The sequence below is a fragment of the Neptunomonas antarctica genome (assembly GCF_001305295.1).
In the GTDB taxonomy this organism is placed as follows: domain Bacteria; phylum Pseudomonadota; class Gammaproteobacteria; order Pseudomonadales; family Balneatricaceae; genus Neptunomonas; species Neptunomonas antarctica.
Genome location: NZ_LJSI01000015.1, coordinates 57,672 through 115,342 on the forward strand (window position 1 = coordinate 57,672; position 57,671 = coordinate 115,342).

The 57,671-nt window shown below is 46.2% G+C and carries 57 protein-coding genes and 1 pseudogene (2 of these 58 cut by a window edge); 21 read left to right on the forward strand and 37 right to left on the reverse strand.

Translation table 11 applies throughout. From position 1 onward, the window contains the following. The 11 genes from atpA to Nant_RS00625 form a co-directional block, all read right to left on the reverse strand. Positions 1-166: the start of a F0F1 ATP synthase subunit alpha gene (gene atpA, locus Nant_RS00575; protein ID WP_054339698.1), read on the reverse strand. The gene continues 1,379 nt to the left of window position 1, outside the view; only the first 166 of its 1,545 coding nucleotides appear in the window; its start codon is at positions 164-166; its stop codon lies off the left edge, out of view. Between the two features lie 15 nt (positions 167-181). Beyond that, positions 182-718 (reverse strand): F0F1 ATP synthase subunit delta, encoded by a 537-nt coding sequence (locus tag Nant_RS00580; RefSeq protein ID WP_054339699.1) that lies wholly within the window; start codon positions 716-718, stop codon positions 182-184. Positions 719-730: 12 nt separating this feature from the next. Beyond that, entirely contained in the window at positions 731-1,201 is a 471-nt protein-coding gene (locus Nant_RS00585) for a F0F1 ATP synthase subunit B (protein ID WP_054339700.1), read from the reverse strand. A 71-nt stretch (positions 1,202-1,272) separates the two neighbouring features. Next, positions 1,273-1,500 carry a F0F1 ATP synthase subunit C gene (gene atpE, locus Nant_RS00590; protein WP_425319937.1) on the reverse strand — a complete coding sequence of 76 codons (228 nt, stop codon included), beginning with the start codon at positions 1,498-1,500 and terminating at the stop codon, positions 1,273-1,275. Positions 1,501-1,589: 89 nt separating this feature from the next. Further along, positions 1,590-2,411: a F0F1 ATP synthase subunit A gene (atpB, locus tag Nant_RS00595; protein ID WP_054339701.1), complete on the reverse strand. Its 822-nt coding sequence runs from the start codon at positions 2,409-2,411 to the stop codon at positions 1,590-1,592. A gap of 18 nt (positions 2,412-2,429) precedes the next feature. Then, a complete protein-coding gene (locus tag Nant_RS00600; protein ID WP_054339702.1) occupies positions 2,430-2,834 on the reverse strand; it encodes an ATP synthase subunit I in 405 nt (134 codons plus the stop codon). A 200-nt stretch (positions 2,835-3,034) separates the two neighbouring features. Then, the gene (locus Nant_RS00605) at positions 3,035-3,919 is read right to left on the reverse strand and encodes a ParB/RepB/Spo0J family partition protein (protein WP_054339703.1); all 885 of its coding nucleotides are present in this window, start codon (positions 3,917-3,919) and stop codon (positions 3,035-3,037) included. Then, positions 3,919-4,728, reverse strand: coding sequence for a ParA family protein (locus tag Nant_RS00610; RefSeq protein WP_054339704.1), 810 nt, complete (start codon positions 4,726-4,728; stop codon positions 3,919-3,921). Before Nant_RS00610 ends, Nant_RS00605 begins: the two co-directional genes overlap by 1 nt. Positions 4,729-4,730: 2 nt before the next feature. Then, positions 4,731-5,360 carry a 16S rRNA (guanine(527)-N(7))-methyltransferase RsmG gene (gene rsmG / locus Nant_RS00615; RefSeq protein ID WP_054339705.1) on the reverse strand — a complete coding sequence of 210 codons (630 nt, stop codon included), beginning with the start codon at positions 5,358-5,360 and terminating at the stop codon, positions 4,731-4,733. Beyond that, complete coding sequence (mnmG, locus tag Nant_RS00620) at positions 5,360-7,255, reverse strand: tRNA uridine-5-carboxymethylaminomethyl(34) synthesis enzyme MnmG (RefSeq protein ID WP_054339829.1); 1,896 nt, start codon at positions 7,253-7,255, stop codon at positions 5,360-5,362. Before mnmG ends, rsmG begins: the two co-directional genes overlap by 1 nt. Positions 7,256-7,974: 719 nt before the next feature. After that, a complete protein-coding gene (locus tag Nant_RS00625; protein WP_054339706.1) occupies positions 7,975-9,576 on the reverse strand; it encodes a GMC family oxidoreductase in 1,602 nt (533 codons plus the stop codon). 192 nt (positions 9,577-9,768) lie between these two features. Here Nant_RS00625 and mtgA point away from each other — a divergent pair, with 192 nt between their 5' ends. The 10 genes from mtgA (at position 9,769) to Nant_RS00675 (ending at position 20,956) form a co-directional block, all read left to right on the forward strand. Beyond that, positions 9,769-10,482, forward strand: a complete 714-nt coding sequence (gene mtgA / locus Nant_RS00630) for a monofunctional biosynthetic peptidoglycan transglycosylase (protein WP_054339707.1) — start codon at positions 9,769-9,771, stop codon at positions 10,480-10,482. A gap of 211 nt (positions 10,483-10,693) precedes the next feature. Beyond that, on the forward strand, positions 10,694-11,419 hold the full coding sequence (locus tag Nant_RS00635; RefSeq protein WP_054339708.1) for a DUF5020 family protein: 726 nt from the start codon (positions 10,694-10,696) through the stop codon (positions 11,417-11,419). Between the two features lie 12 nt (positions 11,420-11,431). After that, entirely contained in the window at positions 11,432-12,829 is a 1,398-nt protein-coding gene (locus tag Nant_RS00640; protein WP_054339709.1) for a uracil-xanthine permease family protein, read from the forward strand. A 539-nt stretch (positions 12,830-13,368) separates the two neighbouring features. Further along, entirely contained in the window at positions 13,369-14,964 is a 1,596-nt protein-coding gene (locus Nant_RS00645; protein WP_054339710.1) for an ABC transporter ATP-binding protein, read from the forward strand. Continuing rightward, positions 14,954-16,045 (forward strand): ABC transporter permease, encoded by a 1,092-nt coding sequence (locus Nant_RS00650; RefSeq protein ID WP_054339711.1) that lies wholly within the window; start codon positions 14,954-14,956, stop codon positions 16,043-16,045. Before Nant_RS00645 ends, Nant_RS00650 begins: the two co-directional genes overlap by 11 nt. Positions 16,046-16,050: 5 nt before the next feature. Further along, positions 16,051-16,977 carry an ABC transporter permease gene (locus Nant_RS00655; RefSeq protein ID WP_054339712.1) on the forward strand — a complete coding sequence of 309 codons (927 nt, stop codon included), beginning with the start codon at positions 16,051-16,053 and terminating at the stop codon, positions 16,975-16,977. A 206-nt stretch (positions 16,978-17,183) separates the two neighbouring features. Further along, positions 17,184-17,684, forward strand: coding sequence for a xanthine phosphoribosyltransferase (gene gpt, locus Nant_RS00660; protein ID WP_054339713.1), 501 nt, complete (start codon positions 17,184-17,186; stop codon positions 17,682-17,684). 101 nt (positions 17,685-17,785) lie between these two features. Next, entirely contained in the window at positions 17,786-18,868 is a 1,083-nt protein-coding gene (locus Nant_RS00665) for a BMP family ABC transporter substrate-binding protein (protein ID WP_054339714.1), read from the forward strand. A gap of 113 nt (positions 18,869-18,981) precedes the next feature. Next, positions 18,982-19,944 (forward strand): isopenicillin N synthase family dioxygenase, encoded by a 963-nt coding sequence (locus Nant_RS00670; protein WP_054339715.1) that lies wholly within the window; start codon positions 18,982-18,984, stop codon positions 19,942-19,944. A 13-nt stretch (positions 19,945-19,957) separates the two neighbouring features. Further along, positions 19,958-20,956: an adenosine deaminase gene (locus Nant_RS00675; protein ID WP_054339830.1), complete on the forward strand. Its 999-nt coding sequence runs from the start codon at positions 19,958-19,960 to the stop codon at positions 20,954-20,956. A 98-nt stretch (positions 20,957-21,054) separates the two neighbouring features. Here Nant_RS00675 and Nant_RS00680 read toward each other — a convergent pair whose 3' ends face one another. The 17 genes from Nant_RS00680 to Nant_RS00760 form a co-directional block, all read right to left on the reverse strand. Further along, on the reverse strand, positions 21,055-22,281 hold the full coding sequence (locus Nant_RS00680; protein ID WP_054339716.1) for a beta-ketoacyl-ACP synthase: 1,227 nt from the start codon (positions 22,279-22,281) through the stop codon (positions 21,055-21,057). Continuing rightward, entirely contained in the window at positions 22,281-23,006 is a 726-nt protein-coding gene (locus Nant_RS00685) for a 3-ketoacyl-ACP reductase FabG2 (RefSeq protein ID WP_054339717.1), read from the reverse strand. The genes Nant_RS00680 and Nant_RS00685 overlap by 1 nt, the downstream gene beginning before the upstream one ends. Beyond that, positions 23,003-23,455 (reverse strand): hotdog family protein, encoded by a 453-nt coding sequence (locus Nant_RS00690; RefSeq protein ID WP_054339718.1) that lies wholly within the window; start codon positions 23,453-23,455, stop codon positions 23,003-23,005. The genes Nant_RS00685 and Nant_RS00690 overlap by 4 nt, the downstream gene beginning before the upstream one ends. Beyond that, positions 23,452-24,690: a beta-ketoacyl-[acyl-carrier-protein] synthase family protein gene (locus tag Nant_RS00695; protein ID WP_054339719.1), complete on the reverse strand. Its 1,239-nt coding sequence runs from the start codon at positions 24,688-24,690 to the stop codon at positions 23,452-23,454. Before Nant_RS00695 ends, Nant_RS00690 begins: the two co-directional genes overlap by 4 nt. Next, complete coding sequence (locus Nant_RS00700; protein WP_076495874.1) at positions 24,687-25,277, reverse strand: DUF3261 domain-containing protein; 591 nt, start codon at positions 25,275-25,277, stop codon at positions 24,687-24,689. Before Nant_RS00700 ends, Nant_RS00695 begins: the two co-directional genes overlap by 4 nt. Then, positions 25,262-26,485 (reverse strand): NAD(P)/FAD-dependent oxidoreductase, encoded by a 1,224-nt coding sequence (locus tag Nant_RS00705; protein ID WP_054339721.1) that lies wholly within the window; start codon positions 26,483-26,485, stop codon positions 25,262-25,264. Before Nant_RS00705 ends, Nant_RS00700 begins: the two co-directional genes overlap by 16 nt. After that, positions 26,482-28,836, reverse strand: a complete 2,355-nt coding sequence (locus Nant_RS00710; RefSeq protein WP_054339722.1) for an MMPL family transporter — start codon at positions 28,834-28,836, stop codon at positions 26,482-26,484. Before Nant_RS00710 ends, Nant_RS00705 begins: the two co-directional genes overlap by 4 nt. Continuing rightward, on the reverse strand, positions 28,833-29,426 hold the full coding sequence (locus Nant_RS00715; RefSeq protein WP_054339723.1) for an outer membrane lipoprotein carrier protein LolA: 594 nt from the start codon (positions 29,424-29,426) through the stop codon (positions 28,833-28,835). The genes Nant_RS00710 and Nant_RS00715 overlap by 4 nt, the downstream gene beginning before the upstream one ends. Continuing rightward, the gene (locus Nant_RS00720; protein WP_054339724.1) at positions 29,423-29,878 is read right to left on the reverse strand and encodes an acyl-CoA thioesterase; all 456 of its coding nucleotides are present in this window, start codon (positions 29,876-29,878) and stop codon (positions 29,423-29,425) included. Before Nant_RS00720 ends, Nant_RS00715 begins: the two co-directional genes overlap by 4 nt. Positions 29,879-29,957: 79 nt before the next feature. Then, a complete protein-coding gene (locus tag Nant_RS00725; protein WP_054339725.1) occupies positions 29,958-30,902 on the reverse strand; it encodes a hypothetical protein in 945 nt (314 codons plus the stop codon). Continuing rightward, positions 30,895-31,713 carry a glycosyltransferase family 2 protein gene (locus Nant_RS00730; protein WP_238377032.1) on the reverse strand — a complete coding sequence of 273 codons (819 nt, stop codon included), beginning with the start codon at positions 31,711-31,713 and terminating at the stop codon, positions 30,895-30,897. The genes Nant_RS00725 and Nant_RS00730 overlap by 8 nt, the downstream gene beginning before the upstream one ends. After that, the gene (locus Nant_RS00735) at positions 31,691-33,514 is read right to left on the reverse strand and encodes an ApeI family dehydratase (protein ID WP_076495917.1); all 1,824 of its coding nucleotides are present in this window, start codon (positions 33,512-33,514) and stop codon (positions 31,691-31,693) included. Before Nant_RS00735 ends, Nant_RS00730 begins: the two co-directional genes overlap by 23 nt. 1 nt (position 33,515) lies before the next feature. Beyond that, positions 33,516-34,064, reverse strand: a complete 549-nt coding sequence (locus tag Nant_RS00740; RefSeq protein ID WP_054339727.1) for a COG4648 family protein — start codon at positions 34,062-34,064, stop codon at positions 33,516-33,518. Beyond that, a complete protein-coding gene (locus Nant_RS00745) occupies positions 34,064-34,315 on the reverse strand; it encodes an acyl carrier protein (RefSeq protein WP_054339728.1) in 252 nt (83 codons plus the stop codon). Before Nant_RS00745 ends, Nant_RS00740 begins: the two co-directional genes overlap by 1 nt. A gap of 9 nt (positions 34,316-34,324) precedes the next feature. Next, positions 34,325-34,585, reverse strand: a complete 261-nt coding sequence (locus Nant_RS00750; RefSeq protein ID WP_054339729.1) for a phosphopantetheine-binding protein — start codon at positions 34,583-34,585, stop codon at positions 34,325-34,327. Continuing rightward, the gene (locus Nant_RS00755; RefSeq protein WP_054339730.1) at positions 34,578-35,351 is read right to left on the reverse strand and encodes a lysophospholipid acyltransferase family protein; all 774 of its coding nucleotides are present in this window, start codon (positions 35,349-35,351) and stop codon (positions 34,578-34,580) included. The genes Nant_RS00750 and Nant_RS00755 overlap by 8 nt, the downstream gene beginning before the upstream one ends. After that, the gene (locus Nant_RS00760) at positions 35,348-36,079 is read right to left on the reverse strand and encodes a beta-ketoacyl synthase chain length factor (RefSeq protein WP_202904916.1); all 732 of its coding nucleotides are present in this window, start codon (positions 36,077-36,079) and stop codon (positions 35,348-35,350) included. Before Nant_RS00760 ends, Nant_RS00755 begins: the two co-directional genes overlap by 4 nt. 251 nt (positions 36,080-36,330) lie before the next feature. On the opposite strand from Nant_RS00760, the gene Nant_RS00765 reads away from it, so the two are divergent. The 5 genes from Nant_RS00765 (at position 36,331) to yghU (ending at position 40,881) form a co-directional block, all read left to right on the forward strand. Beyond that, positions 36,331-36,771, forward strand: coding sequence for a hypothetical protein (locus Nant_RS00765; protein ID WP_054339732.1), 441 nt, complete (start codon positions 36,331-36,333; stop codon positions 36,769-36,771). Further along, complete coding sequence (locus Nant_RS00770) at positions 36,761-37,465, forward strand: 4'-phosphopantetheinyl transferase family protein (protein ID WP_054339733.1); 705 nt, start codon at positions 36,761-36,763, stop codon at positions 37,463-37,465. Before Nant_RS00765 ends, Nant_RS00770 begins: the two co-directional genes overlap by 11 nt. A gap of 156 nt (positions 37,466-37,621) precedes the next feature. Next, positions 37,622-38,602: a serine/threonine protein kinase gene (locus tag Nant_RS00775; RefSeq protein WP_054339734.1), complete on the forward strand. Its 981-nt coding sequence runs from the start codon at positions 37,622-37,624 to the stop codon at positions 38,600-38,602. Positions 38,603-38,658: 56 nt separating this feature from the next. Beyond that, positions 38,659-39,984 carry a hypothetical protein gene (locus tag Nant_RS00780; protein ID WP_054339735.1) on the forward strand — a complete coding sequence of 442 codons (1,326 nt, stop codon included), beginning with the start codon at positions 38,659-38,661 and terminating at the stop codon, positions 39,982-39,984. 51 nt (positions 39,985-40,035) lie between these two features. Then, positions 40,036-40,881: a glutathione-dependent disulfide-bond oxidoreductase gene (yghU, locus tag Nant_RS00785; RefSeq protein WP_054339736.1), complete on the forward strand. Its 846-nt coding sequence runs from the start codon at positions 40,036-40,038 to the stop codon at positions 40,879-40,881. Positions 40,882-40,925: 44 nt separating this feature from the next. On the opposite strand, the gene Nant_RS00790 is transcribed toward yghU, so the two are convergent. Beyond that, positions 40,926-41,837 (reverse strand): LysR family transcriptional regulator, encoded by a 912-nt coding sequence (locus tag Nant_RS00790; RefSeq protein ID WP_054339737.1) that lies wholly within the window; start codon positions 41,835-41,837, stop codon positions 40,926-40,928. A gap of 119 nt (positions 41,838-41,956) precedes the next feature. Here Nant_RS00790 and Nant_RS00795 point away from each other — a divergent pair, with 119 nt between their 5' ends. Continuing rightward, the gene (locus Nant_RS00795; RefSeq protein ID WP_054339738.1) at positions 41,957-42,799 is read left to right on the forward strand and encodes a DODA-type extradiol aromatic ring-opening family dioxygenase; all 843 of its coding nucleotides are present in this window, start codon (positions 41,957-41,959) and stop codon (positions 42,797-42,799) included. Positions 42,800-42,853: 54 nt separating this feature from the next. Here the strand turns inward: Nant_RS00795 and mnmE are convergent, their stop codons facing one another. The 4 genes from mnmE to rpmH all read right to left on the reverse strand — a co-directional run bounded on the left by mnmE (position 42,854) and on the right by rpmH (position 46,522). After that, positions 42,854-44,221, reverse strand: coding sequence for a tRNA uridine-5-carboxymethylaminomethyl(34) synthesis GTPase MnmE (gene mnmE, locus Nant_RS00800; RefSeq protein WP_054339739.1), 1,368 nt, complete (start codon positions 44,219-44,221; stop codon positions 42,854-42,856). Between the two features lie 68 nt (positions 44,222-44,289). After that, a complete protein-coding gene (yidC, locus tag Nant_RS00805) occupies positions 44,290-45,966 on the reverse strand; it encodes a membrane protein insertase YidC (protein ID WP_054339740.1) in 1,677 nt (558 codons plus the stop codon). 13 nt (positions 45,967-45,979) lie between these two features. Beyond that, entirely contained in the window at positions 45,980-46,357 is a 378-nt protein-coding gene (gene rnpA / locus Nant_RS00810; protein ID WP_054339741.1) for a ribonuclease P protein component, read from the reverse strand. Positions 46,358-46,387: 30 nt separating this feature from the next. Further along, the gene (gene rpmH, locus Nant_RS00815) at positions 46,388-46,522 is read right to left on the reverse strand and encodes a 50S ribosomal protein L34 (protein WP_054339742.1); all 135 of its coding nucleotides are present in this window, start codon (positions 46,520-46,522) and stop codon (positions 46,388-46,390) included. A 477-nt stretch (positions 46,523-46,999) separates the two neighbouring features. Here rpmH and dnaA point away from each other — a divergent pair, with 477 nt between their 5' ends. Genes dnaA through gyrB form a run of 4 tightly spaced genes read left to right on the forward strand, consistent with a single transcriptional unit; the run spans position 47,000 to position 53,213 of the window. Beyond that, positions 47,000-48,508 carry a chromosomal replication initiator protein DnaA gene (gene dnaA, locus Nant_RS00820; RefSeq protein WP_054339743.1) on the forward strand — a complete coding sequence of 503 codons (1,509 nt, stop codon included), beginning with the start codon at positions 47,000-47,002 and terminating at the stop codon, positions 48,506-48,508. Between the two features lie 27 nt (positions 48,509-48,535). Continuing rightward, positions 48,536-49,639, forward strand: a complete 1,104-nt coding sequence (gene dnaN, locus Nant_RS00825) for a DNA polymerase III subunit beta (protein ID WP_054339744.1) — start codon at positions 48,536-48,538, stop codon at positions 49,637-49,639. A gap of 47 nt (positions 49,640-49,686) precedes the next feature. Beyond that, positions 49,687-50,778: a DNA replication/repair protein RecF gene (gene recF, locus Nant_RS00830; protein WP_054339745.1), complete on the forward strand. Its 1,092-nt coding sequence runs from the start codon at positions 49,687-49,689 to the stop codon at positions 50,776-50,778. Positions 50,779-50,792: 14 nt separating this feature from the next. Next, positions 50,793-53,213 (forward strand): DNA topoisomerase (ATP-hydrolyzing) subunit B, encoded by a 2,421-nt coding sequence (gyrB, locus tag Nant_RS00835; protein ID WP_054339746.1) that lies wholly within the window; start codon positions 50,793-50,795, stop codon positions 53,211-53,213. Between the two features lie 362 nt (positions 53,214-53,575). Here the strand turns inward: gyrB and Nant_RS21480 are convergent, their stop codons facing one another. The 4 genes and pseudogenes from Nant_RS21480 to Nant_RS00850 form a co-directional block, all read right to left on the reverse strand. Beyond that, positions 53,576-53,761: a Na+/H+ antiporter NhaA gene (locus Nant_RS21480; protein WP_202904917.1), complete on the reverse strand. Its 186-nt coding sequence runs from the start codon at positions 53,759-53,761 to the stop codon at positions 53,576-53,578. Beyond that, a pseudogene (gene nhaA / locus Nant_RS00840) lies at positions 53,727-55,004 on the reverse strand (Na+/H+ antiporter NhaA). Before nhaA ends, Nant_RS21480 begins: the two are co-directional and overlap by 35 nt. Positions 55,005-55,113: 109 nt before the next feature. Further along, on the reverse strand, positions 55,114-55,515 hold the full coding sequence (locus tag Nant_RS00845) for a Rap1a/Tai family immunity protein (RefSeq protein ID WP_054339747.1): 402 nt from the start codon (positions 55,513-55,515) through the stop codon (positions 55,114-55,116). Positions 55,516-55,675: 160 nt separating this feature from the next. Beyond that, complete coding sequence (locus tag Nant_RS00850) at positions 55,676-56,653, reverse strand: AraC family transcriptional regulator (RefSeq protein WP_082399999.1); 978 nt, start codon at positions 56,651-56,653, stop codon at positions 55,676-55,678. Positions 56,654-56,796: 143 nt separating this feature from the next. Between Nant_RS00850 and Nant_RS00855 the strand changes: the two genes are divergently transcribed. Then, positions 56,797-57,671, forward strand: the 5' portion of a protein-coding gene (locus Nant_RS00855; RefSeq protein ID WP_054339749.1) for a DMT family transporter. It continues 46 nt past the right edge of the window; only the first 875 of its 921 coding nucleotides appear in the window; it begins with the start codon at positions 56,797-56,799; the stop codon falls past the right edge of the window.

Genomic DNA, 57,671 nt, shown 5'->3' on the forward strand with positions numbered 1-57,671 from the left:
ATTCGATCATTTCCCCGTACATTACGTCAGCCAGGCCGTGGATCAAGATGATACCATCGGCTACGCTGACGATAGTGCCCTCATTTCGGGCTTCAGAAGACACATCCAGCTTTTCGATGCGCTTCTTGAGAATCTCGCTGATCTCAGATGGATTCAGTTGCTGCATGGTTATTCCTTATACTCAGGAATTCAGTGCTTCAGCTAGTTTCGCCAAACGGGCGCGAACTGAGCCGTCGATTACCAGGTCTTGTGAACGAAGCACAACACCACCCAGGATTGATTTATCCACGGTAGATGTCAGAGTCACGTCACGACCCAGCTTAGCGCTGAGTGCCTGAGTTAATTTCTGTTGCTGTTGCTCATCCAGTTCATATGCAGTGGTCACATCGATGTCGACAGACTTCTGCAAATTCGCTTTGAGCTGCTCAAACTGCACATTTATTTCCTGGAGTAAACCAAGACGCTGATTAACAGCGAGTAACTGAATGAAATTCTTACCTGGTTGATCCAGATAGTCCTCACAAACCGATACTATTGCGCTAGCTTTCTGCTCACTCGTCAGCGCAGGATTACCCAGAACATTTGCCATTACACTATCATTTGCCACAGCTGCGACAGTTGATAACATTTTTGACCACTGATCTAATCCACTCTTTTCCTGAGCGAATTCGAATGCAGCTTTTGTATAGGGCCGAGCGACTGTATTGAGTTCAGCCATCGTAAACCTCGCTTAAAGCTCCGCTGCTAGTTTATCAACTAGCTGAGCGTGGGCTGCTTGGTCAACCGATCTTTCCAGAATCTTTTCAGCACCGGCAACTACTAATGCAGCTACTTGTTTCCGAAGAGTTTCTTTCGCACGGTTAACATCCTGTTCGATCTCTGCCTGAGCGGCCGTCTTGATGCGATCTGCTTCAACACGTGCTTGCTCCTTAGCTTCGTCGACTAGCTGACTAGCCCGCTTATTAGCCTGTTCGATGATGGCGGCTGCCTGTTCCTTACTTTCACGCATATTCTCTACGGCTTTTTCTTGAGCCAGTATTAAATCGCGCTGAGCACGTTCAGCAGCGTCCAGACCTTCAGCAATCTTTTTCTTACGTTCTGCCAGGGCACCTGTAATAGGTGGCCATACATACTTCATGCAAAACATAACAAAGATAGCGAATGCGATGGCCTGACCAATGATGGTTAGATTGATATTCACGCCATTACCTCTCGCAGTTGATCTAAAAAGTAGTTACCCATATAAATGGGAAAGGTTTGCATCTCTACTTATTAGCCTGCAACAGCGAACAGTACATACAGACCCAGACCTACGCCGATCATCGGAACGGCGTCAACAAGACCCATTACGATGAAGAACTGTGTACGCAGAAGCGGAATCAGTTCTGGCTGACGAGCAGCACCTTCAAGGAATTTACCGCCAAGTATACCGATACCAACTGCCGCACCCACGGATCCAAGACCCAACATCAGTGCACCAGCGATATAGAGCAAAGCCATTTCCATCAGTATTTCTCCGATTAATTGCTAGTTAAAGTTAAAGTTAAAGTGAAATTTTGAAATCATTTTTTTTATTCAGCGATTACGACTTAATGCTCTTCATGCGCCATGGCCATATAGACAATAGTCAGTACCATGAAGATGAAAGCCTGAAGTGTAATTACTAGAATATGGAAAATCGCCCATGGTACAGAAAGAACCCACTGAACCCAAAACGGCAGCAGAGCGATCAAGATAAAGATCATCTCACCTGCATACATGTTACCGAACAGTCGCAATGCCAAAGATATTGGTTTTGCGAGTAAGCCAACGATTTCCAGAAACAGGTTGAATGGAAGCATCCATTTACCCAGTGGCTGGAAAGCCAGCTCTCCAAGAAACCCACCCAGACCTTTCATCTTGATGCTGTAGTAAAGAATCAGACCGAAGACGCTCAACGCCATACCCATAGTGGCATTGATATCGGTTGTTGGCACCACTTTCATAAAGTGAATACCCATTTGCCCGGCAATGTACGGAATCCAGTCTACTGGTATCAAATCCATCGTATTCATCAGGAAAATCCAGACGAATATGGTCAGAGCCAAAGGCGCAATTAATGCATTTTTATGATGAAAAATACTATTAACGTTGTCTTCAACGAATTCAATAAGTGTTTCAACAAAATTTTGCGTGTTGCCCGGGACACCTGCCGTGACCGATTTAGCAACCTTACTAAACAGCCAGGTAAATAACACGCCCAGACCGATAGACCACAACATAGTATCGACATTAATTGCCCAGAATCCCATCTCAGCCGCTTCAACCGCCGTTTGTGCAAAACCCAATCCATGCTCTGGATGGCTGCCAAACGTTAAGTTGGTCAAGTGGTGAGATATATATTCTGAGGATGTGACAGTTCCGCTAGCCATTCTCAGTTCTCTCGTTTCTTAAAGTTTCAGGAATCGGTTATTCACTTTCATCTGTAGATACCAACCGGATATCTGAAGCAGAATAAAAGTAACAAATAAAGAAAATGGGCTCAAAGGTCGAACCAGAATAAAGACAGCGGAAAAACACACTATCGATATCGCCATTTTCCATATTTGGCCGATATACATATCTGCCAATGCCCTATTTGGCGAGCCATTTTGCTGACTGAATAATATCCGCCACGCAAAATAACTATTAGGCAGTAAATAAATAACGCCTCCCAGCAATACTGAGTAGGCAGCTATCAGATCATAAAATAAAAATATGACAGCCATTATCACTACCATAAGAGTCTGGATCAGAAAAATTCTGCCCACTCGCTGCCGTGTCGCCTGAATATGCTTACCTGGCTTCAGGTTCATATATCACTTTCACGTGCAGTAAGACTCTTTTGCACTGTATTGGAGCGCATTTTGCACCATCGCATCCAAACAGCGAACCGATTATATGGGGTTAAACACTGAGACTCAACCTGATAGTAAGGGTTTTGCACTAATGTCTTAGCGTTGACCATACTTAAGACCTATAAAAATGGAAATTAATGCGTTTAAATTCAATGAAATCACTCCGCCCAGTTTTTCAGGATGTTGTCTAAAGCGTCTGGCGAGTCATAAGCAATGGTGATTTTTCCCTTCCCTTTGGTACTTTGATTAATCGACACTTTAGCTGAAAAACGCTGTGAGAGATCGCTTGATATCTGCTCCAGCTGTGGATCCGTCTTTTTTATTTCACGAAGCGGTTTAATATTCTCGCCGGTTTGCCATTTTCTAACCAATTCTTCTGTCTGTCGAACGGACAGCGCTTTACCCACGACTTCCTGTGCTGCTGATACCTGCTGCTCTGTTTCCAATCCGAGTAAAGCCCGCGCATGACCCATTTCAAGATCGCCATATTCCAACATTTTTCTAACGTCATCCGTTAATTTCATCAGACGTAGTAAATTAGTGACAGCGGACCGGGATTTACCAACAGCATTAGCTACTTCTTGCTGCGTCAGTTCAAACTCATCTTGTAAGCGCTGCAGCGCAATGGCCTCTTCCATCGGATTAAGATCTTCACGCTGGATGTTTTCTATCAATGCCATCGCTATTGCTGCTTCATCAGGCACATTCTTAATAACAACAGGGATTTCATCAAGTCCAGCCATCTGGGATGCTCTCCAGCGACGTTCTCCGGCAATGATTTCATAACGATCATCATCAACAGCCCGAATGATGATGGGCTGCATAACACCCTGAACACGAATAGAGTTGGCCAGATCTTCCAGTGCAGCAGGTTCCAGATCACGACGAGGCTGATAACGGCCACGTTGTATTTTATGAACAGACATCAAACGGTAACCATCACTCTCGATAACAGCTTGCTGTGCAACAGGGCTCTCATCATCACTGTTAATGCCGGCCAACAATGCATCTAGTCCGCGACCTAAACCTCTTTTTTTCACCATTACTCTGCTTCCTGTTGCTCGGCATCCTGAGCTTTCTTTAATTCTTGTGCGGTTTTCCTAATCAATTCACCGGCCAGTGCCAGATAAGCAACAGATCCACGTGAATTCTTATCGTAAAACAGCACGGGTAAACCATGTGAAGGCGCTTCTGCTAAACGGACATTACGTGGAATAACAGTGCGATATACTTTATCACCGAAATAATCTACCAAGTGGTTTGAAACGTCTTTGGTCAGACTCATGCGAGGATCAAACATGGTACGCAAAATTCCTTCAATGCGAAGCGTTGGATTCAGGCGCTGATTAATTTTATCAATAGTACCAATTAATGAGCTGATCCCTTCCAGCGCATAATATTCACATTGCATGGGAATAATGACCCCCGAAGATGCCGCCAGCGCATTCACTGTGAGTAAATTCAATGAAGGAGGATTATCAATCAGTATAAAATCATAATCATCCAGAACAGGCGCCAACGCCGCTTTTAAGCGAAATTCACGTCGGGGTAGCTGCAGCAGCTCTACTTCAGCCGCTGTCAAATCTCCGTTCGAACCAATGACATCATATCCAATCTTCGGATTTTTAATGATGGCTTCTTTAGCGGATGATGTACCTATCAGCAGCTCATAAGCAGAATGCTCTAATTCATGCTTGTCGACACCGCTACCCATAGTCGCGTTGCCTTGCGGATCCAGATCAACCATTAACACACGCTTTTTGGTTGCCCCAAGCGAAGCAGCCAGATTCACGCAGGTAGTTGTTTTACCTACGCCACCTTTCTGATTGGTGATAGTCAGGATTTTTACCACCGTTATTCTCTCCCAAGAATCATTAAATGCCTTGCTCCTTGCGTACCCGGCACATTAAGAGTGTGACCGCTTTTAAGTACAAAACCTGCTGGTAGCTGCGTTAACTCTTCGTTTGGATACAAGCCTTTCATCGCCAGAAACACGCCGTCTTGGCGGCATAATTGTTGCGTCCATTTAAGCATATCAGCCATAGAAGCAAAGGCGCGCGATATTACTTCATCAAAGGGTTCATCCTGGCACTGCTCTGCGCGGCCGTTAATCACCGTCAGATTGCTTAAGCCTAATTCTATTTTAGCCTGATTCTGGAAACGGGTTTTCTTACCATTACTGTCTAATGTAGTAACCTCCAGATCCGGACGGCAAATAGCCAGAGGAATTCCGGGTAATCCTGGTCCGCTACCCACATCAATAATTCTTGGACCTTTAACATACGGCAATAAACTGAGACTATCGAGTAAATGCCTGGAAAGCATCTCAGCAGGCTTCTTTACGGCGGTCAGGTTATAAGCTTTGTTCCATTTTACCAGTAGCTGTAGGTAAGCGATTAGCTTATCTACCTGCGAATCCGATAGGGAAAGCCCCATCTTTTCCGATTGTTGTACCAGTAAAGCACGCAGTTGTGTCAAATCCATTAACCGGTAGCCTTTTGTTGCTTTTTGATCATCTGTTGTTTTTTCAGGTGTACCAGCAGCAATGAAATAGCGGCGGGTGTCATTCCCTGAATACGGGAAGCCTGAGCTATGGAAGCAGGTAACTGCTGTTGTAATTTACTTTTTAATTCGTTCGATAGCCCACTAATAATATCGTAATCAAAATCGGCAGGTAAAAGGGTATTTTCCTGCTGCCGTACACGCTCTATATCATCTTTCTGGCGATTAATATAACCCGCATACTTGAACTGTATTTCTACCTGCTCGGCTACCAGAAGGTCGCTGACCGCTTCACCTTTCAAACCCGCAACATCAGCATAGGTAAGTTCAGGACGTCGCAGTAGATCGGCCAGATTATACTCATGTGTCATCGGCGATGAGAGCTTGTCCTTCAGTTTTTCTTCAGCATCAGTTCCAGGCTGTATCCAGGTGCTGCTAAGACGCTGTTTTTCCTGCGTGATCGCTTCACGTTTTTTACAAAAAGCAGCCCATCGTTCGTCACTTACCAGCCCTAATTCCCGACCTTTTTCGGTTAAACGCAAATCCGCATTATCTTCTCTGAGAATCAGGCGATATTCAGCTCTACTGGTAAACATACGGTAAGGTTCAGAAGTACCCATGGTGATTAAATCATCTACTAACACGCCAATATAGGCTTCGTCACGACGTGGGTACCATTGCTCTTTATCAAGAGCCCTGGCTCCGGCATTAATACCGGCTAATAATCCCTGAGCTGCAGCTTCTTCGTAACCGGTCGTGCCATTAATCTGGCCAGCAAAATAGAGGCCATTTATATGTTTTGTTTCCAGTGTGTGTTTCAAATCCTGAGGATTGAAGTAATCATACTCAATCGCATAACCAGGACGCAGAATATGAGCGTTTTCAAAACCGATGATAGAACGAACAGCGGCTAACTGAATATCAAATGGCAGACTGGTAGAAATGCCGTTCGGATAAAGCTCGTTGGTTGTCAGTCCTTCGGGTTCGACAAAAATCTGATGCTGATTTTTATCGGCGAAACGCATTATTTTATCTTCGATGGAGGGGCAATATCGTGGCCCTACCCCTTCAATCACTCCGGTGTACATAGGTGAGCGATCTAATCCGGCGCGCAGGATATCATGGGTTCGCTCATTGGTATGAGTAATATAGCAACTGATTTGTTTCGGATGCTCTTTCACCGAGCCCATAAACGACATAACCGGAGTGGGTGTATCGCCAGGTTGTTCCTGCATGATAGAGAAATCGACGCTGCGGGCGTCTATGCGCGGCGGTGTGCCTGTTTTCAGACGATCGACCCGAAACGGCAGTTCGCGTAAGCGTTTTGCCAGAGCGATGGAAGGAGGGTCTCCGGCACGACCTCCTGAAAAGTTTTCCAGCCCTATATGGATCAGCCCACCCAGAAAAGTGCCTGCTGTCAGTACTACTGATTTTGCTAAGAAGCGTATACCTGTCTGGGTAACGACCCCTTTCACTTCATCCTGTTCAACAATCAAATCATCAGCGCCCTGCTGAAAAATCAGCAGATTAGGCTGATTTTCAAGAATTGAGCGAACCGCTGCTTTGTAAAGAATTCTATCCGCTTGAGCACGGGTTGCTCGCACTGCCGGACCTTTACGGGCATTCAGAACCCTGAATTGTATACCGGCTTTATCGGTAGCCCGTGCCATTGCACCGCCAAGTGCATCAATTTCTTTAACCAGATGGCTCTTTCCGATACCACCAATCGCTGGATTACATGACATCTGACCCAATGTCTCGATGTTATGTGTGAGCAACAATGTTTTGGCACCCATACGTGCAGAAGCTAATGCCGCTTCTGTTCCGGCATGACCTCCTCCGATAACAATGACATCAAAATGGTCTGGATAATCCAATGAATTTACCTCGATATAAAGCGATTTACTGATCTGTTTGTCGTAAAACAGATTGGACAGGGGCCGCATTATACAGCCTAAAACGATGGATGGAATGCTTAAAAATTAACCAACTTATTGTTCAACCATTTTTTGATTATTTTTTAATAAATAAAGAGAAAAGAATATATGAATATATATATAAGATTGTTGTTACTACTACTATTAAGGAAGCAATTTTCTGTTTTCAAGTCTATTTTATTCAATTAAAACAATAAGATATAACATTGATAAAGAGGCTTTTTAACTGTCAGATACCTCTGTCCTGTGGGTATATAAGGTGTGGATAAAACAGGTAGTTATGCACAGGAACAATTACCCACAACCTTACCCCATGTTTACCCCCTGCCTTAAACAAACCTTATCAACAAGATAAAAAAAAGTGACTTGCCTTTGCATAACTCCGCTCCATATCTGTGGATAAGGCTGTGGAAAGTGTTAGTAACTTTTAATTTTTATTTATACACACAAGCTATATTTTCTTTGGATTTATATTTACTAACAGTGGATAAGTCCTTCACAAGCAATATTAATCCTTTAATAACAAAGAGTTATTTTTGTATATAAATAGACATGTAGATAACTTTTGTGGACGGAAATGTGTGTAACTAGACTTTAAGAGGAGAAAAATCAGCCTTGCACATAAAATATGAAGGCTGATCTGAAGAAAAAAATTTGAATTAATTTTGTAAAATCATCTCCGCAGCCTTTTCTGCGATCATAATTGTGGGTGAATTGGTATTTCCGGACGTAATCGTTGGCATAATTGACGCATCGACGACCCGAAGACGCTCTATTCCGTAGACTTTTAGCTGGTAATCTACCACCGACATTTGATCAGAACCCATTTTGCAGGTGCCGACAGGATGGAAGATGGTGGTCGCTATATCACCGGCAGCTTTGATCAAATCTTCATCTGAATTGATGGCTAAACCGGGTTTAAATTCTTCAGGTTGGTACTTTTTAAAGGCGTTTGCCTGGCAGATGCGGCGAGTCAGTTTTAGCGCATCGGCGGCCACCTGTTTATCTTCCTTATGGCTCAGATAATTAGGTGTGATGATGGGAGCTGCATAAGGATCTTTTGAACGTAGTCTTATATGCCCCCGGCTTTTGGGTCTCAGGTTGCAGACGGAGGCTGTGATAGCGGGAAAGGTATGCAGTGGATCACCCAGTTTTTCGCAACTGAGGGGTTGAATGTGGTATTCCAGATTCGCTGTTTCGTATTCAGCGCTACTTTTAGCAAAGCCACCTAGTTGGCTGGGGGCCATAGAGAAAGGTCCACGCCTGAAAAAAGCATAATCAAATACCATTTTCATCTTACCAAATAGGCTGTTTGCCTGTTCGTTGAGGGTGAGAGTATTTTTGACTTTAAATACGGCTCTTACCTGTAGATGATCCTGTAGATTTTCCCCTACGCCTGGCAGGTCATGGACTACGTCGATTTTATGTTGTTTTAAGAGATCCGTATTACCAATCCCTGAACGCTGCAGGATAACCGGCGATATAACGCTACCTGCGCATAACAATATCTCTTTATTAACGCCAGCGTAGCTCGGCATACCATTGATATCAAAGGCGATACCTATCACCGTTTTATTGACGATATGGAGACGATCAACATGCGCTTTGGTAATAATTGTCAGATTGGGGCGATGTTTAATGGGATCAAGGAAGCCGCGCGCGGATGACCAGCGTCGGCCTTTTTTCTGATTGACCTGAAAATAACTGAAGCCTTCATTATCACCGGTATTAAAGTCGTCAATGGAAGGAATACCGGTTTCTGCTGCTGCTTGCCGGAAACCATCAAGCACTTCCCAGGAAAGACGTTGCTCTTCTACCCGCCATTCACCACCACTGCCATGCATATCGGAGGCGCCTGAATAGTGGTCCTCTGATTTTTTAAAGTAAGGTAGTACTTCGTCCCAACTCCAGCCTTTATTGCCTAATGATGCCCAGTGATCATAATCTTGCTTCTGGCCTCGCATATAGATCATGCCATTAATCGACGAGCTGCCGCCGAGCACTTTGCCACGGGGATAGTTCAGCGCACGACCGTTTAATCCGGCATCTGCCTGAGTTTTAAAACACCAATCGGTTTTTGGATTATTCATGGTATAGATGTAACCGATTGGAATATGGATCCAGGGGTAGGTATCCTCTCCACCTGCTTCCAGTAACAGGACTCGGTTGTTTGGATCGGCTGATAGCCGGTTTGCTAAAACGCAGCCTGCCGATCCGGCTCCGACAATAATGTAATCAGCCTGAAATTCACACGGATGCATAACTTCTCCCTGCGTTCTATCGCCTGCTTAGCGAAGAACTGTTATTTTCTTCTTATTAAATAGCACCTGTTTAGTCAGATCCTATATGACCAGACATCCTTTTTAACAAGGAATAGTGAATAAAAGAAGCAGGACGGACGTATAAAAGAGTGGTGTCTTTACGTTTTAAATCAGATATGTGGAGATAACGGCGTGGCTAAAAGATCAATATTACAACGATTTTGGTACCGGTTTTGTATTGGTATAGTGGGGTTGTGTGTGTTGATTTTAGCAATAGTCGGGTCATTACGTTTTATTGATCCTCCCACGTCCGCCTTTATCATTGTGGATCAATGGCAGCATCCCGGGCGCTCTGTTCAACAATCATGGGTTGATTTAGAAAACATCTCTCCGTGGATGCCATTAGCTGTGATCGCCAGTGAAGATCAGACTTTTCTTCAGCATTGGGGGCTTGATATTGATGCTATTGTGGCGGTGATAAAGGATTATCGTAAAGGTGATTCGCTCCGCGGAGCCAGTACTATTTCTCAACAAACGGTCAAAAACCTATTTCTTTGGAATGGGCACCATTTTATACGTAAGGTAGTAGAAGCTGGGCTTACCTTGTCTATGGAATGCTTTTTACCAAAGCGACGAATTATGGAGATTTACCTCAATATTGCAGAGTTTGGTGAGGGTATTTATGGTGTAGAAGCGGCTAGCCGTCATTTTTTTGGTATTAGCGCCCGTCAACTGACACAATCCCAGGCCGCACGATTGGCGGCTGTTCTTCCCAACCCTAAACGCTTTAATGTGGGTCTGCCCACTGCTTATATTTCGCAGAGGGTGAGTTGGATCACCCGCCAGATGCGCCAGCTCGGCGGTGTTGCTTTTGTTCGTCCTCTTTTTAAAAAAGACTCTGCATAAATATAGTCTTCTCATGGTGCGTTGCACAAAACTGATGCGATTTTATTCAAAAACTTCAGTAAATGTAATTTAAGTAAGTTTTATAATTAATTATTTTCAATTTAAATCATTGATTTAAAATGACTTTTTATATTTTTTCTAAAAAAGCTGATCTTTTGGTCAGCTTTTTGCATTTCCTTTCTAAATTTATTTAATTTAGAAAGGTGTCCGTATGAAAAAATATAATGCAGTGCTTGCGTTACTTTCTGGTCTGGCTCTTAGCAGTGGAGCACAGGCTGAATTGTACTGGCAGGACTTTAGCCTGAGTTACCTGAATGGTAAAAACTATCAGGCCGGTGATGATCATCGTCAGGTGTTAACCGTAGAACACGCCAGTGGCCAGAGTTGGGGGGATACTTACTTCTTTATGGATCGACTGCGTTCATCTGATGGCTCAAATGAGACTTATTATGAGTTGTCTCCTCGCCTGGGTATCGGTGCAGTCACCGGAAACGATTTGTCCTTTGGTCCTGTGAAGGACATTTATATAGCGACAACAATGGAAGGTGGTTCTGCAGGTAACGGCTTTAATAATTACCTTTATGGTCTGGGTGTTTCGCTGGATATTCCTGGCTTTAAATATGCGAATGTTAATATTTATAAAGCGAACAATGATTCTGGCGTTAATGATGAGCAGTTAACGCTGACCTGGGGTTACCCATTTTCTCTGGGTAGTGCTGAATTTCTTTATGACGGCTTTTTGGATTGGACCAGTGCTGGCTCAGGAAAAGCTTCTGAGATGAATTTCACTTCACAGCTCAAATACGATCTGGGTAAATCATTAGGTCTTAAATCACGTCTTTACGTGGGTATGGAATACGCCTATTGGAGCAATAAGTTTGGCGTTGCTGCATTAGATGAACGTAATCCAGCGCTATTGGTGAAATACCACTTCTAAAGGAGACCGAGAATGACCACGAATACTAAGAACTCAGAATTGATTTATTCTTTAGAAGCTCGCCCACCCGCAATGCAAGCCAGTTTTGCGGCTATCCAACATGTGTTGGCGAGCTTTGTTGGAATCATTACCCCGACATTGATTATTGGTGGTGTGCTTGGATTAGGCGAGCATATCCCCTATTTGATTAGCATGGCATTAATAGTCTCAGGGGTTGGTACGTTAATTCAGGCACGTCGGCCTTTTGGTATTGGCGCAGGGATGGTATGTGTCCAGGGAACCAGCTTTGCTTTCCTGGGATCGATATTAGCCGCTGGTTTTATTGCTAAAGGTCAGGGAGGAGGCCCTGACGAGATACTGTCATTGATTTTTGGTGTCTGTTTTTTAGGCGCTTTCGTTGAGATATTTTTGAGCCAGATACTGAGTAAGCTCAAACGCGTGATTACACCTCTGGTGACAGGTATCGTCATTACTATTATCGGTATTAGTCTGATAAAAGTAGGCATAACTGATCTGGCGGGTGGCTTTAAAGCACCTGATTTCGGAAGTCTGGAAAATCTTGCGCTAGGGGGCATAGTGCTTGTCTCTATCATTACTTTTAACTTGTCATCTCACCCTTTGATACGACTTTCGTCAATTGTATTAGGCTTAATTGTTGGTTTTTTAGTGGCTGCTTTCATGGGTAAAATATCCTTCCCCGATTTTAGTTCAGTCTCACTTATCAGTGTGCCGATTCCCTTTAAATATGGCTTTTCGTTTGATTGGACCGCTTTTATTCCCATTGCATTTATCTATCTGATTACCGCTATCGAAACGGCCGGTGATATAACGGCCAATTGTGTCGTCTCTAAACAGCCGATTGTTGGTGCTAGCTACATGAAGAGGATCAAAGGGGGTGTGTTAGGTGATGGAGTAAACTCGTTACTTGCGGCCATTTTTAATACTTTTCCGAATACAACCTTCAGCCAAAATAACGGTGTCATTCAACTGACAGGCGTAGCTAGTCGCTATGTGGGGTATTTTATAGGCGCAATTCTGATCATTCTCGGCCTGTTTCCAATTATAGGTGCGATACTTCAGCAGATGCCAAAACCCGTACTCGGTGGAGCGACTCTTATTATGTTTGGCACAGTGGCAGCAGCCGGCGTTAAGTTGCTGGCGACAGAAGAGCTTGATCGTCGTAAATTACTGATAATGGCCGTTTCTTTTGGAACAGGGCTGGGCGTAGCGATGAATCCGGCGGTTTTGGGTGAGCTACCTAAGGTTGTACAGAATATATTTGGTTCAGCGATCACAACAGGCGGCTTATTTGCCGTTGTTATGAGTGTGTTGTTACCGGATAAAGTAGCCGTGTTAAGCATGACTGATAATACCGAGATATCGTCTGGGAAGGTCTCTGTTGGTAGTTAGACGCTTTTTTCTGACTTTAATCCTGGGAGCACCCTAATGGTTGATAACCAGACCGCTAGTTGTGCTCTCTTGACTCCGGTTATTAGTGTCTTATTCATAGAGGGAAGCTCCAATCCAGTCAATAACAGTGACGAGATAAACAAGCGGCCGTTATAAACAAATCCAATCATTTAGCTAAAGATGCATATCTGGTGCTCCTTGGTAGATCACTAACATGTTTAAATGCATAATTCCGGAGCAACACTATCATTAATATTTTCAGTATAATTGATTCCTAATTTGTTGTTTTTTAATAAAATTTAATTGTGTAAGCAGAGTTTTAGATGATTTCATGAGATAAAATTTGTATCTAAGTTATCCAAAAACTTGTCTTATTGGTCAGGTTCCGCATAAATTCAGCCAGTATGTGAAAAAAATATTACTATTTGAATTTTTTGGCTGGGCCTTTTTACGTCGCATCAGAAACCGCAAAAAAGTTAATGTATAACTAATGAATCCAGAGACGGAAGAGTAGGTTGAATTAGCTAATGAGGACACAGATGAATACTCCTGCAACAAATTTCAAACCTGATCGTCCAAAGCGGCTGGTGATGAAGGGTATCACTAAGCAATATCCCGGCTGCCTCGCTAATGATAGCGTCGATCTGGATATCTGTGTGGGTGAAATACATGCGCTGTTGGGCGAAAACGGCGCGGGTAAAAGCACCCTGATGAAGACCATATATGGGATTGTTAAGCCGGATAGTGGCGAGATGATATGGGAAGGTGAGCCCATTCGTATTAAGGATCCCGCCCACGCCAGAAAACTCGGTATTGGTATGGTATTTCAGCATTTCTCATTGTTTGAAACCCTGACGGTTACCGAGAACATTGCGCTGGCATTGGGGGATGACGCTTCTGATATGAAAGCGCTGGCCGAAAAAATCCGTACCGTATCCGCTCGTTACGGTATGGCACTGAATCCCGAACGTTATGTGCATAGTTTATCGGTGGGCGAAAGGCAGCGCGTCGAGATTGTACGTTGTTTGGTACAGGATATTCGATTGTTGATTCTGGATGAGCCGACATCCGTATTGACGCCGCAGGAAGTTAATACACTCTTTATTACACTACGTCGCCTTGCAGAAGAAGGCTGTAGTATTCTGTTCATTAGTCACAAGTTGAATGAAGTTAAAGCGTTGTGCCATCGTGCGACCGTATTACGCGGAGGCCGTGTGTCGGGTGCTTGCATCCCCGCAGAAGAAGATCCCTCCGGTATGGCGCGTATGATGGTTGGCGAAGATATGCCTATCAGCATGGATTATGAAAAGGTAATAGGAGAGGATGTTTTTTTACAGGTGCGTGGTTTGAGCCGCATCAGCGAAGATCCTTTCGGTGTCGACCTTAAACATATCAATTTGGATGTGCATGCAGGGGAAATAGTCGGTATTGCAGGTGTCGCGGGGAATGGTCAGGAGGAGCTTCTGGCCGCGCTTAGCGGTGAATATACGATTAAAAACCATGATGCGATTCACTTCCCTTGTGGCCCCGTCGGTCATTTGTGTCCCGAAAAAAGACGCCGTAAAGGTCTCGCTTTTGTACCCGAAGAGCGCTTGGGACGGGGTGCGGTACCTGATATGAGCCTGAAAGATAATGCCTTGCTGACCGGCTTTTTAACCGGCTTAGTTAAAAAAGGGATGATTGATCATCAAGCCACCGAGAACTTCGCACAAAAAATTATCCAGCAGTATCGGGTAAAAACACCGCACAGTGGCACTCATGCAAAAAGTCTGTCGGGCGGTAATCTTCAAAAGTTTATTATTGGCCGTGAAATTCTGCAAAATCCCCAATTACTGGTCGCCGCGCATCCTACCTGGGGCGTCGATATTGGTGCGGCAACCGCGATTCATCAGGCCCTGATTGAGCTACGTGATAAAGGTGCGGCGATATTGATTGTTTCAGAAGATATAGATGAGTTATTTCAGATATCAGATCGTCTTTGCGCACTTTGTGATGGCGCACTATCCCCTATTAAAGCAACCAATGACACCTCATTAGAAGAGGTAGGCCAGTGGATGGCGGGCATGTTTGAAACAGAAAATAAAACAGACGCGACTAGCGCGCAGACTGATATAGGAGCTCCGCATGTTGTTTAAGCTGGAACCACGCGGCGAGCATTCCAAAGCGATGGCTTATCTGTCGCCGCTACTCGCGGGTATTTTAACCCTGATAACGGGCGGTATATTCTTTTATCTACAGGGTAATGATCCTTTATATGCCCTGAAAACGATGCTGTATACGCCGATCTCCGATGTTTATGGTTTGACTGAGTTATGTGTGAAAACCGCCCCTATCTTGCTCTGTGCTATTGGTCTGGCCGTGGTTTTTAAAGCTCAGGTCTGGAATATTGGTGCCGAGGGACAATTACTCATGGGCGGATTAGCCGCCAGTGCACTGGCCGTCAATATTATAGATATAGAAGGTGTCTGGGTGTTACCTATGGTGATGTTGGTGGGCATGCTCGGCGGTGGATTGTGGGCATTATTAGCTGCATGGCTGAAAACGCATTTCAATGCCAATGAAATACTAACCACTATCATGCTTAACTATATAGCCCTGAATTTTTTGATCTATTCAGTACACGGCCCCTTAAAAGACCCGCACGGCTATAACTTTCCTGAATCAGCCATGTTTGGCGACGCCGCGTTATTACCGATACTGGTTGAAGGTACGCGTGTACATGCCGGAATATTATTTGCGCTGTTCGCGGTCGTGGTGGTTTGGGTACTGTTAAGCCGCAGCTTTATTGGTTTTCAAATAAAAGTGCTGGGTTTAGATGCCAGCGCGGCACGCTTTGCCGGTTTTAAAGATAAAAAACTGGTGTGGATCACTATGTTAATCAGTGGTGCCTTAGCTGGTTTGGCAGGTGCAGGAGAAGTCGCGGGGCCTTTAGGACAGTTAGTGCCGCAGATATCTCCGGGATATGGCTATGCCGCCATTATCGTGGCTTTTTTAGGACGTTTGCATCCGATCGGTATTTTATTTGCCAGCCTGTTAATGGCGCTAATCTATATGGGCGGTGAAATGGCGCAGATTATGTTGAATATGCCATTGGCGATAACCGGATTGTTTCAGGGCATGCTGCTGTTTTATCTGCTGGCTTGCGATGTTCTGATTGGTTATAAAATTAAATTTCCCTGGTTGGGCACAAAAGCAGCGGCAAGCAGCGCGGAGTAAAAATAATGGATATGGATCTAATTACCAATATTCTCTATGCCATGATCCGGACCGGTACACCGCTGTTAATTATAGCGTTGGGCGAAATGGTCTGTGAAAAAAGTGGCGTTCTTAATCTGGGTCAGGAAGGCATGATACTGATGGGTGCCGTAGCGGGATTTATCGTGACATTGCTGACCGGCAGCCTGTTTTTTGGTTTTCTGATGGCGATGGCGGCAGGCGTCATTATGTCCCAATTGTTTGCCATGATAACACTTGGACTGAATGCTAATCAGGTCGCCACCGGGCTGGCGTTGACTATTTTTGGCACGGGACTTTCAGCTTTTATTGGCGCTGATTTTGTTGGTCAGCCGATACAGGGGTTGGATGTCATTGTTATTCCACTGCTCAGCGATATTCCTGTAATAGGCAAAATGTTGTTTGCGCAGGATGCGATTGTCTATCTGTCGTTTGGCCTGTTTACCGCGCTCTATTGGTTCTTCCGTTCCAGCCGCACAGGCCTGATCGTTAAGGCGGTGGGTGAAAATCCGCATGCCGCCAATGCTATAGGTTTGCCTGTAATGCGTACGCGTTATCTGGCGGTTGCCTTTGGTGGTGCCATGGCAGGGTTAGCCGGAGGCTATTTATCATTAGCCTACACACCCATGTGGGCAGAAAATATGTCGGCAGGCCGTGGCTGGATCGCATTGGCACTGGTGGTGTTTGCCAGCTGGCGTACAGAGCGAGTGTTATTGGGAGCCTACTTATTTGGTTTAGCCAGTATCCTGCATCTGGTTGCCCAGGGGTTGGGCTTTTCAGTATCGCCCAACTTACTGGCCATGTTGCCTTATGTGGCGACCGTGCTGGTCCTGGTTATGATGTCGCGCAACCAGAGCCGCAGTAAAATGTTTGCGCCCATGTCGCTGGGCAAGCCGTTTCACGTAGGATCCTGACGAGAATGCCTGTTAATAAATTCACTGGCCATACTGCCCCCCCCCGACACGCGATACTCGCGGGGGGGGATCATTGCTGGCAGGCTGTTCATAGTGGAGACTGATCAGCCTTATCCGTAGCTGCAAAAATCTGACTACTGGGTTATGATTTCCTGCTATTCATCCTAATGGATGGTGTATCAGGTTTATTTTGAGAGGAGCTGCCAATGTCACAATCGCCTTACAGTAAAGATTTTCCGGTTACCTGGGAGGAGCTACACCGTAACTCCCGTGCTTTATCATGGCGTTTGTTGGAGTTAGGTCCCTGGAAAGGCATTATTGCTATTACGCGAGGTGGTTTGGTACCGGCGGCAATTTTGGCGCGTGAACTTGATATTCGCCTCATCGATACGGTCTGTGTGACCAGTTATGGTGCATCGGATGACGGTGATGCGGCTATGCAGCAAGGACAGCTTAATATATTAAAAAGCGTAGAAGGAGATGGTGAAGGTTTTATACTGGTAGATGATCTGGTTGATACCGGTAAAACGGCTAAATGTGTACGGGAAATGCTCCCCAAAGCACACTTTGTTACCTTATATGCTAAACCTGCGGGTCTGCCGCTAGTGGATACTTATGTGATGGAAGTCAGCCAGGATACCTGGATCCGTTTTCCGTGGGATATGGAATATACTTTTTCGACGCCGTTGGCTGACAGAAAACCGTAAAGGCTCTTTTGGATCGTTTTATGCATTACTTTTTAAAAAAGAACAGCTAAATATAATAATCTGCTTCAGATTTTTAAACCGTTATAAATGAGGATTTCAAGATGAAAAAACCCGTATTGAGGAAGCTTCTGACAGGCCTTGTTGCCAGTTTAGGACTCGTTGCTACTTTATCTGTACAAGCGGCTGAACCTTTCAAAGTTGGCTTTGTTTATGTCGGCCCGATTGGCGATCATGGCTGGAGCTATCAGCATGACCAAGGGCGTCTCGCGGTTGAAAAATACTTCGGTGATAAAGTTAAAACCACCTATGTTGAAAACGTACCAGAAGGTGCCGATGCTGAGCGCGTTATTCGAACCTTGGCTAAAACCGGTCATAATCTGATTTTTACCACATCCTTCGGCTTTATGAACCCTACACTTAAAGTTGCTAAGCAATTTCCGAAAGTGACATTTGAGCATGCGACGGGTTATAAGTTAGCTAAAAATGTTGGTACTTATATATCCACAACCTATGAAGGCCGTTATGTAGCTGGCTTCGTGGCAGCTAAAGTGACTAAAACTAACAAAATTGGTTATATTGCCTCTTTTCCTATTCCGGAAGTTATCCGCGACATTAACTCAGCTCAAATGGCGTTGAACAAATATAACCCCGAAGCTGAGCTGAAAATTATCTGGGTTAACAGTTGGTTTGATCCGGGTAAAGAAGCCGATGCGGCTAATGCAATGATGGATCAGGGCGTTGACGTTATTTTACAACACACGGATAGCCCTGCAGCGATGCAAGCAGCCGATCGTCGCGGTATATTTGCTGTAGGTCAGGCTTCTGATATGTCTAGCTTTGGTGAAAAAGCGCACATACTGTCGGTTGTGGATAACTGGACTCCCTTCTATATCAAACGTGTTCAGCAAGTGATGGATGGTACCTGGAAATCTGAAGACCACTGGGGTGGTATGGCTGAAGATGAGATCGTTATCCCGGCTTTCACAAATATCCCTGACGAAGTAGCCACTGAAGCGCAATCTATTGTTGATGGAATTAAAGCGGGTACTATTCATCCGTTTGCCGGCCCTATCAAAAATCAGGCAGGTGAATTGAAAGTCGCAGAAGGCGAAATACTTTCACATGATGAATTGGCAGGTATGAACTGGTACATCGAAGGCGTTCAAGGCAACATTCCTAAGTAATAACATCAGTACACCAGGGGCTGTGGTGCGGCCCCTTTTCAAATAACACACTGGGTCTGAGTCATTAGCCCAGACCCTTGATTTGACCTTTTTTCTAACAGAGGACGTGTGTTATGACACCCTATATTCCGCTTATCGATATCTCTCCCCTATACAGTAATAAACGAGAACACTGGAGTGCTGTTGCTCAACAGATTGATGACGCTTGCCAGCAAAGTGGTTTTTTCTATGTCACCGGTCATACAATATCGGCTCAGCAGATGGAAAAAGTAACCGCTTTGGCGAAACACTTTTTTGCTCTGCCGAGTGAAGAAAAACTGAAAATTGATATTACAGCAACGCAGCATCATCGTGGCTATGGAGCGATAGCAACTGAACAGCTTGATCCTGAGCGCCCTGGAGACTTTAAAGAAACCTTCGATATGGCGCGCAACCTTGATCTTGCCAGTCCCGAAGTGTTAGCGGGTACACCTTTACACGGCCCAAATCAATACCCGGATATTGATGGTTTTGCTGAGGAGATGGAGGAGCATTACCAGTTAATGCTTGGGTTAGGAAAAACGATTCTCAAAGGGATATCGGTTGCGTTGGGTATTGAACCTGATTATTTTGACAGCCGTTTTACGCATCCGATAAGTGTTCTTAGATTTATCCATTATCCTCCCTTTGAAAAAAAGTGTTCTGATGATCAGTTAGGCGCTGGAGCACATACTGATTATGGTTGTATCACGTTGCTTTATCAGGATGATAGCGGCGGATTACAAGTCAAAAACCGTGCGGGGGAATGGATTGATGCACCGCCAATCGAGGGCAGTTTTGTCGTTAATATTGGCGATCTGATGGCACGTTGGAGTAATGATCGTTACTGTTCAACACCTCATCGTGTAATTAATCCTGCAGGCAAAGAACGATATTCATCGCCTTTCTTTGTGGAACCCAACTTTGATACAGATATTTATTGTCTGGAAGGCTGTTCAACGCCGGAAAATCCGCCGAAGTACCCTGCTATCAGCGCGGGCAACTATCTGCTTTCTCGTTTTAAAGAGACCTATGCCTACCGTCAAGAGATCAGCTGAGGATAAAACTATTATGTGTACGTTAGATTTTTTGAATCAGCTTCCCAAAGCAGAACTGCATCTTCATCTGGAGGGCAGTCTTGAGCCAGAGCTGATGTTTCGGCTGGCGTACCGTAACGATATCTCTCTCCCCTACAAAGACGTAGTCGCGCTCAAAGCGGCCTATCAGTTCGCTAATCTCCAGGATTTTCTTAATCTCTATTATCAGGGTGCGGCGGTGCTGCAGACCGAGCAGGATTTTTATGACCTGACCTGGGCGTATCTGTTGCGCTGTAAAGCACAGGGCGTGGTGCATACTGAACCGTGCTTTGACCCGCAAACCCACACGGCTAGGGGTATCCCGTTTGATGTCGTTATTAACGGTATCAGTGCCGCATTAAAGCAGGGTGAAGTTGAACTGGGCATCAGTAGCTACCTGATACTTTCCTTTTTACGTCATCTGTCAGAAGATGATGCATTTAAAACTTTAGAAGCGGCTATGCCTTATCGCGATCAGTTTATTGCTGTTGGGTTAGACAGTTCTGAGCAAGGAAACCCGCCTGAAAAGTTTCAGCGGGTGTTTGCCAAAGCCCGTGCCGAAGGCTTCAAAGCGGTTGCTCATGCGGGAGAAGAAGGTCCGCCAGCGTATGTGTGGGCCGCATTAGATATGTTAAAAGTGGATCGGATTGATCATGGGATTCGTGCTTATGAAGATGTCGAGCTGATGCAACGGTTGATTGATGAGCAGATTCCACTGACCGTGTGTCCGTTATCAAATACCCGCCTGAAAGTATTTTCCGATATGCAAGAACATACGATTCTTAAGATGCTGGAGCGCGGTGTTATGGTGACGGTTAACTCTGACGACCCCGCCTATTTTGGTGGCTATGTCAGCGAAAATTATATGGCTCTGTATCAATCGCTGGGTATGACGGATGTTCAGGCGAGACAGCTGGCTATTAACAGTATCAATGCCAGTTTTCTGCCGGATATTAAGAAGAGAGCTATCGTACAAAATATAAAGGCGATGTAACAATGCCCATAAGGAGCAGGCTTACACCTCTTTATATTTAAAGTTAGTTTGAGCGTTGAATTTGTGGATAACTTTTACCCAAAGACCAGCCCAAGTAATTATGACCAACGCTTAAAAATAAGTGATGTATTGACCCCGCCAAATGCAAAGTTATTCGTCATCACGTAATCGGTTTCTATCGCCCTGCCTTCATGCATGATGTGATCAAGATCGCCGCAGTTAGGATCAACATTTTCAAGATTAGCGGTGGCATGGAACCAATCGTTATTCATCATCTCTATGGCTGTCCACGCTTCCAATGCGCCGCAGGCACCTAAAGTGTGGCCGGTAAAACTTTTGAATGCACTGATGGGTGTCTGATTACCGAAAACCGCTGCCGTTGCCTGACTTTCAGCAACATCACCCCGCGCTGTTGCTGTTCCATGGGCACTTATGTAGCCAATGGACGCAGCTGTTAGCTGTGCATCCTGTAGTGACAGGCGAATGGCTTTTTCCATGGTCTTTGAGGAAGGCCGGGTTACATGGCTGCCATCGGAGTTGGTGCCAAACCCTACCAGTTCTGCATGAATGCGTGCGCCACGTGCTAAGGCGTGCTGCAACTCTTCTAATATCAGTGTGCCGCCGCCTTCTCCGATAACCAGACCATCACGATCGCGGTCAAAAGGACGCGGTGTCAGATGTGCTTCATCATTGCGTACACTGGTCGCATACAGGGTATCAAAGACGGCTGCTTCGGTAGGACACAAGCCTTCGCTGCCACCGGCGACCATCATATCCTGCAGACCGAATTTAATGGCTTCATAGGCATAGCCAATCCCCTGGCTACCCGATGTGCAGGCGCTTGAGGTCGTTATCACCCGTCCTTGCAAGCCAAAATAAACGCCAATATTTATGGGCGCTGTATGCGCCATCATTTTGATATAAGAGTTGGCGTTTAAGCCGTCCGCTACGTTGTTGAGTAGCATGTTGCCAAACTCTGCAAACGCTGCAGTGTCACCTGCAGAGGAGCCATAAGAGACCCCCACGTTACCACTGCCGAGCTCTTCTGAACCTAGCATGCCGGCGTCATCGAGTGCACGTTCGGTACTGCGTACGGCAAACTGAGCGACTCTTCCCATGCTACGCAGTTGTTTGCGTTTATAGTGCTCGGGCATCACAAAGTCAGCAACGGGTGCGCCAAGACGTGTGTTGAGATCCGTATAGACATCCCAGTTATCCATGCGTCGGATACCCGTTTGCATCGTGTTAAGACGGCTTTGGATGGTTTTCCAATCATTTCCTATGGGTGAAAACCCCGCCATGCCAGTTACAACTACACGCCTCATTAATACATCCCGCCATTCACTGAAATTACTTGCCGTGTAATATAAGCGGCATCTTCGGACATTAAAAAGCTCACCGTCCCTGCTACTTCGTCTACTTTGCCAACGCGCTGCATAGGCACCATTTTAAGCGCTTCTTCCATCGATATATCTTGTGTCATTTCGGTATCGATTAAGCCGGGTGCCACGCAGTTCACGGTGATTTTACGTTTCGCCAACTCAACTGCCAATGCTTTAGTCGCTCCAATAATACCGGCTTTGGCGGCGCTGTAATTAACCTGGCCACGATTGCCCATTTCACCGGAGACAGATGAGAGCGTCACTATACGGCTTGGTTTCCGGCGTCGGATCATGGGCATGATAATGGGATGCAGGACGTTATAGAAGCCATCCAGGTTGGTTCTCAACACCAGATCCCACTCTTCACCTGGCATTGCAGGAAAGGCATTATCTCTTGCCACTCCGGCATTACAGACGACACCATAATAGGCGCCATGGTATTCCATATCGGCTTCGATAACCTCCCTGCTTTGCTCTCTGTCAGATATATCAAACTGTAATACGCGTACATTACGGCCCAGGTCCTGAATCTGCTCAGCTACCTCATCCGCTTGTTCCCGGTTATTACGGCAGTGGAGCACTATATTGTAGCCATCAGCGGCGAGGCGTAATGCAATGCCTTTTCCTATCCCCCGGTTGGAACCTGTTATCAAAACAGTGCCTTTCATAACATAGCATCCTTTAAAAATTGCTTACCATCTTCGGGTTGGAACACATTAAGGCGGGCTGTAGCGCTGATATCCTGACTTTCCAGCGAGCATGAAAATACTCCGAGGCCGTTGTCTGCCTGCAGCTCACGTTGTACTTTTATGGTGAGCGTCTGACCTAGTGGGAAGTAGGCGGCGGAGCATAAATATTTCCGCGTCCCTACCAAAAAACCCAGTTTAGGTGGCTGGTCACTCAGTCTTTCCTGCAGACCAGAAAAGGCACCAATGGTCTGCGCCATATATTCCAGACCAATCCACGCAGGAACACCCTGGGGTTCGGCGAACATGGAATCGGCAGTAATAAATACTTGCGCCTGTAACCAATCTTCTCCATAGGCGATAATGTTGTCGAGTAAGCTCATTTTCCCGGAATGAGGTACCAGTTCTGCAACTGTAAACGCTGTGGTCATTTTATCCGTCCCAGTATTAAAGAGATGTTATTGCCGCCAAAGGCAAAGGAGTTACTGAGCGCATAATGTAAGGGTGCAGCCCGCGTTGTGCTTTTCGTCACAAAATCCGGTGTCACCAGATTTAGTGTTGGTAGTGTTTCGTCTTGTTCCTGATCCCACACGTGCACCGGAAGTGTCGGTGTTGTCATGTTTGAGGTCATTTTCGCGATAGAGAGTGGCAAGGCTTCTTGTAGCAGTAGCCAGCAGATGCCCGCCTCGATAGCTCCAGCCGCCCCTAATGTATGGCCGGTAAATGGTTTTGTGGAACTACACGGCGTATCTGAGCCAAATACCTGATGCATTGCAATGGATTCCATGGTGTCATTTAAGACGGTCGCTGTGCCGTGTAAATTCACATAACCCACGGCGTCAGCGTCAATGCCGGCATCTTGCAAAGCGGCGCTCATACAGCGTATCGCGCCCGCACCGGTTGGATCGGGTGCTGATATGTGATGCGCATCTGAACCTTCACCGACACCGCTAAGCTCAGCACCGGTTGGCTTGTTTGTCACCAAGAAGAGCGCAGCGCCCTCACCAATATTAATGCCTTCACGATGTTTGCTGAATGGATTACAGCGCGTCTCGCTGACCGCTTCCAGTGAGGAAAACCCCTGCACGGTCAATTTACATAAGGTGTCAACGCCACCCGCAATGACAGCATCACAGATGCCTGCGCGGATTAATCGTCTGGCGGATGCTAAGGCTTTGGCGCCTGATGAGCAGGCGGTTGAAATGCTATAGGTAGGCCCCCGCACACCTAATAGGGTGCCAATAAATTGTGCGGTAGCCCCCATCTCCTGCAATCCATAATCATAATATGCCGGAACATTGCCTGTTTGCGCCCACTGCCGGATGGCCGTTTCGCTTTCCGCAATCCCTGAGGTACTGGTTCCTATGATCACGCCAACCCGATCTGCGCCGTACTGTGCTATTGCTTGTGTCACTTCGGGTTTAATTTGGTTGAGTGCTGCCAATGCAAACTGATTATTACGGCTCTGCCATTTATTGTCGGGTAACGTTATCTGAGGCAGTTCGCCATGGTATAAACCCAATGGCAGTGCAGTGCCGTTGCTGTAGGCATCGGTGATGGTCATAAAATTTTGTTGTGTTGATAAATTCTTTGCGATTGATGTCGCACAATCACCCGCGGCGCACAGCATGCCTAATGCGTTGAGATAGCATGTTGAGGATGTCATAAATCAACTTTCTCCAGCGTAGATATCTCTACCTGATAGCCATGCTGAAAGTTATCCACAGACAGCCCCTGCGGATGATAACTGATTTTCAGTAGTGATCCTGACGCACGTCGCAGTTCTCTCTGGTTGTCGGAGAATAGGGTTATCCAGCCAGTGCTTCGGGCATAATATTGTCTCACTGAGATCTCTGGCCACAAAGCAAACTGCATGATGGCGAGAATATCCCTGGTTGGAATCTCGACGGGCGATAAACTTTCCTGTTTTAACTCTATGCCATCATAGTCCAGCGTGAATAGCTTTTGCCCTGTCGGTAATAGCGCCACCAGCACAATGCGCTCTGTAGAAAATTTACTGATAACCAGAAATTGTCGCTGCTGGCCTTTAATACTAAGGGTCACACGCTGTTTCAGCAGCATGGTAGCAGGCATGTCTGCTGGCGGTAGCAGTAGGTAGCTATCTGCCGAGACTGCTGCTGGATAAGTCTCTGGAGAGACAGGGGAAACCGCCGTTGATAAGAGCGACTGGCCACTACATCCCCACAAAGAGAGCAGTAGTAATCCCATGAAAGTTTTTATGATAGACGGCATAGTTCTGCCAATGTAGTGAGTCTTGAGGTGTCTTTAACATACGGGTTTTTAGCATCCCAGGCATAACCTGCCAATACTGAGCTGACCATGCGTTTTATTTTATCACTTTTTTCGCTGGCAAAAATAACATCTTGCAGGCGTCCGTCATACCAGCCTTCAACAAATTCTCTAAAAGTATCAATGCCTTGCTTTAAGGGGATCGCAAACTCCTGATTCCAATCGGGCTGCTGGCCGGAGAGTTGTCGGTCAACGGTATCTGCTGCCAGTGACGCTGACTTTAACGCAATAGTGACACCGGAAGAGAAGACCGGGTCAAGAAATTCGCCGGCATTGCCCAGTAATGCGAAACCTTCACCATACAATGAAGTGACATCGCATGAGTAGCCTTCTATTTTACCTATGCGGGTATCGTAAACGGCATTTTCCAGCACGGTAGCGAGCATGCCGCTTTCTGAAATCAATCTACGTAACTGCGTTGCTTCATCTCCGCCGGTCTTCGCTAAAAATCCATGAGGAGTAACAACCCCCACTGATGCCCGTCCATTATTGAAGGGTATTAACCAAAACCAGATATCGTTGTGTACCGGATGGACGGCAATCAAGATTTTATTACGATCAAAACGGCTGTCTGTAATATTGTCCTGAATATGTGTAAAGATAGAGGTTCGGGATTCCAGACAAGATGGCAGCTCCATATCTAACAGACGCGGCAAGACACGGCCAAAGCCGCTGGCATCGAGAACAAAACGAGCGCTAATCTGATAACTCTCACCGGTTTCTGTCTGTACAGTCAGGCTTGTTGGTTCGAAAGCGGTAACGGTTTGGCCGTACTGAATGGTGACGCCCTGCTTTTCTGCTTCATCGGCAAGAATTTTGTCGAAGCGGTCGCGTTGAACCTGAAAAGTCGTACCCCAGCCTTGCGAAAATTTTTCCCTGAAATCAAAAAAACTGTATTCACTGCCTCGTGTAAAAGCCGCACCATTCTTAAACTGAAAACCGCCCGCTTCGACAGCCTCTAGCATACCCGCCTGCTCCAGAAACGCCATGCTTTGCGGTAACAGGCTCTCTCCGATTGAAAAACGCGGGAAATGCTGCTTTTCCAGAACCAGTACGCGATAACCTTTTTGGTTGAGTAGCGACGCGGCAACCGATCCCGAAGGGCCCGCACCAATAACCACGACATCAAAGCATCCTTGCGGACTCATCATATTTGTACATCTCCGGAGTTTTGTTTGCGCATCATGGGCGCGAGCAGCCAAACGCAAGTCAGGCCGATAAGTACGGTTGTTCCAAAATGATGCAGAACCGGTGTCTTACTCAGTGCCAGCAAACCGAATGCCAGCAGGCTTGTTAGTGTTGAAAGAGAGACAGCTAACCAGGTATGAGCGGCGTCATGGGTTTCACTCAGGAATATACCCATATCAAGGCCAATACCTAAGACCAGAATCAATGCCATCAAATGGAACAGGTTTATACCCTGCTCAAAGTGCATCAGTATAGCCAAGGTGAAAATTGAGGCCAGTAACGGCGGTAAAACAATGCGCCAAACTTGCTGTTTATAGCGTAAAAGCAGCACCAGTAAAACGCCGAGGTACGCTATCAGCACCCAGTTCATGACCTGAGACCGATAATGACCTAATAACGTAGAAATATTTTCTACCTGATCTACATAGTAAACGTCTGCTTCTGAACCTGATTCAGCTCCAGAGAAGCTGTCTGCTAAATTGATAAGTCGTTGTTTTACTTCCGGCTTAAAAGTGCCGCTAAAGCGTATAACGGTGGCTGCCGGGCCTTGTGACTGCACAATGAAATCCTGTCCGCTGGCACTGCTGTGAAGCTGCTTCCATAGCGCTGGCGTTAAGAATCGGGCGCTCTCTTGCTCAAACGAGGAGATGGCATCAATGCGTTGGCTGTCTGCTAGCTTCAGAGTATTGAAGAAGGCTGCTAACTGGGTTTGGTAGAGTTGTTGAACAGCGTGAATGTTTTCTGTTTGACGGGTTAACGAAGGCAGTTCTTTTGACAGCGCCTGATAATGACCTAATAACCCGCTGGCCTTTAAGTTATCCAGTTGTGAAGATAAATGTTCTTCTGTTTGCAGGCATTGTTCCAATGTAGGTGCCGTGATTAACAGGAACTGCGCGCTGCTGCTCACGCCTAGTGCTTTTTGTACGCTCTTCTCTTGTTCAATCAGGGCCGGTGGAGAGGTTTGTAATAGCCGGATATCGTCAGGGTTCTGATGTTGACTATCTAATAGCGTGATGACTGAAAGTACCAGTGCAATCAGTAGCCCTGAAATCAGCGCAGGATTTTTTTCAATACGCGGAAAGCGTCTACGCAGCTTATCCAGCGTTACCGCCATCGGCAGAGGCTGTAAAACGTCATTGCGTGTTAGCAGCGGTAAGCACAATACGACAGTTAACCACGAGGCTATTAAGCCAATCACTGAAAACGTGGCCATCTGCTGTAAACCCGGAAAAGGCGCAAAAGCCTGCGCGGCGTACGCCAGGACACTGGAAAACAGGCCGAGTAATAACCCCGGCAGTATTTTGGGCAAAATCGTTGAGGCTTTGGTGTTACGTCGTTCACAGAGAAAGTGCAGCGCATAATCAATAGAAACGCCGACGAGGCCGGCACCAAAGGCAAAGGTGATCAGGTGGATTTTTCCAAATATTAATTGAGTGACGGCGGCAGCGGTTACACAGCCGATAGCGACAGGAAACAACATCAGTAACAGGGGTTTAAATTGTCTGAAGACCCATAACATGATGGCGATAATACCGAGCAAAGAGCCTAAACCTATAGTGGATATCTCCCGGCTGGCCTGTTTTGCGCCGGCGGCTGCATGCAGAATCATGCCAGACATCGTTAGGTGGATACCGGAGGGTGCGAGACGTTTTTGTTCGCTCTCTAATGTACCCAGAAGGCGACGCTGCAAGGCGGGAGAGAAGGCATCTCCTGCCAGTGTCATCATTAGCATGTAGGTGGGCTGGATCGTTCGCGTCGCTTTTAATAGCGAATCCGAGACCTGTAGTTTTAAATTATTACTGCGGTTGAGTGCTAACGAATTAAAGAGGCCGAATGGGTCAGCAATGATGTTATTTTCACCCGAGGGTAATGGGCTGAATAAACGCGCTATCGCATTATCTTTAATCTGCGTGAATGCGTCTGCCTGTAATAATTCCTTCTGGCTAGCATCCAGTACAGCAAAACGATAAGGGAATAACTCCTGCCGGAAGCGGGATAGTTCAGAATTTTCTACTTTCCACGTGATCTCAGCGACGTCAGGCATGCTTGAAAGGGTATTAGCCAGTGAACGGATACCTTGACGCACCGCCGCCTCATCATCACCGCTCATTAATACAATCAGGCGCTTAGAGAAACGCGCGGCCATCTTGTCTGTGGCATTTTGTACTAACGGTTGCTGCGTGGATGTCGGCAGCAAGTTCATAATACTGGAGTCAAACACGGGCCCCTGCCGGAATGCCAGTACGCTCAGAGTCACGACAAGAAATAACCAGCTAAAGGCCGCGACACGCAGAGATAGGATAGGCTTTTTCATGGTGTCAGATGGTCAAAACGAATCAGAGTACGGTCGCCACCGGGTTCATGCAGAATGATTTCCCGGAGCAGTTGGCTACCGTTTAGTTCAACCTTGCTTACAACGTGTTTAATGGTAGGGTCTATCGGTAGCAACTCGGCATGCCACTGCCCTCCTTCCGGCGTGTCTGTCCGGGTATTATTAAGAGTCTGGGTAAGCGAGCCGGTCAGTGTGAAATAACGTGAGAGTTGCTGCCATTCAGCGGTTAGCACGGAAAAAAACAGATGACTGATAACTTTCAGTGCAGGCGTTGCGCTGGTATCCAGCCGCATGACTTCCTGTGCACCCTGGGTATTAACCAGGGAGGTGGGTGTCATCAATAGTTCATTTTGAATCGGCTCACGTGTTATCCACTGAATCGACTGGTTACGTAAATAACGAAATTCTCCCGAGGATTCTAAAGAAGCATCAAGTGCGCTTAGGTATTTCTCTTGTACAAAATGGCCGCTCAATGTTTCAGGTGTCTGAGTGATTGCTTCCAGCTGCGTAAACGTAAGATCTGCATGGCTGGTTAGCGGAGCTAATAGTAACAATAAGAGAAATCGCTTCACGGTTCGATATCCAGCTTGTGGAAAAGGATATCCGGTGAGGCGTACAGCATTTCACCACTGGCGATATTCACCGCAACCTGAACGGTATGGCCTTTTGTCAGGCGTTGGCCCGTGTCGCCATCTTCGATCACATACTTTATTTTGAGCCGATTTTCCCATTCCACCAGCGTTGCACGCACACGTACTTTTTGTTGGAAGCGTAATGGATGTGCATAGCGGATATGCAGGTCGATTACCGGCCATGCAAAGCCGGATTGCTCCATTTGTGGATAGTTGTAATCAATTTTATCCAGTAATGCACAACGGGCGATTTCGAAATATTTTACATAATGGCCGTGCCAGGCTACTTGCATTACATCAACATCGTGAAATGGAACTTCTATAATGACTTCTGTTACGACATCTATTCTTCCGTCCGTCACTACATCTGTAACCACATTGTTTATACTCATAAAATAGCTTCACTCTTAATATGACGTTGATACGATTAATATTATGTTGGTGACTCTTACACCGGCTTAAGGTGTTCTGTTATTGCGTGCTATCGTCAGTAGCGTCAGCCCAAAAAGGGAAGAAATTGAACCATTGTAAAGGCGCGATAAGGGAGTAATGCTCTAGCCGCGCTGCATAGCGTTGTACGGCATCCTGGATAGCTGTTGGGCGCTCTTTGCGTGAGAAGCGCAGTTGCTCAGTAAAGTGCTCAAGATAAATATGGTAGTGCGCCTGTTGTTTAAGACAAAACATCAAATACACCGGGCATTTTAGTAATCCCGAAAGAATGAAGGCGCCTTGTGGCATGAGTGCCGGGCTGCCTAAAAAACTAACGCGGGAGGTGCGGGCATGGCCGGTAACGGGTGTACGGTCGCCTGCAATCACAATGAACTCCCCCGCTTCAACTCTTTCCGACAGGAGCATCGCTGTCGCCGGCGTCATTTCGGTTACCTGTAGCATCTCGATACGTGCGCTGTTATTCACTTTTTTCATCAGCGCATTAAATTTTTCGGCATGCTGTGTATAAACCAACACAGTCAGGCGAATATCCGGTAATTGATGAGCCAGAGCGCTGCATACTTCGGTATTGCCTAAGTGTGAAACAATAATAATACCGCCACGATTACTGCTATCGATCTTTTCAAACGCATCAGGGGTTTCAAAAATGACATCCTCTCTGCGGATATGTCCCATCCAGACTAAGAACTTGTCGAGTAGTACTTCACCAAACATTAGAAAATGCTGGAATGTGGATAAGTTGTTTTCTGCTTCAGGTGTCTGTGTATATAAAGAAAGCTTATTCAAATACTGCCTGGATGCATCGCGCGCCTTTTTTTGTGTGAGATAGTAGTAACTCATCACCGGAAAAAGTAGCACACGAAAACCCCGACGGCCAAAAATCCGGTACACGGCCAGCAATATTTTCATGCCTAGCAGCGTGCCGGTTTCGCCTATTTTTGACCAGTGTTTGACGGGTTCAGACATAGATTCTCCGCCAGAGTATTTTAGGTAAACGAACTAACATGCCAAAAAATAATCGCGTATGCATCAGAGATATCAACACATTATCGTGCCAGATATTAAAGTGAGATACGCCATCCATAGGGTAACGAACCTGCGTAGGAATGTTTTTAATAAGGCCTCCTCGCCAGTGCCAGCGAACCATCACTTCGGAATCAAAATCCATACGGTTGCCGCATTTTTCCTGCTCAAGCAGATCGACAACCGCCTCAAGAGGATAAGCGCGAAAGCCACACATGGTGTCTTTAATCTCGAAGGACAGCGTATTAATCCAGACCCATACATGGGTTAAGTAGCGGCCGTAATAGCGAATCTTTGGAACAGATTCATCATATTTTGGGTACCCCGTGACCAGTGTTTCCGGATTTTCGCGGCTTGCCTCCAGAAATAAGGGCAGATCCGTAAGTGTGTGCTGGCCGTCTGCGTCAATCTGAACCGCATGCGTATATCCGGCCTCAAGCAGTGCTCTGAAACCGGCTTTCAGCGCTCCGCCTTTACCTATGTTTTCAGGTAGTTGCAGTAACATGACACGGGCATGGTGTTGATCACGCAAAGAGACTAATCGTTCTCGGCATAGCGTACTGCAGCCATCATCGACCAACATAACGGAGCAGTCATATTGTAGAGCGTCATCTAAGGTCGAGCCGATCGCGTCTTCATGGTTATACACAGGGATAAGAATGGCCGGCTTGTACTCTTGCTTATGTTCGGGCTTATGTTCTGGCATAGGTTCGCGCTTGTATTCAGAGTGCTTATTCAAAGCAGAGACGTCCACTGGAATGCTCTCCTTTATCGGAGGTATAACTAAAGCTGAGTTTTTTAGTCTCCTGATCGTAGATCAGGGTCAGTGTGATTTGTTGGCCTGGTGGAATGATGCTTTTAAACTTAATGACTTCCAGAGACAAAAAACAGCCGGTAACGGATAACAAGCGGCGCCCGTATGCTTCAGCCCAATGCACTTGAACAATGCCGGGAAGAATGGGGTTTTCTGCAAAATGTCCGTCAAAATAAAGCAGTGTTACGGGAATATAGCAGTGTAATGTAGCCTGGTTATCGGTCACGCATTCAGCGCTGATCTCAGGCCATTTGACGGGTTCTTTATCAAACATAGATTGTAACGTCTGCAAGGGGATTTTTCCCTGTAAATTATAAGGTAGTTGCTGCACAAAGCGCCAACGGCGAGGCAGGACAACCGTTTCGAAATCTGCTGACAAGTGATTTTTAAGGCGCGTGATCAGAGGTTTTCGGCCGTACTGTTGTAATTGCAACCAGGCGCTTTCTGTCAGCTGAATAACCACGGCGGTTTCGATACGCGTACGCGTTAAGGTTAATGCCCGTGCGCCTCGGACCTCATTATTTTTTAGTAGTTGTTGTTCAATAGCGGCAAGTGAGACGCGTTTGCCTTCCACTTTAACAATCCGGTCGATGCGTCCTATCAGCCTGAATTTTCCAGGCTGAATAAATTCCACCTTATCAGCCAGAGTAAGCTGATTTACATCGCCCAAATAAGGTGATGTTACCCGCAGAGTGCCTTCATCCGTGCTGGATAAATTGATTTGCGGCAGGGACTGCCAGAGTGACTCTTTCTGATCGGGAGTCTGAATGCGCCAGGCAACAGCGCCGGTTTCAGAGCTACCATAAATTTCGCGTACTGAGGTGTCGAGTAATGCTCGCACATTCGTACTATCTTCGCGGGATAAGGGCGCCGCCGATGAGACTATGCCAATACAGCGTTGTTTCAGTGGTTCCCAGTCTATAGAGGTATTGATCCGTCCCAGATGGGAAGGACTGGAGATCAGCTCAAACGTAGAATAATGGTGTGCCTGGTACAGAATATCTTCTGTATATTCACAGATCGTTGTTTCAAACACCCGGCCACTGCAAAACGGCCAGAGTAAACGAAAGGTCATGCCGTAGAGGTGCTGGTGGGATACGGTCCCCAGTACGACAGAGCACTTTTTAACAGCGCTGTTTTGTAAAAGGCTGTTTTGTTCAGAACTGTTTTGTACGGGGCTCTGGTTATCAGAAGGATGGCTAAGCCGGGTAGGCCAGAGCGATTCTAAAATGGCTATTTCTCGCTCCAATTGAGCAAGTGTTTTGCTGATCGGTGTAGGCTCACCCGTGGAGCCCGATGTATATATTTCCAGAGCGATGGCATCAGGGTCTAAAGGTTGCCATGGTTGTGCTAGTTGCTGTAATGGGAGCTGCTGTAATGGCAGTTGCTGAGATTCTGAAGCGGGTAAGCAAGCGTTGGCTGTGAGCACTGATTGGATCGGAAATTCGCCAATGAAGCCATCAACATGGGATGTCAGCCGTTTTACCGTACCAGGCCGGTTATCACCGGGTACGCAAGCAATACGCTGCAATTGCCACAGGGCAAGAAGAATAGATAGAAACTCGTAACTATCATGGTGGAACACCGCCCAGCGCGCACCAGACTTGCTGTGTATAACCCGCATCCAATCTTCGACGTTTTTTTTCAGCGCTTGCGCGGCAATGGTTTCACCCAGCGTTACTGCGATGGTGTGGGTTGGCGGTATTCGCAACCAACAGGACAGAGGTGTCAATTTTTTCATATCAGCGGCCTCGCCTAACACCTTGACGGATGAGCCATTCAGCTCCTGCCAGTGTTCCGATCAACAGATAAGCAATAAAGCCGTTATAGAGCATCCACACTTCATCGCTTGTCCAGAGAGCGGTGATGGCAGCCAACGTACCATTGAATAAGAAAAATGCGCTCCATACAGCCGTTACTTTTCGGGTATACGCCACTCCTTCGGCCGGTAAATCGGGTTCTTTCAGTCGAGCAAGTCGTTCAACAATACTTTGTGTTGACCATAAGCTACTGAAAAATAGAGTAAAAAAACCTAGATTCATCATGACCGGATAAAATTTCAGGCCTATCTGTTTTTCCCATGCCAGCGCAATCACCACAATGCCTACCAATGTAAACGCGATCACATAGCGTTCCGGCCGTTGTGATCCACCGGCCAGTAATTTTGCGCCTAGCAGGCAAAGGATAACCGGCAGCAGTAGGCCTGCATCGTAGTGTTGTAATCCCCAATAGACGATAAAGGGGTAGCAGACCGATAACAGAATAATGATGATTCTAAAAAACGTTTTCATTAATCGTTGCTAATGAGCTTTTGAACTTCTATCACAACATCCTGAACGCTACGTACGGCTTTAAAGTCTTCAGGTTGGATTTTTTTACCGGTTACCTTTTTCAGCTCAACGACCAAGTCAACCGCATCAATACTGTCGATGTCCAGATCCTGATATAAGTTTGCTTCTGGAGTTATTTTCTGAGGATCGACCTCAAAAAGCTCTTCCAGAATGGATGCTATTTTCTGATAAATCTCTTCCTGAGTTTTCATACTGATCTCTTATTTTGAACCGTGGGATTCAACCAGTGCAACTAACGCATTGATACTGGAAAAATGTTGGCGGGTTTCTTCTGCATCGGCTTTAAGTTTAATGCCGTAACGTTTTTGCAGAGCGAGTCCTATTTCCAGCGCATCAATAGAGTCCAGCCCTAATCCATCCACAAAAAGAGGAGCATCATCAATGATCTCTGATGCCTCAATATCTTCCAGATCTAATGACTCAATGATCATCTTTTTAAGTTCGAGGTGGAGGTTACTCATGCTGTATGCGTTCCTTATTAAAATAGGCTTCCAGGTCACTGGTTAATAAGCGTACCTGTTTAGAGGGAATTATGCTTTTTTGGAGATAGGCTTCAATCTGAATAGGGTCTTTTACATGGATTTGAAAATGGACTTTTTGTGCCGGTACCTGATACCAGCGATCATCTTTTGTTAATGTAGCCGGATGGCAATCGATAATAACCGGTGTGATATCGGCCATTGCCCTTACCGAGATATTTGCCGCACCTCTTTTAAAATGTAGTGGCTCTAATGGCGTTGTTCGCGTGCCTTCCGGGAATAAGATGAGCGCATGGCCTTTAGCAAATGCGACAGCGGCAGCAGCAATAACCTCTTCTGGATTATCATTAATAATATAACCTGCGGCTTTGACCGGCCCTCGTATAAAAGGGTTACGGAGCAACTTACTTTTTACGACGCAGTTGGCATTGGGCACTAGTGCAATCAGGAAAATAACATCAATCAGAGACGGGTGATTAGCTAGTATCAATTTCGCGTTCTGTAGTTTTTCTATCCCACTTATTTGGTACGACAGTACACCAAGCACTCGCATCATCCCGATGTAAAATCGAAAGGCATAGTGAATCACTTTTTGGGTACGTTGCTCACGCTGTTGTTTGCTCCCCGGTAGGCTATACAAAACGGGTACGACGATTATCGGTATGAAAATGCCCCCAAGCCCAAAAATAAAAAAGCTAAAGGCCGTGCCTAACCAGCGCCAGCCTTGATTGACCAGAGTATAGGTCATTCAGCTATCGCTCTTGTTATTCGCCAGTGCGCGCCATTTACCGTTAACCTCATAGTGTCTGATATACCTGCAAGCAGCGAAATCAGGCGTATAGGCTCTGAATGTGAAGGGTGAGCTTCCAGGATGTCTGGAGTATCCATTGGCTCAATACATAATGAGGTTTTGCCAGTCCGGCTGAAAATCATGGCGATTGCATAGGGGAAATTTTCACCCACTGCATAGCGACGATATATATCAGGCAAGGGTACATCATATAGAACACAGAGGACTTTTTCTGATTCTTGTAACTGCCCAGCGACTTCAAATAATGTTTGTAAGGTGAGCCCTTCTATCGCCGCAATCGCAGTGACCGCGCTGGTATCTTTACGGGCTATTGTATATAAGCCACTAACGGCATTATGCACGGCAAGGCTGAAGCCTGTCGGAGACATGGGTTCATCTCGCCCCATTTCATTTAACAGGGATAGTGTGAGTCCGGTATCACCGTGTCGTGAGGCAAAAATACTCGGTAGCTGTGTCTCTTCTTCGAGTAATTGCAAGGTAGCGCCCATCGCACATTTACCCAAAGCACTGAAGCGGCGACGCAGCAATGGAGGAATCTCTTTTAAAGGCAAGACGCCCAGTGTTTCAGGAATCGTGTCAGGTTGCTTCAACCACTGTAGCCACGCTTCTTTTGAGTCGAGTCCCGGAGCCATAGCGGCCCAGGATTCAAGCTGAATTGTTATCACCCGTGGAACTCCTGTTGAAAACATCAATGGGTGTACAGCAGGATCAGTAATCGTTCCTGATTATACGTGCGATTCCTTTCTAATAAGTACGCTTATCAGGAAGCGCTTTTATCAAGGGCGCTTTTATCAAGAAGAACTAATTTTACTGTCCATTCTATTTGATGCAAGCCATTCATTCATTGAATCAGCTATCACGGACGCATATAATCCTGCGCTCTTATGGAAACGACCTTACTATGGAGAGATTATCAATGAAGTTTTTAACGCTACTCTTGAGTGCCACTTTGTTCTTAGTGGCCCCTGAAGCGTACAGTCGCGATACTGCTCATAATTTTTCAATTCAAGATGCGCTCCAATCTTCTGATTTCAAAGAAAAATTGGACCCTTCTATTCGTTTATACTTTGGTAAGCAAGGCCATTCAAAAGTAAAACATTCCTATGGAAATGTTTCTACTAATAAGAAAACAAATGCTTTTAATAAAAAAGATGAAGAGGCTTGTCGTTGGGTTTTGTTGTCTGCATTAATAAGCTTGCAGCAACGTGCTAAAAAAGATGGTGGTAACGCGGTCATTAATATCACTAGTAATTATAAGAAAAAGAAAATGAGCTCTACGTCAGAGTATGAATGCCATGCCGGAAATATACTGGCGGGCGTTGCTCTGACAGGAGATATTGTAATACTTGCTAAATGATCTGTATTCCGGTCATGGTGTGCTTTTGCTCTGGTTCGCCAGAGTAGAAGCGCTGACAAAATCTGATTCAGAATACGCAGAAAATCTACTGTCTCCCAGTGAAATGCTAAGACTGCGTTCTATTAATAGCCCAAAAAAACGCAGAGAATATTTGCAAAGCCGTTTACTTATGCGCCGTGCGCTTAGTGATGTTTTTGACGAAACAGATGTGGCATGGATTTTTATTGAACACCCTTCGAGAGCCCCAGAGATTGAAAATATACCCAGTCATATGCATTACAGTTTAACGCATAGCAATGGGCTTATCTGCTTCGCGCTGTCTAACGGCGTGGTAGGTGTTGATGTTGAGCTTACCCGCTTCAGGACTAATTTTACTGAATTGGCCGCTGCTTTTATGAGCGAGGAAGAACTGAAATTATTAGCTGATCTTAATAAAAAACAAGCGATGTTCTATCGGATCTGGTGTGCCAAGGAAGCATACTTTAAAGCGCTTACTGAGAAAGAGCAGATAGTATTTTCCTTTACGGAACAATCGCTGCCACGCTTACAAGCCGTGAATCCACCTCAATGGGTCTTCAATGAAGGGCGCATCGACGGGTTCGTCATCAGTGTTGTAACCGACAAACACCCTGCGTTTATTCGATGCTATCCTGCCAGCATGGATCCAGGATTATCGGTATTACCACTTAATTAAAGACGTTCCCGTAATTAATACTCCGCTCACACTCCGTTTTATCAATATCGTATTTGCGTCAGTAAATTCTATTGCAAGCACATTAAGCGCGCTATTAAGATAGCCTCAGTTTAGTATATGGAATTCTGGTTAATAATCTGTTCCGGCGGTAGTGCTATGAATAAGCAGCCTTTTTTCGAATTAAAACCTGATGTTGTGACGGATGCTGTGGAGTCGCTTGGTTATCTGAGCGACGGTCGTATCATGGCGCTGAATAGTTATGAAAATCGCGTCTATCAAGTCGGTATTGATGAAAAAACACCCCTCATAGCTAAGTTCTACCGGCCTGAGCGTTGGAGTGATGAGCAGATTCTTGAAGAGCATCAGTTTATGTTTGAGCTGGTGGACCAGGATCTTTCTGTTGTGCCGCCGATGAAAGATGCTAACGGTGATAGCCTCTTTCGCTATAATGATTTTCGTTTTTCCCTGTTCGAACGTCGTGGTGGTCGTGCACCTGAACTGGACGATGCTGAACATCAGTTTCAGCTGGGTCATACCATCGGGCGCATCCATCAAGCAGGCCAGACGCACCCTTTTATCCACAGGCCAGCCTTGGATATTCAAAATTACGGTATTAACAGCGCAGACTTTATCAGCCGTGAATTTATTCCAGCATCGCTAAAAATCTCTTACGACAGCCTCACCTCAGATCTGTTACGTGAAATTGATGCTGCTTTTAAGCGTGCCGGCAATGTGAAACAGATACGTGTGCATGGTGACTGCCACGCGGGGAATATTTTATGGCGCGATAATACGCCGCATTTTGTCGACTTTGACGATGCGCGTATGGCTCCGGCTATTCAGGATCTGTGGATGTTTTTAACAGGAGATCGTAATCAGCAACAATTACAGGTAGGCGGAGTGATCGCTGGCTACAATGAATTTTCTGACTTCGATCCCCGTGAACTGCACTTGGTAGAAGCGCTACGAACGTTACGCATGATGCATTATGCCGCCTGGATAGCGCGCCGCTGGGATGATCCGGCCTTTCCTCATAACTTTCCCTGGTTTAATACCGAACGCTACTGGGGTGAGCATCTTTTACAATTACGCGAGCAACTCTGGGCGTTACAGGAGCCAGTGCTGCGGCTGTTATGAGATAAACGCTGCAGCTGTTGTGAGAAAAAACAGTGAGATAAAAAGCGAGATAAAACGTGTCAGATAATCACTCGAATGCACAACCAACAAGCCCTGTTCATATCCGTGTGGCGGGTATTATATTGTATCTGATGATATTGCTGTCTGTTGCGAGTGGGCTAACCGCTATGGTCCCCAGCTGGTGGGCAGGAATAGCGGGTTGGCTTGCTGCTATGTTGTTATTACGACGGGTGCGCAGGATGCAGTTATTGCAGTCCGGCCTGATCTTACTGGTGGGTCTCAGCTGTCTGCTATGGAGCGGTTCACACACTGAGCCGATGTTATGGCTCAAAGCGCTGAGTGCAAATCAGGCGCTGGTCACGATGTTAGCCGCCGTTAGTTTTTTACGTCTTATCGCCGCCTCTCAAATGAGTGATGATCGCTTTGAACCACAGGGTGCTAACGCTTTTTGGAAAACTTTATTGGGTGTGCATATTTTTGGCGCGGTTATCAACCTGTCGGCCATGATGATCATGGCGGAACGTTTAAATCAGAAACAACCATTATCGCTTACTCAAGCGGTTACATTGTCTCGCGGGTTTGGCACAGCGGCTCTCTGGTCTCCCTTTTTTGCGGCTATGGGGGTGGCGCTTACCAATGCCCCCGGAGCGCATCTGTTTGTGTTGGCCCTTGCTGGCTTACCCATAGCCGCTGTCGCGTTGTGGATAGCCGGGACTGATATTAGTAAAGAGGACGACATCGATCAGTTTAAAGGCTATCCACTGGATCTGTCTGCTTTATGGATGCCTTCATTGCTGGCGGTGTCGATTATGGCCTGTCATTTCTTATTACCGCGGGTACCTGTGCTGACCTTGATTGCTCTTTTATCGATCTTATTGCCCTTGGTCATACTGATCTTTAAGCGATCGTCAGTGGGTGTCTCTGGGTATAAGCACCACATTATCAATGTTATCCCCAATATTGGTTCAGAATTGTTATTGTTTCTTGCGGCGGGTGTTTTGGCAGTGGGTATTGGATCAGTGATGATATCTGCGAATATAACGCTTGGCTTCAGCGATTTTGGTGCCTGGCAAGCCAGTGGATTGTTGATAATATCGGTTATTCTGGCGATTGCCGGCGTGCATCCGGTCATCACCATTGCAACAGCAGGAGGTTTACTAGCCACTATTGATGTCGCGCCTGATCTCTTAGCCATGACCTTTTTGATGTGCTGGTCGGGCGGGGTGATTGCATCGCCTTTATCGGGGATGCATCTGACACTGTCGGGCCGCTTCAATATTAGTAATTTTAAGCTGTTTATGCGTAATCGGCGCTTTTCACTGAAGTTTCTGGTCTTGCAGATTGCTTTTTTATCCCTGTATGACGCAGTAGGCGTGTTATAAATCTTAACTATTGTTATTAGTTATTCACCTTATCGAAAAGAGGCTAATCCCATGAGTGACACAACCTATACGCCGCCGAAAGTATGGACTATGGAAGCACCTAGTGGCGGAGAATTCGCTAATATCAACCGCCCTATTGCAGGTTTCACTCACGTTAAAGATTTGCCTGTGGGTAAGCATCCTCTGCAACTGTATTCTCTCGCTACCCCTAACGGTGTGAAAGTCACCGTTATGCTTGAGGAGCTTTTGGCCCTGGGGCATAAAGAAGCAGAATATGACGCCTGGCTCATTCGCATTACGGAAGGCGATCAATTCTCAAGCGGTTTTGTTGAAGTGAATCCCAATTCCAAAATCCCCGCGCTTGTGGATAACAGTAGCGGAACACCGCTGCGCGTGTTTGAATCAGCTTCGATCCTGCTTTATCTTGCTGATAAGTTCGATGCCCTGCTCCCCAAAGCGATTGCGGACAGAACCGAAGTCATGAACTGGTTGTTCTGGCAGATGGGATCCGCTCCTTATTTAGGCGGCGGTTTCGGGCATTTTTATGCGTATGCACCTGAAAAACTAGAGTATCCGATCAATCGTTTCACCATGGAAGTTAAACGTGAATTGGATGTTCTGGATCGTGCGTTGGCAGAGCGGCCCTATATCGCCGGTGACGAATACAGCATCGCTGATATTGCCATCTGGGCGTGGTACGGAAGTTTGGTTCTGGGGCATCTGTATGACGCCGCTGAGTTTCTATCGGTGCATGAATACACACACGTACAGCGCTGGGCAAAAGACATCGCTAAGCGCCCCGCCGTTATCCGTGGCCGTAAGGTCAATCGCACCTGGGGCGAGGAAACTGATCAGGTGCCGGAACGTCATAATGCAGCGGATGTGGATGAAAATTAATAACTTTTTATTATGTTAATAGGGTCTGATCTCTGGGTACGCCTTCATTTGAGTTGGCAGGGTGACTCTGAAAAAACTTCGACAAGATAGTCGATCATCGCTCTTACTTTTGCAGGCAGGCGGCGATCCGGAGGGAAGAGAACATGCAGGCCGCCCAAGTCGATAGGAGGATGGTCGAGTTCCAGAGCCACCAGCGCATGGCGAGCCAGCGCATCTGAAACGATAAAATTGGGCTGATAGATCACGCCCTGCCCCTGCAGTGCTGCGGCCAGCAAGGCATCTCCGTTATCGGCCTTGAGGTTCCCCTTAACTGACACTTGAACATCACCCTCATGGCCAAAAGACCACGTGCCTTTATCCTGTAGCGGAGATCGGGTATAGCTCAGACAGTTATGCCCTGAAAGATCAGCAACACGCCGGGGGGTGCCATATCTAGCCAGATATTCCGGTGATGCACACACATGCATCGGGCATTCTCCTAAGCGCCTGGCTTTGAGCGAGCTATCGGCAAGATGTCCGACCCGGATTATCAAATCCCATCCTTCTTGTATTAAATCCTGCTGTGAATCACTTAACCCTAGTTCTAATTCAACCAGTGGATATCGACGACTGAAAGCGGGTAACAGCGGTGTGATAAAGCGTGTTCCAAAGGATAGCGGCATATTGATACGCAATCGCCCGATGGCCTCCACTCTTTGAGCACTGACTTCCGCTTCGGCTTCGTCGAGTTCTTGCAAAATACGTTGGCAGGCTTCCAGATATTCACTACCAGAGTCTGTTAGTGTCAATTGTCGCGTCGTGCGATGTAACAGTTTAATACCCAGTTTCGCTTCCAGAGCATCCATATGTTTGGTCGCCATGGCAGGCGACATAGCTAAAGCACGGCCTGCCGCAGAAAGACTGCCCTGAGCAACTGCCTGAATAAAAACCCGCATGCTAGTCAAATGATCCAACATTTATTACACACCTGTTTATTTCCTGCTTAGAGTAGGAACAGTTGAGAATAATAGCATGTTCTCTTATTTTAAGAGTGAGGCTATAGTCGTTGCAGATTCTTATTGCGGAGCAATAGACAATGAACGACACAACAACGGCTACACAGAACTTATCTGGTGACTCAGTGACTCAGCCGGTACTCTTTATACCTCATGGCGCAGGGCCATGCTTCTTTATGGACTGGCAGCCGTCCGACACTTTCGACGGCATGGCTGTTTTTCTTAAAAATATCGCTAGCCACTTGCCAGAACGCCCAAAGGCAATTTTGATCATTAGCGCTCATTGGCAAGCGTCTGCCTTCAGCGTGACCAGTGGAGTGAAGCCCGAACTGATTTATGATTATTACGGCTTCCCTGATCATACTTATGAGCTGGCTTATCCTGCGGCTGGCGCACCAATATTGGCTGAACAGGTTAGCACTATGCTCTCTAAGGCAGGTTTAAGCAGTGAGCAGGATGCTTCGAGAGGTTTTGACCATGGCATGTTCATCCCTTTAAAGCTGATGTTCCCTGACGCTGATATTCCGGTGGTGCAACTGTCGTTACGTAGCGATCTTGACTCAGAGTCGCATCTGGCTGCAGGCAAGGCACTCGCATCGTTGCGAGAAGAAGGAGTCTTGATCATTGGCAGTGGCATGAGTTTTCATAATATGCGGGGCTTCGGCGATACAAATTTCACCGTGCCGTCGCAGGCTTTTGATGAGTGGTTGACCAAGACCATTGAAGCCACACCAGAGCAGAGATTTACGGGCCTTCGTGACTGGGCTCATGCGCCATATGCGCTGCAGTGCCATCCGTCAGGCGGTGAAGAGCACCTGATACCACTGATGGTGGTTGCAGGCGCTGCCGGTGCAGACCGAGGTAGCAAAATTTATTCGCAACAGGTGCTCAAGACTCAGTTATCGGCATTCCGTTTTGGCTGAGCCTGAACCTGAGCAACACATGTTGCAAACCATTTAAAAGATCAAAACTGATCTTCACTTGCCAATACAAAAGCTTGAAAAAATTCTGCCCAATAGGTCGTCATTACTGAACTGCCCGGTAATTTCGCTTAGGGCTTGCTGAGCTTGTCTGAGGTCTTCTGCGAGTAATTCCCCCGCGCCGTTGTGGATAAGTTGATCGCGTCCGGTTTCCAGCAATTGGGCAGCGGTATTTAGCGCTTCAAGGTGACGGCGGCGTGCCAGGAATCCGCCTTCAGTGGTCGCCTGGTAACCCATACAGGTTTTAAGGTGCTCTCTGAGGGTGTCTATCCCCTGCCCGTCTTTAGCTGAAAGGTTAATCAGGGTGTGGCCGTGCACGTCTTGCAGGCCGTATCCTTCGCCGCTAAGATCTGATTTGTTACGTATGACGGTGATCTTGCTTTGGTCTTGTAGCTGGTCGACAAACTCCGGCCATATCTGATGTGGATCATCGGCATGAGTTTTGGTGCTATCGACCATTAATAAAACCCGATCCGCTTTGTGAATCTCATCCCAGGCACGGCTGATACCAATACGTTCGACTTCATCCGGGGCATCGCGTAGCCCGGCTGTATCTATGATGTGCAGTGGCATACCGTCGATGTGGATATGTTCTCGGAGTACGTCACGCGTGGTACCGGCGATATCGGTGACAATGGCGGTTTCGCGTCCTGCCAGCGCGTTAAGCAGGCTGGATTTTCCAGCATTCGGGCGCCCGGCAATAACAACACTCATACCTTCACGGATCAGGCTGCCTTGTTTAGCTTCTTTTAGCACGGCGTCCAGATTAGCGATAATCGCGTACAGGTCACCGAGTACTTTACCGTCTGCCAGAAAATCGATCTCCTCTTCAGGAAAATCGATGGCCGCTTCAACGTAGATACGTAATTGGATAAGTGACTCAACCAAAGTATCGATACGACGCGAGAATGCGCCCTGCAAAGAGCGTAGTGCGCACCGTGCCGCCTGTTGTGAGGAGCTATCGATCAGGTCGGCGATGGCTTCGGCTTGTGCAAGATCGAGCTTGTCGTTGAGGAAAGCGCGTTCGGAAAACTCACCTGGCCTGGCCAGTCGGGCCCCGAGTGATTGAACTCTCTGTAATAGAAAATCCATGACAACCGGTCCACCGTGACCTTGTAGTTCAAGTATATCTTCACCCGTAAAAGAGTGTGGGCCAGGAAAATATAACGCTATACCTTCATCCAGTTCATTACCTTGCTCATCTTTAAAAGCACCATAATGAGCATAACGAGGCTTAGGAATATGCCCCAGTACGGATTCAGCAATCTCCGCTGCTTTAGGACCTGAAACACGAATAATACCTACACCGCCACGCCCGGGGGCTGTTGCTTGTGCTGCAATGGTTTCTTGTGTTGTCAGGCTCATAGGTACTCCGTTTTCTTAGGGGGATTGAAAAAGGCTCCCGTAGGAGCCTTTTTTTACATCAAGCTATGTTAAGTCTTGACCGGTTCGGCTTCAATCTGTTTGTTGATTACGTATTGCTGTGCAATCGACAGAATATTGTTCACTACCCAGTACAGCGTCAGACCTGCAGGGAACCATAAGAAGAAGAATGTAAACATGATAGGCAACATCTTCATCACTTTGGCTTGCATAGGATCTGGTGGTGCAGGGTTCAGCGATTGCTGAATAAACATACTCACGCCCATAATAATAGGCAGAATAAAGTAAGGATCTTTAGTTGAAAGATCGGTCAGGTAGAGAAAGTCAGCCTGACGTAATTCAACAGATTCCATCAGAACCCAGTACAGAGAGATGAAGATCGGCATCTGTGCCACGATAGGTAAACAACCACCTAGCGGATTGATCTTCTCTTTTTTGTACAACTCCATCATCACCTGAGACATCTTTTGACGATCATCGCCATGCAGTACTTTCAGGCGCGCCATCTCAGGGCCAAATTTACGCATTTTGGCCATAGATTTAAATGCTTTAGCATTTAGCTGGAAGAGTAACGCTTTCACTAGAAGCGTGATGCAAATAATAGTCAGCCCCCAGTTACCAACCACACCATGAATCCATTTCAGCAGGATATATAGAGGCGATGCGATCCACCACAACCAGCCGAAATCGAGCGTGCGATCCAGCATTGGTGCCGCTGCTTCCATCTGGTCTACATCTTTAGGGCCGGCATAGAAAGACGCTGAGACTGTTTTTTCACCGCCAGCAGGGACTTCAAAAGAAGGAGAAACAAAACCAGCAATGTAGTTGTCATTTAACTTACGGGTGCTGTAAGTGTACTCAGCACCCGCGCCAGGCGCAGGAATCCAGGCACTTAAAAAGTAGTGCTGAACCATGGCTGCCCAGCCATCAACGGAGGTTGACTTGAAGTTAGCTTCATCAACATCATCAAAAGAGTATTTTTTGTACTTATCTTCAGTGATAGAGAAGACAGGCCCAAGATAAGACTGCATACCCATATCAGTAGATGAGTTTGGATCTGGACTTTTGTCGCGTTTGATCTGCGCAAAAAGATTGGCCGCAAATGGCTTGCTGGATCCATTATTGACGATATATTCCTGGCCGATAGTGTAAGAGCCTTTCGAAAATATATATCGCTTAGTTATGTTAACGCCGTTTTCGTCTGTCAGCAGTAAATCTACATTAATGCTGTCCTGGTCATCCAGTATGTATTGGCTCTTCTCTACTGAATAGGTAGGGCGTCCGGCTGGATTTGCATCCGGGCCGTCAGGACCAACCAGGCCACTCTGAGAAACATAAGTGCGGGTAGGTGTTTGTTCCAGAAGAATAAAAGGTAGGTCGCTGCCGAGAGTAGCTTTATAGGCAGGCAATGCTACCTGAATAATATCGCCGCCTTTAGCATCGATAAGAACGTCCAGAACATCTGTTTTTACAGTAATAAGCTGCGTTGAAGCGTTTGCTACAGGTTTAATACCGGTTGTCGGTAAATCTCCCGGGCTATTGCTTGAACTGGTGGGGCTAACTGTAGTTGGAAGGTCGCTGCTTGTTGATGTACTGCCATAGACAGAAACAGAAGCAACAGGGGTTTGTGCTATTTGTTGCTGACCGTAATCATCATTCCACTGTAAAACCAGCATGTATGAGATAAGCGCTAGAGCGGCAACCAGTATGACTCGCTGTACATCCATAGATTTAAGACCGTTAATCCTGCTTGTTAAGTACGTTTTTGGCTTTTTTATTTAACCGGGACCAGCATTTTTCTGCCAGGCGATTTAAATCGCTAGCACTCATGTCGCCAAGTCCGGGCCGAGCCAGAATAATCATATCGACAGGGGGTAAATCGTGTTGTTTAAGACGAAATGATTCGCGAATGATACGCCGAACATGATTACGTTTCACTGCTCTGCGAACATTCTTTTTAGAAATAACAAACCCGAGACGAGGATGTTCGAGTCCGTTGAGGCGGGCTAGTATAAGGATTCGCTGCTCAGGTACTTTGATAGTGACACTATCAAATACCTTTTGAAAATCCCCGGCAGTCAGCAGGCGCAGCTGTCGGGGATATCCGAATTCGGTCATTCAATTACCAGACCCGGTCGCTGTCTATAATTAAGCAGACAGACGTGCGCGGCCTTTTGCACGGCGGCGATTGATAACAGCGCGACCACTTTTAGTTGCCATGCGAGCACGGAAACCGTGAGTACGAGCACGTTTTAAAACGCTTGGTTGAAAAGTTCTTTTCATGAGATTCAGTCCTACTATTAACGTAACGCTTGGTATTAGTGCTCGGTTATTAGCTAGCTGAAGCTTTACAGAGCAAAATTAAGACGCGAAATTCTAGTGAATTTATTATGATTATTCAAATGCTTTTTTAGTTAATCGTGTAAACAGTTCAATTATAGCGTGTAGGCTAGGATTTTTTACGGCGGGGCAGTGAAAATTGAATAACAATGTTCATAAGCTTGTAGGTTCTTTTAAAACAACAACTTATCCTGTGAGTAACATGTTAGATATGATGTTTATTTGTTGTATATAAGTCTAAAAAATTCTAAAAAACACCTATAATTCAAAAGATTAAATAGTTTTTTTTATTTTTAATTTTAATTGTTAATATTCTCTGCTGTCGTGTGGATAAGTGATGTTTATCAATGTAGAATAGCCGCTATATAACAATTACTTATGTTGTTTTTAGTACATTTTTATCATTTTTGCGGAGAATCTATGTCGGGAGATTTGTGGGAACGATGTTTGCCTAGTTTGCAAAGCGAATTCCCTGCCCAGCAGTATAATACCTGGATTCGTCCCTTAAGTGCTGAAGACAGCACGGGTCCGGCACTGGTTCTGCTTGCCCCTAATAGATTTGTTCGTGATTGGGTGAATGATAAATTTTTGTCCCGCATAAGGCAGGTCGTATGTGATGTTTCCGGCGATGTCAGTGCTGATGTGCGTGTAGAAATTAACTCGGCCGAATCCGGTTCTGCGACATCCCGGCGCATGCCTATGCCTCCAAGGCCGCGTCCTGTAGCTCCTCCCGCGTCTGTTTATGTTGCCCCTACTCCTTATGAAGCGGCTCAGTCTGACTCGCGCGCACCTGATAATGTGAGTGCTTACTCCCGCTCTGTTACCTCTAATCAGCCGCCTCAGCTTGAACTTGATGTGGGTTTGATTGAGCCTGCAAGGACAGTTGATGTCGAAGGTGGATTACGCCATCAGTCGAATTTAAATCGGGCATTTACGTTCGAGTCTTTTGTGCAAGGTAAGTCTAATCAGCTAGCTTTGGCGGCGGCGCAACAGGTTGCTGATAACCCGGGCGGTGCTTATAACCCACTGTTTATATACGGTGGTGTCGGCTTGGGTAAAACCCATCTGATGCATGCTGTTGGCATGGAGATGTTGCGTCAGAACCCTAATGCCCGCATCGTTTATCTGCACTCTGAACGCTTTGTTGCTGACATGGTTAAAGCACTGCAGTTGAATGCGATCAATGACTTCAAGCGCTATTATCGTTCTGTCGATGCGCTGCTGATCGATGATATTCAGTTTTTTGCCGGTAAAGAGCGGTCTCAGGAAGAGTTTTTCCATACCTTCAATGCGTTACTTGAAGGGGGTCAGCAAATGATTTTGACCAGTGATCGTTACCCGAAAGAGATAATCGGCGTGGAAGAACGCCTTAAGTCTCGTTTCGGTTGGGGATTAACCGTAGCTGTGGAGCCACCAGAGCTGGAAACGCGGGCGGCAATCGTGATGAAGAAGGCTGAAGAGGCAAAAATTATCTTGCCAGATGATGCTGCTTTCTTCCTCGCGCAAAAGATTCGTTCCAATGTCCGTGAGCTTGAGGGAGCCCTGAAACGGGTGATCGCGAACGCACATTTTACAGGTAATGCAATAACCACGCCTTTCATTAAAGAATCATTGAAAGACTTGCTGGCATTACAGGACAAACAAGTTAGTATTGACAATATTCAGCGGGTAGTCGCCGAGTATTACAAGATCAAGATATCCGATTTGTTATCGAAGCGCAGAAGTCGCTCGGTAGCACGTCCGCGTCAGGTGGCGATGAGTATTTCCAAAGAATTGACCAATCATAGTTTGCCTGAGATTGGTAATGCCTTTGGCGGTCGCGATCATACGACGGTGTTACATGCTTGCCGTAAAATAAAAGAGTTACGGGAAAGCGAACCGGATATCCGAGAGGATTATCAGAACCTGCTACGTCATCTGACGGCGTAGTATTGGAGCGGAATAGGATAGGTTGCCATGAGATTCGTTATTTCACGAGAAGCACTGATTAAACCGCTGCAATTAGTAGCGGGTGTAGTGGAGCGTCGTCAGACACTTCCAGTGCTATCCAATATTTTATTGGTGGCGGAAGATCATAAACTGTCTATGACAGGGACCGATCTTGAGGTTGAGCTGGTTGGTAGTGTGGTACTGGATGAACCGGCAGAGCCTGGTTCCATTACGGTACCCGCACGTAAGTTAATGGATATCTGTAAATCATTACCCGATGACTCTCAGATTGAAATGGCGCTGACGGGTCAGAAAATGGTTATCAAGTCCGGTCGTAGTCGTTTTACCCTTTCTACGCTGCCGGCGGCTGATTTTCCTAATGTTGAAGATAGTCCACAGACATTTGACCTGACATTGTCACAGGGGCAGCTTCGTTACCTGATAGAACAAACGGGCTTCTCGATGGCCCAGCAGGATGTGCGTTATTACCTGAACGGCATGTTGTTGGAAATCGCAGATGGTTCGTTGCGTACTGTTGCAACCGACGGGCATCGTCTCGCTACGAGTGTCACCGCGGTTGAAACAGATCAGCAAGCGGCACAGCAGATTATTGTTCCGCGTAAAGGGATTCTTGAGCTGGCTCGTTTGCTACAGCATGGCGATGAACCGTTGAAGCTGGTTATTGGCGCTAATCATATCCGTGCTCATGTAGGTGACTTTATTTTCACCTCTAAGCTAGTAGACGGAAAATTCCCGGATTATCAGCGCGTTATTCCCCGTAATGGTAATAAGTTCGTATTAGGTGATCGCCAGGCGCTGCGTAAAGTGTTCAGCCGTATCGCGATTCTGTCGAATGAAAAATACCGTGGTGTGCGTTTGTCTCTGACCAGTGGGTTTCTGCAGGTGATGGCAAATAACCCTGAGCAAGAAGAAGCGGAAGAAACGATTGCTATTGATTATGAGGGAGATTCCCTTGAGATCGGTTTCAATGTTAACTACTTGCTGGATGCATTATCCATCCTGAACTCTGATATTGTTCGTTTTACACTGTCTGATTCTAATAGCAGTGCATTGATCGAATCTGAAGATGAGCAGGGTAATCTCTACGTTGTTATGCCAATGCGCATGTAAGACAGGATAATCAGCGTGAAGCCTGATGGGGCTTCACGCTAAAATTTATGCCGATCCGAAGCCTTTCTATTAAGAAAATACGCAATATTGCTGCCGTATCTTTCGAACCCTCCGAACGTATTAATATTATTTATGGTGCGAATGGTAGCGGTAAAACCTCGCTGCTTGAGTCGCTTCATTTTCTGGGTTTAACACGTTCATTCCGTACCAATCAATTTCGTTATCTGGTCACCACCGCAGAGCGAGAGGCATTAGTATTTTCTCAGATAGATGCCATGGGAAATGGTCAGGTTAAACCGTTGGGCGTAAGCCGTGATGTAGAGGGTGATGTTAAGATTCGATACGGCGGTAATAACATCGATTTATCTGAGCTGGCCGGACTCCTCCCTTTGCAGTTAATTAACACAGATACCTTTGAATTACTGGAAGGAAGCCCGTCTACCCGCCGCCAATTTGTTGATTGGGGTGCTTTTCATTCAGATCACAGCTTCATTCAGCTATGGCGGGCCTTTAAGCGCGTATTACAACAGCGAAATTCTTTGCTTAAGTGTGGTAAAATTGATCCTGTATTACGAAAAATCTGGGATGCAGAATTTATTTTATATGCTGAGCAGATGACAAACTTACGACAACGCTATATCGATCTGTTAATGCCTGATTTTGAAGAGATTTTATTAAGATTAGTCGGTGACTTATCGATCACTGTTAAGTTTTCTGCCGGGTGGGATCGTAAGCGCCCATTGGACGAATTATTGTCGGAATGCTTGTTAAGAGATCTTAAGCAGGGTTTTACCAGTATCGGCCCACAGCGTGCTGACCTTAAAGTTAAATCTGAAGGTATCAGCGCTTCTGAGCGTTTATCGCGTGGTCAGAAAAAACTGGTCGTCAGTGCCTTAAAATTAGCACAAGGCGCTTTGTTTCATCGTTTGAACAATCGGGCCTGTGTTTATCTCATTGATGATTTACCGTCAGAGTTAGATAAGCACCATAGCCGGTTGTTCTGTGAGTTTTTAGAACAAACAAATAATCAATGTTTCATTACCTGTGTTGACCCAGAATCGTTAACCGCCTTCTGGAAGCCCGATACCGCGGTGGCCTACTTCAATATTGAAGCCGGCCAATTAGTACCAACACACTGAGTCAGGAGAAGGCCATGAGTGGCGAAGAGCAGAGTTACGATTCCAATAGTATTAAAGTCCTCAAGGGGCTGGATGCCGTTCGTAAACGCCCGGGAATGTATATCGGCGATACCGACGACGGAAGCGGTCTGCACCACATGGTGTTTGAGATTGTGGATAACTCTATCGATGAAGCACTGGCAGGTCATTGTAGTCAAATCAGCGTTATCATTCATCCCGATGAAAGTGTTTCTGTTTCAGATAATGGCCGGGGTATTCCTACCGGTATTCATGAGGAAGAAGGCGTATCTGCTGCCGAAGTCATCATGACGGTTCTGCATGCCGGTGGTAAGTTTGATGATAACAGCTATAAAGTATCCGGCGGTTTGCATGGTGTTGGGATCTCGGTGGTCAACGCCCTGTCGTGTGAGCTTAAGCTCACGATACGCCGCGCTGGTAAGGTGCATGAACAAATCTACGTTCACGGTGTTCCTCAGGCTCCGCTAGCGGTGGTAGGTGAAACTGACCAGTCCGGTACTGAAGTGCGATTTAAGCCTTCTGAAGCCACCTTCACCAATGTTAAATTCCAGTTCGACCTGTTAGCTAAGCGTTTACGAGAGCTGTCATTCCTTAACTCAGGGGTGCGCATAGTACTAACCGATGAGCGCAGTGATCGTCAGGAAGTATTTGAATACACGGGTGGCTTGAGTGCGTTTGTTGAATATCTTAACCAGAACAAAACACCGGTCAATAAAGTGGTTCATCTCACCGGTATGCATGATAACGGTGTAGGCGTTGAAGTCGCATTGCAGTGGAATGACACCTATCAGGAAAGTCTGCATTGCTTTACCAACAACATTCCCCAACGTGACGGTGGTACGCATCTGTCAGGTTTCCGTTCGGCCCTGACGCGCTCGCTTAATACCTATATCGAGCAGGAAGGCTTAAATAAAGGCAGTAAAATAAGTACCTCTGGCGATGATAGCCGTGAAGGTTTATGCGCTATTATTTCAGTTAAAGTGCCGGATCCTAAGTTCTCTTCGCAGACCAAAGACAAACTGGTTTCGTCCGAAGTTAAAACTGCGGTAGAGCAGATGTTTGCTCAGCACTTTGCGGATTACCTACAAGAAAATCCACAAGAATCTAAATCGATTGTTAATAAAATGATCGACGCGGCGCGTGCCCGTGAAGCGGCGCGTAAAGCCCGTGAAATGACACGTCGTAAAGGCGCACTGGATATCGCAGGCTTACCGGGTAAATTGGCAGATTGTCAGGAAAAAGACCCTGCACTGTCTGAAATATACCTGGTAGAGGGTGACTCTGCGGGCGGTTCTGCTAAACAAGGACGTGATCGCCGTACACAAGCGATTCTACCGTTGAAAGGTAAAATTCTTAACGTAGAAAAAGCACGTTTTGACAAGATGCTGGCCTCCGTAGAAGTCGGCACGCTGATCACAGCCTTGGGTTGTGGTATTGGCCGTGACGAATACAACCCTGATAAGCTGCGTTACCACAGCGTCATTATCATGACCGATGCCGACGTGGATGGATCACACATTCGTACTCTGTTGCTGACCTTCTTCTTCCGCCAAATGCCCGAGCTGATTGAGCGTGGTCATATCTTCATTGCACAGCCTCCTCTGTATAAAATTAAAAGAGGCAAGCAAGAGCAGTATCTGAAAGATGATGAGGCGTTAGATAACTTCCTGTTACAGGGAGCCCTGGAAAATGCCAGCTTACACGTACATCCGGATGCACCTGCGATTACCGGTGAGGCGCTTGAAGCGCTGATTAATCAGTACCGTACTGTGGATAAAACCATTGATCGCCTGAGTAAACTTTATTTGCCGCAAGCACTCACTCAGATGCTCTACCAATCTGTTTTAAGTGTAGATGATCTGAAAAATGCAGACGTCGTTCAAGGCTGGATGGATACACTGGTGGCGGCCCTTGAAATAGGGGCGAGTGTCAGCGAGCGTTATGAATCAGAATTGATCTACGATAAAGAGCACAGCGTTTACCTGCCGAAAGTCACCCATATCAACCATGGTGTTGATACAGACTTCGTGTTCCGCCGAGACTTTTTCTCCTCGCGTGAATACGCCACAATTTCGGCGTTAACTATTGTGCTCGATAACTTGCTTGAAGAAGGCGCCTACGTAAAACGCGGCGAACGCACCTTACCTGTTACCTTCTTCAAAGACGCCATTAACTGGCTGCTAGAGCAATCGCGCCGTGGGAACTCGATTCAGCGCTATAAAGGACTGGGCGAAATGAATCCGGATCAACTGTGGGAAACTACAATGGATCCAGATGCCCGTCGCATGCTGCAGGTCACCATTGAAGACGTAATCTCAGCAGATCAGCTGTTCACTACCCTGATGGGCGACGAAGTAGAGCCTCGACGTGCCTTCATAGAGTCGAATGCACTGCATGCCACGAATGTGGATGTGTAGCTTCTGTTTGTGTAAAATCTCATGAAAGATGAAATGCCGCCTCACTAGTGTGAAACGGCGTCTCATGAGAGATGAAATGTGCAATAAAAAGGCAGCCTATTGGCTGCCTTTTTCGTTATGTTTTTAATAGGCTGTGTTGCCGCTGAGCCTCTTATTGGATCTTTACTGGAAATCAGTTAGGCTTCCGGCTGAAAAATCAGCCAATATTTTTACCTAAAACTATATTAACTCTTTCTCTTTCTATAAATGGATTTTACAGATTTGAAGCTATGCTACTCCGTCTTCTTAAATGGCCATACGCATACAAAAAACCACTCTTATAGAGTGGTTTGATGTTTATGGAGACGTGTTATCCCAATGAATTAATGATGTGCTTCCCCAGACATTTCTTGTTGATCACTACTGACGGGCTGGTTTTTGGAGGCTAGATAGAGCCAGATAAATCCGCTGATACCAGCGGTGAGTGATGCAAATAGAATCCCTGTTTTAGCCATCAGCAAGTCTTCCGGGTAATTAACGAAACCTAATTCTGCGATAAAAATAGACATGGTGAAGCCTATTCCGCCCATGAATGAGACACACAACGATGTGACTCATATTGAGACCTTTAGGCAGTTCGCTTACGCCCAGTTTGACAGCCGCCCATGTGAAGCCAGCGATCCCGATTAACTTCCCAAACACCAGTCCTAACCCTATTCCCATGGTGACGGGATGAGTGAAAACGTCACCAATATTGGCAAAGTCTATCGGTACGCCAGCATTGGCCAGAGCAAAAATAGGGATAACGAGATAGGCGGTCGAAAGATGTAGTTTATTTTCCAGAATCTGAGCAGGTGCCTGTACTAGATTAACCCCGGTACCCAGCGCGCGAACCCGAGAGCGTAGCGCATCATTAACGATTATATTTTCATTCTTTTTAAAGGCAGACTTAATGCTCTCCACACCTTCCTGAATCTGATAGAGGAACCGCTTCGGATCATACTTTGGCTTCATCGGAATCGTGAACGCCAAGATAACCCCCGCTAATGTGGCATGAATGCCGCTTTTAAGCATCGCTATCCACAGGATAATGCCTATCAGTGTATAAGGTAGTAAGGTGCGTACGCCTCCTAAGTTGAAGCAGATCAGAATGAAAATGGAGAGGCCTGCTAACAAAAGCGCCGTTATATTCAGGCTTTCGGTATAAAAAAGTGCAATCACTATGACCGCACCCAGGTCATCAACAATAGCCAGTGCGACTAAAAACATCAGTAGACTTTGAGGAACTCTATTGCCTAATAAAGCTAATGCACCCAATGCGAAAGCTATATCGGTTGCCATGGGAATACCCCATCCATCAAGGGTATGTCCGCTTGGGTTGATGGCTATATAGATCAGAGCAGGAACAATCATTCCGCCAACGGCAGCAATAATCGGTAACATCGCTTGTTTCACATTGGCCAGTTCACCGACCAAAAGCTCACGCTTTAATTCTAAGCCTACCACCAGAAAGAATATGGCCATCAGGCCATCAGGCCATCAGGCCATCAGGCCATCATTGATCCAGTGGTGAAGAGTTTTAGATAACTGAAACTCCTCTAGCCCAATAGTGAAATAGAGCTTAAAGAAGTCATGATAGTGATGAGCAAGCGCACTGTTAGCAATAAACAGAGCGATAACAGCACAGAGCATCAACAAAATACCACTGGTTGTTTGCCTGTGGATGAATACTTCAATTGGAGAGAGTACTTTCTCGAATGCGCGTTCCCAGGGAGCTATATGTTCTTTACCTAAACAGCGCTTGTACTTCATTATGATCTCCCTTTGAGATTCAACTCAGACTGTATAAAAACCATAAAAAATGTATCTTTGATTATTTCGAGCAAGATTATACCTATATATTGCCAATTAGCACTTATGACTACTCACAGGGATAAAGATTTCGTAAAGTCAGATAAACCGTGCTGGCTTTGTCTAAGTCTTCGCTGCCGTTAGTGCTTTCAACTTCTTTAAGGATAGCACTAATGACGGTTTTTTCTGACGTGTCTTCGGGTATACAAAAACCGGCATAGAATGTGGCTGGCACAACAGCTTGTGTTCTGCCTACGCGAGTTTTGAATGCCCTCTTGAAAAAATCTGATTTCTCTTCATTGTCGATATCACTATCAAATCGTTTAATAATTTCACTGTCTGTTAACTGAGCCCCAGCCAAAAAACCGGAAATATATGCACTATCCAAATCATTATTGGGCGTATTTTCAGCCAACAACGCTGGAGAGAACAGGCAGGCCATTATTGTGACGATATGCGTTATTTTTCTCATTATTACACCTCTGTTGTGAATGACAGTGTTGCTGGCATTACCATTGATCACTTTTCTTCAAAGTTGAAAAAAGTGCACGCTAGAAAGATCGACGTAATGATTATCTGATGCTTTCAATGCAGATAAAAATTGATATTAACTATATATGATAAATAGATGATCATCTATGTATTGGGTTGCAGTGTATCTTGTGATATCGGGCGGGTGTTACCCCTACTTGTTGTTTAAATATACGGCCGAAATGACTCTGGTTACTGAAGCCGCATAACAGCCCGATATGACTCAGTGACAGAGATGCCGCTTGAGTCGATAGCCCGGATCTTTCAAACTCTACTCTGTCGGCTGAAGGCATCGCTAACAAATGCTTGGCACGCTCAATTCTTAGTCGCGTAAGGTATTGGTGCGGAGTAGATGCCAAGCTGATGTGAAACATACGGTTGAAGTGAAATGGGCTGAGTTGTGCCACTGTCGCCAGTTCCTCTAATGAGACGGTATGCTCCAGACGGCTACGCATATACTCGATGACTCTCGCTCTGATTGAGCGTGTCAGGCCTCCGCGAAAAAGTTCAGGTGCTGATCTTAGTCGTACATGATGCTTGAGTAAATGTAGCATTATCTCTTCACTGCTTTGTTGCAGTGCTAATTGGTCACTACTGTCCTGCCAGTGCGACGACAGTACGCCATTATGAAGTAGTTGCACCAACTGCGGGTCACTGGCGTAGGTTAAGTCTGGTAGTTCGATACAGCGCGGATCCAGATCCAGAGCGGTGACCGCAAGCTGGCGTAAGGCGTCATCTGTAAAATACAGATGGACGAATTCCAGATGCCCTTCTATCTCCCATTTGGAATCATGCCCCACAGGAAATAAACAAACGCTGCCTGGCTCCCCTCTGAGCTGCGGAAGATCGCAACGTCTGATATGCGGGCCACCACCCTGCAGGTAAATACTCAGGGTATGATGGTTTAAATTCTGATAAGTAACCCGGTCCCAGTCATTAACCCACTGGGCAAAGCTTATCCCTCCAGGTAGTGCGCAGGCATTGCGACGTATCGCATTAGATGCCGATAGAGTGTCGTCCACGCTGCTGGATGGAGGACGCATACCGCTATCTAAGAACGAAGGTTGTCGGTTTTTCATTTTATTAGTTTAACACTGTCATCTTAAACGGTGTTTGCCTTAATGGTGGCATGCTTAAGCGAACCGCAAGATAAGAACAAAAGCGCAAGATTGTGATATCTCCTTTCATGAAAAAACGTAATATCAGCCCAAAGGAGAATCTGATGAATGCATTTTTATATCTGAATACAGTTTTGATTTGGGGTACTACATGGATTGCTATCCATTGGCAGATGGGCGATGTTCCTGTGTTAGCATCGGTGTTTTACCGCTTTGCTATAGCGGCTGTTTTATTACTACCTCTGCTCTACATAAGCCGACAGGTGCAGGCTACCACGCGAAAAGATCATGGTTTTATGATGCTGCAGGGTGTGTGTTTGTTCTCGCTGAACTTTGTTTGTTTTTATACGGCTAGCCTTACGATTGCCAGCGGTCTGCTGTCGGTAATATTTTCTGCCGCTACCTTGTTTAATGCATTCAATAGTCGTTTGTTCTGGGGCGAGCGCCCTTCTTCTGAGGTGTTTTTCGCCGGGGTATTGGGTGTGTGTGGTTTAGGTCTTATGTTCTGGCCAGAGTTGAGTCGCAACGGTTTTTCGCTCACTGATCTTAAAGGCATCGGTTTGGCGATGCTAGGTACCTATTTGTTCTCTCTGGGTAATATGATTTCAATACGCCATAGTAAACGGGGACTGAAACCATTAACCAGCAATGCTTACGCAATGATTTATGGTGCGCTGTTTCTTGCTGGGTTATTAGTTATTACAAGGACGCCTCTCATGTGGGATAGCGCACCGCGCTATGTGGGTAGTCTTTTTTATCTGGCCATCGTGGGCACTATCATTGGTTTTACAGCCTACTTGTCTCTTGTCGGTCGTATTGGTGCCAATAAAGCTGCTTATGCTACGGTGATGTTTCCGGTAGTTGCTTTGAGTCTTTCCACCATCTTTGAGGGCTATCAGTGGAGTCTGAGTAGTGTGGTTGGTTTGTTGTTAGTTTTCTCAGGGAATGGTTTGATCCTTGGTGTGCGCTTACCTGGTTT

Bases quoted from the DNA above. Each gene is read 5' to 3' on its own strand.
- recF (WP_054339745.1), top strand. From the start codon at position 49,687: ATGCCGATCCGAAGCCTTTCTATTAAGAAAATACGCAATATTGCTGCC.
- Nant_RS00755 (WP_054339730.1), bottom strand. From the start codon at position 35,351: ATGACCTATACTCTGGTCAATCAAGGCTGGCGCTGGTTAGGCACGGCC.
- Nant_RS00650 (WP_054339711.1), top strand. From the start codon at position 14,954: ATGTTGTTTAAGCTGGAACCACGCGGCGAGCATTCCAAAGCGATGGCT.
- Nant_RS00720 (WP_054339724.1), bottom strand. From the start codon at position 29,878: ATGAGTATAAACAATGTGGTTACAGATGTAGTGACGGACGGAAGAATA.
- Nant_RS00790 (WP_054339737.1), bottom strand. From the start codon at position 41,837: ATGTTGGATCATTTGACTAGCATGCGGGTTTTTATTCAGGCAGTTGCT.
- atpE (WP_425319937.1), bottom strand. From the start codon at position 1,500: ATGGCTTTGCTCTATATCGCTGGTGCACTGATGTTGGGTCTTGGATCC.
- Nant_RS00845 (WP_054339747.1), bottom strand. From the start codon at position 55,515: ATGAGAAAAATAACGCATATCGTCACAATAATGGCCTGCCTGTTCTCT.
- Nant_RS00745 (WP_054339728.1), bottom strand. From the start codon at position 34,315: ATGAAAACTCAGGAAGAGATTTATCAGAAAATAGCATCCATTCTGGAA.
- Nant_RS00795 (WP_054339738.1), top strand. From the start codon at position 41,957: ATGAACGACACAACAACGGCTACACAGAACTTATCTGGTGACTCAGTG.
- Nant_RS00700 (WP_076495874.1), bottom strand. From the start codon at position 25,277: ATGCCGTCTATCATAAAAACTTTCATGGGATTACTACTGCTCTCTTTG.
- Nant_RS00695 (WP_054339719.1), bottom strand. From the start codon at position 24,690: ATGACATCCTCAACATGCTATCTCAACGCATTAGGCATGCTGTGCGCC.
- Nant_RS00680 (WP_054339716.1), bottom strand. From the start codon at position 22,281: ATGAGGCGTGTAGTTGTAACTGGCATGGCGGGGTTTTCACCCATAGGA.
- Nant_RS00655 (WP_054339712.1), top strand. From the start codon at position 16,051: ATGGATATGGATCTAATTACCAATATTCTCTATGCCATGATCCGGACC.
- Nant_RS00750 (WP_054339729.1), bottom strand. From the start codon at position 34,585: ATGAGTAACCTCCACCTCGAACTTAAAAAGATGATCATTGAGTCATTA.
- Nant_RS00640 (WP_054339709.1), top strand. From the start codon at position 11,432: ATGACCACGAATACTAAGAACTCAGAATTGATTTATTCTTTAGAAGCT.
- gyrB (WP_054339746.1), top strand. From the start codon at position 50,793: ATGAGTGGCGAAGAGCAGAGTTACGATTCCAATAGTATTAAAGTCCTC.
- rpmH (WP_054339742.1), bottom strand. From the start codon at position 46,522: ATGAAAAGAACTTTTCAACCAAGCGTTTTAAAACGTGCTCGTACTCAC.
- Nant_RS21480 (WP_202904917.1), bottom strand. From the start codon at position 53,761: ATGTCTATTTTTATCGCAGAATTAGGTTTCGTTAATTACCCGGAAGAC.
- atpB (WP_054339701.1), bottom strand. From the start codon at position 2,411: ATGGCTAGCGGAACTGTCACATCCTCAGAATATATATCTCACCACTTG.
- gpt (WP_054339713.1), top strand. From the start codon at position 17,184: ATGTCACAATCGCCTTACAGTAAAGATTTTCCGGTTACCTGGGAGGAG.
- Nant_RS00740 (WP_054339727.1), bottom strand. From the start codon at position 34,064: ATGAAAACGTTTTTTAGAATCATCATTATTCTGTTATCGGTCTGCTAC.
- Nant_RS00710 (WP_054339722.1), bottom strand. From the start codon at position 28,836: ATGAAAAAGCCTATCCTATCTCTGCGTGTCGCGGCCTTTAGCTGGTTA.
- Nant_RS00600 (WP_054339702.1), bottom strand. From the start codon at position 2,834: ATGAACCTGAAGCCAGGTAAGCATATTCAGGCGACACGGCAGCGAGTG.
- Nant_RS00735 (WP_076495917.1), bottom strand. From the start codon at position 33,514: ATGAAAAAATTGACACCTCTGTCCTGTTGGTTGCGAATACCGCCAACC.
- rnpA (WP_054339741.1), bottom strand. From the start codon at position 46,357: ATGACCGAATTCGGATATCCCCGACAGCTGCGCCTGCTGACTGCCGGG.
- Nant_RS00665 (WP_054339714.1), top strand. From the start codon at position 17,786: ATGAAAAAACCCGTATTGAGGAAGCTTCTGACAGGCCTTGTTGCCAGT.
- yghU (WP_054339736.1), top strand. From the start codon at position 40,036: ATGAGTGACACAACCTATACGCCGCCGAAAGTATGGACTATGGAAGCA.
- Nant_RS00765 (WP_054339732.1), top strand. From the start codon at position 36,331: ATGAAGTTTTTAACGCTACTCTTGAGTGCCACTTTGTTCTTAGTGGCC.
- Nant_RS00625 (WP_054339706.1), bottom strand. From the start codon at position 9,576: ATGCATCCGTGTGAATTTCAGGCTGATTACATTATTGTCGGAGCCGGA.
- yidC (WP_054339740.1), bottom strand. From the start codon at position 45,966: ATGGATGTACAGCGAGTCATACTGGTTGCCGCTCTAGCGCTTATCTCA.
- Nant_RS00580 (WP_054339699.1), bottom strand. From the start codon at position 718: ATGGCTGAACTCAATACAGTCGCTCGGCCCTATACAAAAGCTGCATTC.
- rsmG (WP_054339705.1), bottom strand. From the start codon at position 5,360: ATGGATTTGACACAACTGCGTGCTTTACTGGTACAACAATCGGAAAAG.
- Nant_RS00635 (WP_054339708.1), top strand. From the start codon at position 10,694: ATGAAAAAATATAATGCAGTGCTTGCGTTACTTTCTGGTCTGGCTCTT.
- Nant_RS00705 (WP_054339721.1), bottom strand. From the start codon at position 26,485: ATGATGAGTCCGCAAGGATGCTTTGATGTCGTGGTTATTGGTGCGGGC.
- Nant_RS00725 (WP_054339725.1), bottom strand. From the start codon at position 30,902: ATGTCTGAACCCGTCAAACACTGGTCAAAAATAGGCGAAACCGGCACG.
- dnaN (WP_054339744.1), top strand. From the start codon at position 48,536: ATGAGATTCGTTATTTCACGAGAAGCACTGATTAAACCGCTGCAATTA.
- Nant_RS00605 (WP_054339703.1), bottom strand. From the start codon at position 3,919: ATGGTGAAAAAAAGAGGTTTAGGTCGCGGACTAGATGCATTGTTGGCC.
- mnmE (WP_054339739.1), bottom strand. From the start codon at position 44,221: ATGAGCCTGACAACACAAGAAACCATTGCAGCACAAGCAACAGCCCCC.
- dnaA (WP_054339743.1), top strand. From the start codon at position 47,000: ATGTCGGGAGATTTGTGGGAACGATGTTTGCCTAGTTTGCAAAGCGAA.
- Nant_RS00690 (WP_054339718.1), bottom strand. From the start codon at position 23,455: ATGACCACAGCGTTTACAGTTGCAGAACTGGTACCTCATTCCGGGAAA.
- Nant_RS00850 (WP_082399999.1), bottom strand. From the start codon at position 56,653: ATGAAAAACCGACAACCTTCGTTCTTAGATAGCGGTATGCGTCCTCCA.
- Nant_RS00675 (WP_054339830.1), top strand. From the start codon at position 19,958: ATGTGTACGTTAGATTTTTTGAATCAGCTTCCCAAAGCAGAACTGCAT.
- Nant_RS00670 (WP_054339715.1), top strand. From the start codon at position 18,982: ATGACACCCTATATTCCGCTTATCGATATCTCTCCCCTATACAGTAAT.
- Nant_RS00775 (WP_054339734.1), top strand. From the start codon at position 37,622: ATGAATAAGCAGCCTTTTTTCGAATTAAAACCTGATGTTGTGACGGAT.
- Nant_RS00685 (WP_054339717.1), bottom strand. From the start codon at position 23,006: ATGAAAGGCACTGTTTTGATAACAGGTTCCAACCGGGGGATAGGAAAA.
- Nant_RS00645 (WP_054339710.1), top strand. From the start codon at position 13,369: ATGAATACTCCTGCAACAAATTTCAAACCTGATCGTCCAAAGCGGCTG.